Here is a 57,412-nt window from a genome sequence, read left to right as displayed (position 1 = left end):
TAGAAATGAATTACCTGAATTACAGGCCCTAGTTATATTTCTTCAAGCCCGTCATGTTTTAACTCAAAAGATGAGTGAAAACCTAACCAGCCCGAGAAACCTTTATTTTTGCGAGGAAATGATAATTTTTTTGCTTATGAAAAGATACCTAAAACGCCTAAAATTATGACATCAATCAAGTTTTCACGCGCTTTTTGTTCGCTTCTTAAGCAACCTAGCATTTGCCCTGAAACTTGCGTACACTGCGCAGGATTCAGAAGTGACGGTAAATCCCTCATGATTGCAAAGCAATTAACAATCGGGTTGCTAGGTGTTTTCCTCGTGGCCTGTTCAGACCCGACTATTATTATACATGAAAGTTCAGAAAAAAGTGAAAGTTCAGTAACAAGAAATGTCTGTAATTTTTCAACGCCCTGTGATTTAACTCCACAAGTGCAGATTTATCTAGGCTCAAAGCAGGTTCAACCTGAAACAGAATTTACCATTGGGCTAAAAAGTGCGACTAAAGTAGAGGTCGTTTCGGCATGGCTTGAGGGAGAAAATATGAACATGGGGAGAATTCCCGTGTTCTTTGACAAAAACACACTGATAGCAAAAACCATGGTCGGTGTTTGCACGGATAAATCGATGCGTTGGATTTTACGTTTGGCGCTAACCGTTAACGGCCAGTCTGTTACTACCAGTCATCCAATAGCTGTAAACTACCAATGAATAAATCTGTTTTTATCGAATATCTCAAGTTTGCACTTGAACAAAAGCTGATTGAAGCCACTGAAGCGGCAAACAGTGCTCGTGCTGACGCGACTCACGAGCAAAGTGCTGCTGAAACACAATACGACTCGTTGAGTATCGAGTATGGCTACCTAGCAGAAGGGCAAAGTGAGCGCGTTGATGCCATGCATTTGGCAAAACAAACAATATTGAATCAGTTGGCTCTAGCTGTGAGCAATACAATTGCACATAACGCACTAGTTGAAATTGAAGACGAGCAGGGCAACTGTCATTGGTTCTATTTTGCGCCTTGCGAAGGCGGGCTAAAAATCCAATATAAAGAAATACCTGTGTTGGTGTTAACGTTTGATGCGCCTCTTGGCAAGCGGCTAAAGGGGTTAACGGTAGACGAAGATATTTCGTTTTTCTTCAACGGCCAACAGCAAACGTTAACCGTGATGCAAATACTGTAGAGTGGTTTACTCTCGTTTTGCTACGAGTTGCTACGAGTTGCTACGAGAACAATTTCTTTCTTACTATTGCCCGATATGTGCTTGGTGATCTTCCCATTAATTGCCTAAATACTCTGCTTAATTGCCCTTGTGAATTAAATCCAGAAGCAAGAGCAATATCTTGAATGGAGAGATTACTGCTTGCGAGCAGCTCTTTACACATTTCAATACGCACCTGTTGTAAGTAGGCAACGGCAGTTTGTCCTGTTGCTTGTTTAAAGCGGCGGTTAAAGGTGCGATAACTTAAATCAAATTGCGCCGCAACAGCAGGTAAAGAGATTTCCGATGCGGCGTTATTTTTCAGCCAAAATTGAATTGCAGCAATTTGCTCGTCAGCATGACGGTCAACAGCACCCTCTAAATAGCGCTGTTCTTCGTACGGTTTACGAATTTCATGAGAGAAGTTTTGCTGCACATGGTGTGCGGCTTCTATCCCGTACAGTAACTCAATAATATGAACAATCACATCGGCCAGCGCATTTAAGCTGGCTACAGTGTAGATCCGCTCTGATTGAGTGATAAAGTAATCCGGTTTTAATTCAACATTGGGATATAGCTGAGAAAATTGTTTGGCAAAATGCCAGTGGGTCGTTGCTGAATGCCCGTCAAGCAGGCCAGAACTTGCTAAAAAGCAAACACCCGTACCTACACCTATCAGTGTGCTTCCTGCTCCCCATGCATCGGCAAGTGACTCACTCAGCGCTTGGTTTTGTCTTACAATAGGTCTTGGATTTCGCCATATGCTTGGCACAATAATGTAGTCATATAAAGGCAAGGAGCTAAAGTCACTTTGTGCCTCAAGTGTCATGTAATTATCGGTGTTGACTGCCTCGCCTTGGCTGCTGCAAAGGAGAACTTCTAAAGGAACATAAGCCTTTTTTAGATGCACTTTAGCAAAGGCTTGTCCGGCTTTGAGCATTTCCAGCGGTAAGGTGACACTGGTAACGAGCATATGCTTGTAAAGCACAATGGCGACCTTTGTACAGGATTTCATCTGCTCCGACCTCTTTGGTTTGGCGAAAAATGATTTATGTGTGGCGTATTTTGTAAAAACTTAAATTCGAATGCAATTAAAATCAAGTCATTATCTTAGTTCAGAAGTAGGAACGACATGACAGCATTGCCAATTATTGTAGGAATGGGGGGTATTAACGCCGCGGGGCGCACCTCTTTCCATCAAGGCTACAAACGTATTGTACTTGATAAGCTAAATGCTAAAGACCGACAAGAGACCTATTTGGGCCTTGCGAGTTTAATGAACTTAGTGCGGTATGAAGATGGTCAGCTGATTGACCAAAACGACCAAGTCGTTCAAGAGGTGGAGATTGAGTCGCGTTTTGGTGAGCAAATCTTAGCGGGAACGTTGATCCGTAAAATCGAAAAAAACCATTTTGATGTAGATGCGACTCCTTGGCAGCAAAAGCTCACAATGAAAGCAAATGATGACAGCAAGATAGTATTCAGTTGTCGTAAGCGTGACTTACCAGAGCCAGTTCCTGCAGCTTGGCAAGTGATTGAGCTTGATCCAAAAACGGTTGAAGTAACCATTGCGGAGCAGATTGAAGTTAAGCACGATAGCTTCAGAGACAACCCAATTAAAGCCGCAGGTCAATTACCAACAGGCTTTGAGCCGTCACTTATGTATAACAGCCGTTACCAACCACGCGGCCTTCAGGCAACTATTTTCGCTGCAACCGATGCTATCCGCTCAACGGGTCTTGAGTGGGACAAGGTAATGAACAGTGTACGACCTGACCAAATCGGCACTTACTCCGCCTCTGTGGCTGGGCAAATGAATGATGAGGGCTTAGGTGGATTAGTACGCAGTCGTTTACGTGGCGACCGAGTAAGCACTAAGCAGTTGGCGCTAGGACTCAATACCATGTCCACTGACTTTATCAATGCTTATGTTACGGGCAGCGTTGGCACAACGTTTACGACATCAGGTGCCTGTGCAACGTTTCTATATAACCTTCGCGCTGCAGTGAATGATATTCAGGCTGGGCGTACTCGAGTGGCGATTGTAGCCAGTGTTGAGTGTGCTATTACACCAGAGATCATCGAAGGCTTCGGTAATATGGGCGCACTCGCAAATGAAGAAGGCTTGCGTAAACTTGATGATACTGAGTGTGTAGATTATCGCAAAACAAGTCGTCCTTTTGGTGAAAACTGTGGCTTTACAATTGGTGAAGGGGCACAAGTGGCGATTTTGATGGATGACGCCTTAACACTTGAGCTTGGCGCGCAGATTATGGGTTCTGTGGCCGATGTATATGTCAACGCAGACGGCGTGAAAAAGTCGATTACGGCACCCGGACCTGGTAATTATATTACCATGGCAAAATCGGTCGCACTGGCTCAGCAAATCGCAGGCACCGAGGCGTTAGTGAAACGCAGCTTTATTTTGGCACATGGCTCAAGTACACCACAAAACCGGGTTACAGAGTCGCTCATCTACCACAAAATTGCAGAAACCTTTGCGATTAATGGTTGGAAAGTGGCGGCGCCAAAAGCCTATGTTGGTCATACCATCGCGCCGGCATCTGGCGATCAGCTAGCGATGGCACTTGGGGTGTTTGAATACAATATTATGCCTGGGATCACTACAATCAATGCAGTAGCAGAGGATGTTCACGCCGAGCATTTAGATATTCGTACCGAGCACTATGAGTGCGAGCCAATGGATATCGCCTTTATAAATTCAAAGGGCTTTGGTGGTAACAATGCAACAGCAACAGTACTTTCTCCAAATCTTACGAAGCAGCTACTAAGCAAGCGTTATAGCCAAGCTGAGTTTGCAAGTTACGAGCAACAACTTGCGATTACAACACAAAGACAAATTGCATATCAGCAAGCGGCCGATTATGGCCAATACGAGCTGATTTATCGTTTTGGCAATGGCATGATTGATGAGTCTGAATTGAATTTAAGTCAGCAAGAGTTAGCCATTCCTGGGTTCGAGCAAAGCATACAGCTTTGTCCAACGAATCCATACGGCGATTTAATCTGATGATTTGATACAAAGAATAGGGCCTGTTGACCTTTGCTGTTTGATTTTTGTTCTCCTGAGTGTGTTTTGGTCGCGGCGCTCGACTTGCCGCCTAGTAATCTAGACAAAAGTTGAGCAACAATGAACAAAGCGCACTCAGGTGAACCCAAAGGGCAGCGATTGCTTGGCATTTCTACTGTGTTCTCGCCTGACTCACATAGAACAACTATGCTACGCAGGCTCTGCCTTGTATAAATACCAATCAAACTGCTGCAAAAACAAACTTGAAAGATAAACAGGCCCTAATGTTAAGCAAGCAAGGCGTACAGGGAGTACGCCTTTTTTATTTTTAGCTTAGTGCTTGAAATGCGCAAACGGCAGTCAGGCTCACCTCATATAGTTAGCATGAAACTCAAGATGATTTTCAATAAAGCTCGAGATAAAGAAATAGCTATGATCGTAACCTTCATGCATGTTTAGCGTGATAGGGTAGCCTGCTTTTTCTGCAGCTTGTTCGAATAACCAAGGCTTTAGCTGCTCGTCTAAAAACTGGTCACTTGAACCTTGCTCAATGAGTATCGGACGTTTTGTTGGACTAACATAGTGCGACAATAGTTCGGTCGCGTCATATTGTTGCCAACACTGTTTGTCGTCCCCTAAATATCCTGTTAGCGCTTTTTGACCCCAGGGACAGTTACTTGGGTTAACGATTGGGCTAAACGCAGAGATACTCGTATAGGCATCAGGGTTTCTAAGCCCAATAATTAACGCACCATGCCCACCCATGGAGTGACCACTAATAGCTTTTTGTGGGCTAACAGGGAAGTGCGTTTCGATTAACTGAGGCAGCTCTTCTGTCACGTAGTCATACATTTGATAATGTTGACTATACGGCGCCTGTGTCGCATTGACGTAAAACCCCGCACCTAGACCAAAGTCATAAGCACCATTTTCGTCGTCTGCAACGCCTTCTCCACGCGGGCTTGTATCTGGTGCGACAATCGCGATGCCAAGCTCGTTGGCTTTTTTAAACGCACCTGCTTTTTGCATGAAGTTTTCATCGCTGCAGGTTAACCCTGAGAGCCAATATAAAACTGGGACTTGTTGTCCCTCATTGACGATTTCAGGTAAAAAAATGGCGAAGGTCATTTCACACTGCGTCGACTGGCTGGTATGTGTGTAGCGCTTATGCCAACCGCCGGATACTTTGTTGCTGGAAATCAGTTCCATCAAGTGCTCCTTAATTAAGTGAAATAGGACGCAACCTGTGCGTCCTTAAGCGGGTACTAGTAATGGATCACCGAGCGGATACTCTTGCCTTCATGCATTAAATCAAAGGCTTCATTAATATCTTCGAGCTTCATGGTATGAGTGATAAAGTCATTGAGCTTGAATTCCCCAGCCATATAGCGTTCAACAATCTCAGGAAGCTCTGAGCGACCTTTTACGCCACCAAAAGCGCTACCGCGCCATACGCGACTGCCTTGTATAAATACCAATCAAACTGCTGCAAAAACAAACTTGAAAGATAAACAGGCCCTAATGTTAAGCAAGCAAGGCGTACAGGGAGTACGCCTTTTTTATTTTTAGCTTAGTGCTTGAAATGCGCAAACGGCAGTCAGGCTCACCTCATATAGTTAGCATGAAACTCAAGATGATTTTCAATAAAGCTCGAGATAAAGAAATAGCTATGATCGTAACCTTCATGCATGTTTAGCGTGATAGGGTAGCCTGCTTTTTCTGCAGCTTGTTCGAATAACCAAGGCTTTAGCTGCTCGTCTAAAAACTGGTCACTTGAACCTTGCTCAATGAGTATCGGACGTTTTGTTGGACTAACATAGTGCGACAATAGTTCGGTCGCGTCATATTGTTGCCAACACTGTTTGTCGTCCCCTAAATATCCTGTTAGCGCTTTTTGACCCCAGGGACAGTTACTTGGGTTAACGATTGGGCTAAACGCAGAGATACTCGTATAGGCATCAGGGTTTCTAAGCCCAATAATTAACGCACCATGCCCACCCATGGAGTGACCACTAATAGCTTTTTGTGGGCTAACAGGGAAGTGCGTTTCGATTAACTGAGGCAGCTCTTCTGTCACGTAGTCATACATTTGATAATGTTGACTATACGGCGCCTGTGTCGCATTGACGTAAAACCCCGCACCTAGACCAAAGTCATAAGCACCATTTTCGTCGTCTGCAACGCCTTCTCCACGCGGGCTTGTATCTGGTGCGACAATCGCGATGCCAAGCTCGTTGGCTTTTTTAAACGCACCTGCTTTTTGCATGAAGTTTTCATCGCTGCAGGTTAACCCTGAGAGCCAATATAAAACTGGGACTTGTTGTCCCTCATTGACGATTTCAGGTAAAAAAATGGCGAAGGTCATTTCACACTGCGTCGACTGGCTGGTATGTGTGTAGCGCTTATGCCAACCGCCGGATACTTTGTTGCTGGAAATCAGTTCCATCAAGTGCTCCTTAATTAAGTGAAATAGGACGCAACCTGTGCGTCCTTAAGCGGGTACTAGTAATGGATCACCGAGCGGATACTCTTGCCTTCATGCATTAAATCAAAGGCTTCATTAATATCTTCGAGCTTCATGGTATGAGTGATAAAGTCATTGAGCTTGAATTCACCAGCCATATAGCGTTCAACAATCTCAGGAAGCTCTGAGCGACCTTTTACGCCACCAAAAGCGCTACCGCGCCATACGCGACCAGTAACCAATTGGAATGGGCGTGTTGAAATCTCTTGTCCTGCGCCTGCAACACCGATGATCACCGACTCACCCCAGCCTTTGTGACAGCACTCAAGGGCACTTCTCATGACATCTACGTTACCGATACATTCGAATGAGAAATCCACACCGCCATCGGTCATTTCAACGATCACTTCTTGGATAGGTTTGTCGAAGTTTTTCGGGTTGATAAGATCGGTTGCGCCAAGCTTTGTCGCCAGCTCAAACTTATCTTCATTGATGTCGATACCGATGATCCGACTCGCGCCAGCCATTGTCGCGCCAATGATAGCAGACAAGCCGATCCCACCTAGGCCGAAAATGGCAACGGTATCGCCTTTTTGCACTTTAGCGGTATTCATTACTGCGCCCATTCCCGTGGTAACACCACAGCCAAGCAAGCAGATTTCCTCAAGAGGCGCTGCTTTGTTTACTTTAGCCAAAGAGATTTCTGGCAGTACAGTGTACTCAGAGAACGTTGACGTGCCCATGTAGTGATAAATTGGTTGGCCGTCTTTATAAAAGCGGGTTGTGCCATCAGGCATCAAGCCTTTACCTTGGGTTTCACGGATCTGCTGACAAAGGTTCGTTTTACCAGACTTACAGAACTTACATTCGCCACACTCCGGTGTGTACAATGGGATCACGTGGTCGCCAACGGCAACGCTAGTAACGCCTTCACCAACTGCTTCAACAATACCTGCGCCTTCATGACCTAAAATGGCTGGGAATACGCCCTCAGGATCGTCGCCAGACAAAGTGAAAGCGTCGGTATGGCATACGCCTGTTGCGGTGATTTTAACTAAGACTTCGCCTTTTTTCGGTGGCATAACATCAACTTCTTCAATACTAAGCGGTTGACCTGGGCCCCAAGCGATTGCTGCTTTAGATTTAATAAATTCAGACATGGTTTGTTCCTTTCTTAAAAGTTGGTAGCAGTATAACTACATTATGATTTTTGATAATCTATGAAAATCATAAAGACTTTTACGTATATGTAATAATGGATAGATGGATTGGCATTGATGAGTTTGTTGCGGTCGCAAGTAATGGCTCATTTAGTGGGGCTGCAACTCAGTTAAATACTTCGGTTGCGCAAATTAGTCGCCGAGTGAAGATGTTAGAGGAGCGGCTCAACATACAACTTTTGACGCGCACTACCCGAAAATTAGCGCTGACTCAGGAAGGTGAAGTATTCTTATCTCACGCAAAGCATTTGCAGCATGGGTTAGATGACGCCACTGCTGCAATCCGTCAACGTGATAGACAGCCAACAGGCAAACTTAAGCTTACCGCACCAGTAATGTACGGCGAATCTTATGTCATGCCTGCGGTAGTTGACTTTATGCGTTTGTATCCCAAAGTTGAGGTTGAAATGCATTTGACGAACAACCAAGTCGACTTACTCGATAAAGGCTTTGACTTGGCAATTCGACTCGGTAAGTTACAGGATTCATCACTGCGCGCTAAACGGCTAACCACACGCAAAACCATGGTGTGTGGTGCAAATATCTATTTAAATCAATTTGGCCAACCGCATACGCTCGCTGAGCTTAGCAATCATAAATGTTTGATTGGCAATAGTAGCGAATGGCGCTTTGTTGAGCACGGTAAAGCGCGACAAATTAAAGTGGCGGGACCACTTCGTTGTAACAGTGGTTGGGGGCTCTTGGAAGCAGCAAAACAAGGCTTAGGTTTGGTACAGTTACCACATTATTACGTGCAAGAGGCGCTAGAGAGTGGTGAGCTAACAGAGGTACTCACCAATTTTAGACCTGAAGAGGAGGGCGTCTGGGCGCTGTATCCACCCAGACAATTTGTCGCGACCAGTTTACGATTGTTACTAGATCACTTAAGTGCGCACTTTAATAAGTTTTAGCCATAGTATCAATGGCTTGGCTGAGCGCTATCTCGCGACTATCACAAAACGCACGGTCGTCTAGACGGTCATGAATGTTTAAGCGCTTGAGTTTATCGGTGGTCTCCAGATTCGGTGAATAGATAAACACGCTACAGTTCGCATCAAGCGCATCTGTAATCGCATTTTCAATGGCTAAGCCCACGGTGACGTCAATCATAGCTACGTCGCTTAAGTCTAATACCATGGCTTTGTATTCACTAATCTTGCGGTGTTGTCTTGCGATTGCTTTTGAGACGCTAAAAATCATTGGCCCGGAAAGATAAAAGAATAATAGTTTACCGTTGGCTTTATCTAACAGCTCGCTTTCTTTTTTCGTCAGTGGTACATCTTCATCGCTATCACTGTCGCTAATTGCTTTAACGTGATTAGCTTGCACTCGGCTTAATCTCTCTATGATCATCACATTAGAGATAAATACGCCAAGGCCCACAGCAACAATCAGGTCAACAAAAACGGTAAGTAGCATTACGCCATACATAATCGCCATTTGACTGACACTAAGCTTATGAGCACGCTGGATAAAACTCCAATCCAGAATATTAAAACCAACATACACTGCAATACCAGCAAGCACCGCCATTGGGATTGGCTCGGTCAAACTGCCCGCGATAAAGACTACTGCCATTAAAATGAGTGCCCTGAATATCCCAGCAATTGGCGAGCGAGCACCCACTTGGATATTGACCACTGTTCCCATCGTTGCGCCAGCACCTGGCAATGCACCAAAAAGGCCAGCTATCATATTGGCAATACCTTGGCCTCTGAGCTCTTTATCAGAATCATGCTCGGTTCGCGTTAAACTGTCGGCTATTACTGCTGTTAGCAACGTATCTATACAGCCCAAAGTGCCCAATACCAGTGCATCGATAAGCATTTCAACTAATAGCTCTGGTGATAATACTGGAAACATAATACTTGGCAGGCCACTTGGAATTTCACCGATGCGGCGAATACTATCTGTATCAAAAATAATGATTGAAAGCAGTGTAACGGCGACGAGTGCGACCAGCTGAGCGGGGACGTATTGACGCCACTTACTTGGCATTTTGAATAAGATTGCAAGTGTGATCACCCCGAGGAACAACTCAGAAAAGTGTAAGTCCATCAGCAGGCTGGGCAAGTTAGATAAAGTGCCAATAACACCACCTGCAGGCGCTTGGTGTCCAAGTAAAGGAGCAAGCTGCAAAATAATGAGGATAACACCAATACCAGACATAAATCCGGAGATGACGCTGTAAGGCATCAAGGTAACGTATTTACCTAACTTGAGCGTACCGAGTAAAACCTGAAAAGCACCTGCCATCATGACAACAGTAAAGCCCATCGCAAGACCATTTTCGGGATACTTGCTCATCATGGCGGTGAGTACTGCTGTCATGATAACAGTCATTGGGCCGGTTGGTTCAGAAATGAGGGAGGTTGAACCACCGAACAGTGCGGCAAATAAGCCAACCAAAATTGCGCCCCACATCCCAGCTTCTGCGCCAGCACCAGAGGCAACACCAAAAGCGAGTGCGAGTGGTAAAGAAATAATCGCAGTGGTTACACCACCGAATAGGTCACCTTTTAAAGAGGCGTTTTTAAATCTCTTAAGTGTGATCATACTTTTGACTTTAACGATCAAAGAATTGACGGCATTCTACTGATAAATAGCACGGAGTGCTACGAAGGACTGGTATTACCATTTGTCTGCTCAGTAAAATTCGGACACAAAAAAGCCAGTCTTAAGAGACTGGCTTTTCAATTACTGCTTAGTCAACCTGAGCAGGAGAGGCCATGTCGGCGCTTGCTCTGCCTGTTGGTGACTTAGAGCCAACACCCAAGCCGCTATTCGCCACAGCCTGACGCTGTTCATGTGGCATCGCAGACGGTGTTTCTACCACGACATCCTCAATCACGCTTTGTGCTTTTGTCATTGGCGCTGCAGCCGTTTGGTTGAAGCGTACACGGCTTTGTACAGAGTTGCCGTTTACTACCTGTTGAGTAGGTGCCTCAATAGCGTTAGCGGCTGGAGTCTCTTCAGTTGAAGATTCAGTAACTGCTTCAACTGCTGTTGTTTCCACAACCGCTTCTGTTGCCTGTGCCTCGACTGCTGGCTCCTGAACTTCAGGTGTTGCCTCAGTGTCAGAAGCCTGAGTTTCTTCTACAATTGCAGTTTCAGCTTCATCTTCAGCCTTCGCAGTTTCAACTTGTTCAGTCTCTACTGTGTCAGCGATTGGCTCAGCTTTAACCACTTTTGCTTCTTCTGGCTGTGCAGCTTCTACTTCTTCTGCGACTACTTCGTCAGCGCTTGCAGACGTTTCGGGCTGTGCAGCTTGTTGCATTGGTGCTTCAGCTGTGGTTGCCTCAACTTCGTTTGCAGGCTCTATTTCTTGTGCTTCATTTTCGTCAACCGGTGCTTCGGCTGGCTTAGCTGCGACATCTTGCTCTGCATCAGTGTGCGTCTCAGAAACAGTCGCTTCTGCCGCTGGTGCATTATCTTCAGTTACCGTTTCAGGTGACGACTGAGTCTCAATCGTACTTGCTTCTTGCTGTACACCTTCTTGAACGTCAGTGTCAAAAGAAGATTTTGCTTTTAGCTCTGCTTCGTATTCTGCAGCGGCTTGATCTGCAACGGGCACAAATGCAGCAGCTTGACCTTTTTCAGGCGTATCCTGACGACGGCGACGTTGACCAGCTGCTCTCAGATGACGCGGAGAACGTCTAGAGCGAGTGCGGCCCTTTATTTTCATCATCAATTTGCGATTCTGAAAGTTCAGCAGATACCACCTCGGTAACATCGTTTTGTTCGTGGCGCTCAGTGTTAGCAGTTTCTTGCTGCTTTGCTTGAGCGTGTACGTCAGCTTGTTCAGAAGGTGCAGCTACTTGTTCGTTCGTTGCAGACTCTTGCTCTGACTTATCCGCGACAGGTTTCGCTTTTCTTTGCCTTGGCTTTTGTTCAGCTTTAGGCTCAGCTGCCGTTTTCGCTGGTTGTTCAAGCGGCTTTGCTTCTACTTTCACTTCTTCAGTGCTAGCTTGCTCTGAGGTGTTAGTATCCTGTGCGTTGGTTTCTTCCACACGTACCTTCTTGCGAAGATTACGTCTTTGTCTGCGTGGTTTTACTGTCGCTTCTTTAACGGGCGCGTCGTTAGCCTCGACCGCTTCAACGTTATCGTTTACAGATTCCTTAGCCGGACGGTTTGCTTTGTCCTGATCTTGGCGTTTTCTGTTATTTGGACGACGGCGTTTGCGGTTATCACCACGTTGCTCGTTACCGTTGTTTTCGTCTTTCGATTCAACCGTTGTTTCTTTTTGTTGATCGTTACGACGGCGGTTATTGTTGCGACGACGATTGTTATTATTGCGACGGCGATTATCACGGTTGTTATCGCGCGATGATTTTTCTTCAGAAGATTTGTTTTCTTCTTTGTTATCGCTGTCACTAGCAAATAGGCTCTTGAACCATTGACCAATCTTTGCAAACAGGCTGGTGCCGTTTTGAGCTGGTTGTGCTTGTGGCTTACGTGCTTGTGGTTTTGCAGCTTGAGTTGGAGTAGGGGCTGGCGCAGGCGCTGGTGCATCAGGCATAACGACACCTTTTAACACAGGCTCCTCTTTCACAATCGCTTGAGCTCGAGCAATTTCAACGACTTCAGGCTCTGGCGCAGTGATCTGCTCATAGCTTGCTGCTTCTGTTGTTTCATCTTTACGCAATCTAACCACTTCATAGTGAGGTGTTTCTAGATGTTGGTTAGGAATGATAACAACGTGGCACTCATGGCGCTTTTCGATGCGTTGCACAGAACGACGCTTTTCATTTAATAGATAAGCACCAACAGCAACAGGCACTTGGGCGTTGACCTGAGCGGTATTATCTTTGATAGCTTCTTCTTCGATTAGACGCAAGATAGACAAAGCAATGGATTCGTTTGAGCGAATGGTGCCTTGGCCGTCACAGCGTGGACACGTATGCTGGCTCGCTTCACCTAACGACGGACGCAAACGTTGACGCGACATTTCTAACAGGCCGAAACGAGAAATCTTACCGATTTGCACGCGAGCACGGTCAGTACGAACGGCTTCCTTCAAGCGGTTCTCTACTTCACGTTGATGGCGAGGCGGAGTCATATCGATAAAGTCGATAACGATTAGTCCACCTAAGTCACGTAAACGTAACTGGCGCGCAATCTCGTCAGCCGCTTCTAAGTTAGTGTTCAGCGCCGTCTCTTCTATATCGCCACCTTTTGTCGCTTTTGACGAGTTGATATCGATAGAAGTGAGTGCTTCTGTTGGATCAATGACGATAGAACCACCTGAAGGCAAACGCACTTCACGCTGGAAAGCTGACTCAATCTGACTCTCAATTTGATAATGCGTAAATAACGGCACATCGTTTTGATAAAGCTTAACACGATTGATGAAATCTGGACGGAAACGCTCGATATGCGCCTTCGCTTCTTCAAAAACACGCGGTTTATCAATTAGGATCTCACCGATATCACGACGTAAATAATCGCGAATTGCACGGAAGATAACGTTACTTTCTTGGTGAATTAAGAAAGGTGCTTTACCGCTATTTGCCGCATTTTGGATTGCGTCCCAATGAACAAGTAGCGCCTTAAGATCGTACTCTAGTTCTTCGAAAGATTTACCTACGCCCGCGGTGCGAACGATAAGACCCATACCTTTAGGTACGTTTAAGCGACTCAATGCTTCTTTTAGCTCAATGCGCTCGTCACCTTCGATACGACGTGAAATACCGCCAGCTCTTGGGTTATTAGGCATTAATACCAAGTAACTACCAGCGACGCTGATAAACGTTGTGAGTGCCGCGCCTTTTTGACCACGTTCTTCTTTATCAACCTGAACGATGACTTCTTGACCTTCTTTGATCACGTCTTTGATGTTAGGGCGACCATTGAATGTATAACCATCAGGGAAATACGTTTTAGCGATTTCTTTTAAAGGAAGGAATCCGTGACGCTCGGCGCCATAATCAACAAATGCGGCTTCTAGGGATGGTTCGATACGGGTAATTTTACCCTTATAGATATTGGCTTTTTTCTGTTCGTGACCAGGGCTTTCTATATCTAGATCGTATAGACGCTGGCCGTCAACCAGTGCCACGCGCATTTCTTCTTGCTGCGTTGCATTGATCAGCATACGTTTCATATTGTAATTCTCTACTTAATTATTTACAGCGCCTGATACGTCTTGCCAGCGACAGCGTGCTACGCCTTGGATGTTCCTATTAAATGATGCAGTCTCACGACTGGGGGAAAGGGAACATATTCACAGTTTCCGCTTTAAATCAGGGTAAAATCACTGATCCATCGTTCGCTTTTTGCACGTTTATTCGTTTCACAAAGTAGTCATGCACGGGGTAAGTTGAGCTTGGTTTGCCAAGCTTGGCTATCACCATCTTTTGACTTGATTGCTTTGTGATTATTCACGAGTTGCGGCCTGCTATGCACGGGTATTACTGCAACTGTGGTAAACGTATCAGACAAATTTTAATTTCTTGCTTTTTGGTTTGTTCATCGTGTCCAGTCATTAAACGAAATATTACGCGCTTCGCACTGACTGTTCGCACGTGTTTATCTTAGATGCATGATAAAAGCTTTGGAAATATTAGCTCTAATCTGTATGATCTGCCATCCAAGATGTGCATCACGACATTGTTTTTGCGATAAAAAGCACCTCGCAAAAATTTGCGGCCTGATTATCCCACTAATAATGTCGAGATAGCAACTAAATTATTACTCAAATCAGTGATTAGGCAATGTCAGAGAAACCCGCATTACAAGTTAGCTTCGTTACCGTGACTGAAGACCAAGAAGGTCAAAGGATCGATAACTTTTTAGTTACGCATTTGAAAGGGGTGCCAAAAAGCGCCGTATATAAAATTCTTCGCAAAGGGGAAGTGCGCGTAAATAAAAAGCGGGTGAAGCCTGTATATAAACTACAGATCAATGATGAAATCCGTATCCCACCTGTGCGTGTTGCAGAGAAAACAGAGTTTGTGCCTAAAAACCTAGATAAAGTCGCAAACCTAGAAGATGCCATTCTTTATGAAGATAAGTATCTGATAGTTATAAATAAGCCAGCCGGTATGGCGGTACATGGTGGCAGCGGCTTAAGCTATGGCTTAATTGAAGCATTAAGAGCATTACGCCCACAAGAGCAAAGCTTGGAGTTGGTGCACCGTTTGGACCGCGACACGTCGGGTTGTTTGTTGATTTCAAAGCGCCGCGCTGTGCTTAAAGGACTTCATGAGCAGCTAAGAGAAAAGACCATGGAGAAAAATTACCTTGCGCTGGTTTCAGGGCAATGGGATGCCAAACATAAAAATGTCACCGAACCGCTACGTAAAAATACCTTAAAGTCAGGTGAGCGAGTGGTGCGAGTGGATCATGAGCAAGGCAAGCCTTCTCATACTCGTTTTAGAGTCGTCGAGCGTTTTGAGTCCGCAACTTTAGTGCAGGCGTCACCAGTAACAGGTAGAACGCACCAGATCCGAGTGCATACTCAATGTAAAGGACATCCGATTGCGTGTGATGATAAGTATGGCGATCAGGTGTTTGATGCCAAAATGCGTGAAGTGGGATTAAATAGGCTGTTTTTGCATGCTAAAGAACTCAGATTTATGCACCCGAAAACAGAAACGACACACCATGTAGAGGCACCATTGGATGGGGCTTTGGAAGCATGCTTAGTTAAATTAAGGAAGTAACATGCAGTACAAGTGTGTGATTTTCGACTGGGATGGCACCGTCATGGACTCTGTGCCAAAAATCGTAAATACCATTCATTTGGCTGCTGAATCTTGTGGAATTGCACCCGTCAGTAACGAAGCGGCGAAAAGTATTATCGGCCTGTCTCTCGATAAAGCGATACTGACACTTTTTCCAAATCATGAAGACAAATTAGCGTCTTTAATTGCGGCTTATAAATATATCTATAAGCATCAAGACAAAACCCCAGCGCCTCTATTTGAAGGCGCTAAAACGCTTTTAAAGCAATTACATGGCAGTGGTATCAAAGTTGCGGTTGCAACAGGAAAAAGCCGAATAGGACTTGACCGCCTGATGGCAGAAAGCGGGTTGAGTGATATTTTCGTTACGACACGGACAGCATGTGAGGCGGAGTCTAAACCGCATCCCGATATGTTGCTTCAGATTTTGGCTGAACTAAATGTGGAAGCTACAGAGGCTGTCATGATAGGCGATACGATTATTGATATGAATTTAGCGAAAAATGCAGGCATTGACGCGATCGGCGTCACTATGGGTGTTGCAACAAGAGAGCAGCTATCGCAAACGTCGGCTGCCCATATTTGCGATAACTATCATGACTTGTCTAACCTATTGTTGGCCTGATTGCTCGGCGAGCACATCAATACCAAACGTGAGCAGTGCTTTAGTGAGTTGAATAAGGGGAAGGCCAATCAGGGTATTGGGGTCTTCTCCTTCAAGCTTATCAAACAGACAGATCCCTAATCCTTCGCTTTTAAAGCTTCCAGCACAGTCGTAAGGTGTTTCCGCATCACAATAGTTACTGATCTGTGTTTGGGTAAGTTGGCGAAAGTAAACATGAAACGGTACCACTTCAGTGACCGTTTTGCCGCTTTCTATGTCGAAAACGGTTAAACCAGTCAAAAAAGTCACGCGATTATTGCTAAATAGGCTTAGTTGCTTAATCGCGTTTTCTTTATTATGTGGCTTTCCTAGGATCTCACCGTTGAATAGCGCAACTTGGTCTGAACCAATCACCACACCTTGTTGATATTTTGCTATTGCTGCTTTGGCTTTTGATTCGCTCAATCGTCCAACAAGTTGCTGTGCTGATTCACCTTCGAGTGCTTGCTCGTCTACATCCGGTGAAAAAGATGCAAAAGGAAGCATTAATTTTTTCAAAATTGACTGCCTAAATGGCGAACTTGAGGCTAGAATAAGGGGCGTTTTCATGAGATTTTTATATTTGTGACAACATTGCCAACAGGATAATGCGCAATAACGCGAAAAACAAAGGGAAAGTGTATTTTTACTTTGACTAACACAGTAACTATCTATATGATGCAGCCCCTATGCAAAAGGTGAAAATTCCCATCACTATTGATCCATGCAGAGCAGCGCAACGTCGAGCATCTTATGACGGTGTTGTAATGCTTGAAGAACTTTCTCGATTGCAGCAAGTTGTGCGTGATCAAAATAGTGAAATAGCGGTAGACATTCATTTCAACATCGACGAACAAGGTTTGGTTGTTGTGCAAGGCAAAGTCCGAGCCCATCTAACTGTTGTATGTCAGCGTTGTAATGATGAATTAGGGTTGGATTTGGAACAAGACTTTGCGTATTCGCCAGTCGGATTAGGTGCAGAGTCGGATGATCTTCCCGAGCGTTATGATGTGTTGGAACTGGATGAAGAGGGTGAGGTTAATCTAAGACAGATCGTCGAAGATGAACTATTACTCGCAATTCCGATAGTCCCGACGCATGATGAAGCACTATGCTCTTATTCTGATAAGCCAAAGAGCTTTGGTGAAATTGAAGCAGAAGATAGCAAACCAAATCCATTTGAAATTTTGAAACAACTTAAGAAAGATTCTTAGGAGAAGGCTAATGGCGGTACAAAAAAGCAAGAAGTCACGCGCACGTCGTGGTATGCGTCGTTCACACGATGCGATCAGTGGACCAGCTCTAACTGTAGATCAGGTTTCTGGCGAGACTCATCGTCGTCACCACGTGACTGCTGACGGTTACTACAAAGGCGTTAAAGTAATTTCTAAGTAAGAGATTACTTTATGCTGACCGATCTAACCATTGCGTTAGATATGATGGGGGGCGATTACGGCCCCCGTTCATCTATCCCCGCAGCTATCGCTGCTGTGCTTAAGCACCCAAATCTAAATTTAATCCTCTGTGGTAATCAGCAAGTTATTGAAAGTGCTTTGACTAAAGCAAATATGCTGGATCATCCAAGACTCAAAATTAAACACTGTAAAGAAGTCGTCACTAACGGTTGTGAACCTGCCTCTGCACTTAGAAATAAAAAGCAGTCCTCAATGCGTATTGCGCTTGATTTGGTGAAATCTGGCGAAGCGCAGGCTTGTGTTAGTTCAGGAAATACAGGTGCGCTCTTTTTTATGGCCCACTATGTGTTAAAAATGTTGCCTGGCATCAAGCGTCCCGCATTAATTTCAGCCGTTCCAACAGAGAAAAAGCAGCCCGTTTATTTGCTTGATCTTGGTGCGAATGTGCATTGTGATCCTGAAACCCTCTATCAGTTTGGTATTATGGGCTCAATCGTAGCTGGAGAGGCTTTAAATATTCCTTCACCTAAAGTGTGTTTGTTAAACATTGGCTCTGAAGAAATCAAAGGCCATGATGGTATCAAGCAAGCTGCAAAATTAATGAAATCCTCATCTGTTATTAATTATCAAGGCTATTGTGAGGGGAGCGATATGTTCTCTGGCAAAGCCGATGTAATTGTATGTGAGGGATTTGTCGGCAACGTCGCCTTGAAAACCTGTGAAGGGATTGCCAAACTCATCATGCATAAGTTTAGCAAAGCGTTAAAAAAGCACTTTTTTTATAAAGCGTTGGCCTTTTTACTTCGACCCGTTATAAAAAAATTGTATAGAAGGGTGAACCCCGACCAGTATAACGGCGCAAGTCTGGTAGGATTGCGCGGTATTGTTGTGAAAAGTCACGGAAATGCCACAACGAAGGCATTTTTAGCCGCGATTGAAGAAGCTGCGCAAGAAGTACAACGCAAGATCCCTGAAAAGATCCAAGCGGTGTTTGCTCAGGTCGACACAGAAAAACAACCGTCAGGTCCGCATCCCTAACACTGCTAAGTGACATGAGGACGTGGCGACAACAGAGAAAATAAGAGCACAATATGTCACAAAAAATCGCATTATTTTTCCCAGGACAGGGCTCACAAAGCGTGGGCATGTTATCTGAATTATTAGCATCTTCTGATATCGTTAAAGCGACTTTCGCTGAAGCGTCAGAAGCACTAGGCTACGATTTAGCCGAACTTGTGCTAAACGGTCCTGAAGAAGAATTAAACCAAACGCACCGTACTCAACCGGCATTATTAACCGCAAGTGTTGCTATCTTTAGAGCGTGGCAAGATAAAGGTGTTGAAGCTGAACTGACACTAGCTGGCCATAGTCTAGGTGAGTACTCTGCATTGGTATGTGCAGAAGTATTAACACTTGCAGATGCCGTTAAGTTAGTTGAAAAACGTGGTTTATACATGCAAGAAGCGGTTCCCGCTGGTACGGGTTCAATGGCGGCAATTATTGGTTTAGATGATGACGTGATTGCTAAAGTTTGTGCCGAATCTGCACAGGGCGACGTTGTTTCGCCGGTAAACTACAACTCACCAGGTCAAGTGGTGATTGCGGGTCACGTTGAAGCAGTAAATCGAGCTTCTGAAGCGTGTAAAGAAGCAGGAGCTAAGCGCGCATTACCGCTTGCAGTCAGCGTTCCATCTCATTGTGCATTAATGAAACCTGCGGCTGATAAATTAGCCAAAGATCTTGAAGCACTTGCATTTTCAGAGCCAAAGTTTGATGTGATTAACAATGTTGACGTTGCTGTTGCAAAAGATGCTGCAGCAATAAAAGATGCGCTTATTCGTCAGCTTTATAGTCCAGTAAGATGGACTGAAACTGTACAAGCGGTTGCGAAAGAAGGTGTTACAACAACTTTTGAGTTCGGCCCTGGTAAAGTGATTTCGGGTCTTGTGAAACGCATCGACCGCTCAGTGTCGTGTGTGTCGGTAAATGATTTAGCTGCCATTGCTGCAGCAGAATAATAACGAGAGCATTATGAGTAATTTATTTTCTTTAGAAGGAAAAGTAGTACTAGTAACGGGTGCTAGCCGTGGTATTGGTAAAGCAATCGCTAACGCCTTAGTAGCGCAAGGTGCAAAAGTTGCGGGTACAGCAACGAGTGAGTCTGGTGCAGAGCGTATCTCAGAGTATCTAGGCGAAAATGGTAAAGGTTATGCGCTAAACGTGACAGATGCCGACTCAATCACAGCAACTTTGGATGCAATCAAAGCAGATTTAGGTGATATTGATGTGTTGGTAAACAATGCTGGTATCACACGCGATAACTTGCTGATGCGCATGAAAGATCAAGAGTGGGATGACATCATCGATACTAACTTGTCATCCATTTTCCGCTTATCAAAAGCGGTACTTCGTCCAATGATGAAGAAGAAAAATGGCCGTATCATTAACATTGGCTCAGTAGTGGGCACTATGGGTAATGCGGGTCAAGCTAACTATACTGCTGCAAAAGCGGGTGTAATTGGTTTTACAAAATCATTGGCGCGTGAGGTTGCATCTCGTGGTATTACGGTAAATACTGTAGCACCTGGCTTTATTCAGACAGACATGACGGATGAGCTAACTGATGAGCAAAAAGCAGCGACTTTGGCAAATGTACCAGCAGGTCGTTTAGGTCAGCCTGAAGAAATCGCAGCGGCCGTGGTTTATTTGGCATCAGATGCGGCAGCTTATGTTTCTGGTGAAACTTTGCACGTAAATGGTGCGATGTACATGGTTTAACCCGCTAAGATCACAAATCAATTGAAATTTTTGTGATCTTGTCGACAACGTACTTGAAATCGTCGCGAAAATAGGCGATAAAAAGATCCAAAGCTTTGTAACAGGTTTGACCAGAAAAAAAGTACGGGTCAATCCTTGAATCCCAGAATGATGCGTCGTAAACTGCGCCGCAATCTGAAAATTAACGCAGTAGCGTTTAAATAAAGGAAAGAAGAATGAGCGACATCCAAGAACGCGTAAAGAAAATTATTGTTGAACAACTAGGTGTTAAAGAAGAAGAAGTTAAATCAGAAGCGTCTTTCGTTGATGATTTAGGTGCTGACTCTCTAGACACTGTTGAGCTTGTAATGGCGCTAGAAGAAGAGTTCGATACAGAGATCCCTGATGAAGAAGCTGAGAAAATCACTACTGTTCAGGCAGCTATCGACTACGTTACTGCTCACGCTGAGTAACTAGCTTTTCTATTAGGGCAGCACTCGCTGCCCTAACTCTTTCTAGACCCCCCAATTATTATAATAATCCCTTTTTGGAGGACACCGTGGCTAAACGTCGAGTCGTAGTAACTGGCTTAGGTATGTTGACGCCGCTGGGTAATGATGTTGCATCTACCTGGCAGGGCTTATTAGAAGGCCGTAGTGGCATTCGCAATATCACGCATTTTGACACAGAAGGTTTCGGAACTAAGTTTGCTGGTTTAGTTAACGACTTTGATGTCACTGAGTACATTTCCCCTAAAGATGCTAAAAAAATGGATGTCTTCATCCAGTATGGTATCGCTGCAGGTGTACAGGCTTTAAAAGACTCAGGTCTTGAAGTTAACGAAGAGAATGCCGCTAGAGTTGGTGTAGCCATCGGCTCTGGTATCGGTGGCTTGACGCTAATTGAAGAAAACCACGTCAAGCTATTAAATAGCGGTCCACGCAAGCTTTCTCCGTTTTACGTTCCTTCTACCATTATCAATATGATCTCTGGTCACTTGTCCATCATGCATGGCTTGAGAGGTCCAAATATTTCGATTGTGACTGCATGTACAACTGGCCTTCATAATATTGGTCATGCGGCCCGTATGATTGCATACGGCGATGCAGATGCGATGGTAGCCGGTGGTGCTGAAAAAGCGTCAACCCCAATTGGTATGGGCGGTTTTAGCGCGGCTCGTGCGCTTTCTACGCGTAACGATGATCCGCAAGCGGCTTCTCGCCCTTGGGATAAAGACCGTGACGGTTTTGTGCTAGCTGATGGAGCCGGTGTGATCGTACTAGAAGAGTATGAGCATGCGAAAGCACGCGGTGCGAAGATCTACGCTGAACTAGTTGGCTTTGGTATGAGTGGTGATGCATACCACATGACATCACCACCAGAAAATGGTGCTGGCGCTGCACAGGCCATGGTTAATGCATTGAACGACGCAGGGATCAATGCAGAGCAGGTTGGCTATATCAACGCACACGGCACTTCCACTCCAGCGGGTGACGTTGCAGAGACGCATGCTGTTAAGTCGGTGTTTGGTTCTGCGGCAAAAGATGTAATGGTGAGTTCGTCTAAATCAATGATGGGTCACTTACTTGGTGCTGCGGGTTCAGTTGAATCTATTATTTCGATTCTTGCGCTGCAAGACCAAAAAGTAACGCCGACCATTAACTTGGATAACCCAGATGAAGGCTGTGATTTAGATTATGTGCCTCATACTGCCCGTGATGCGAAACTAGAGTACACTTTGTGTAACTCGTTTGGTTTCGGTGGAACAAACGGTTCGTTGCTATTTAAAAAGGTGTAGATCAGCCTTAGTAATCTTATAGCAAAGTAGGTTATGATAAAAAAGCTCGGCATTGCCGGGTTTTTTTATGTTTTGGATACCCTTAAAAAGGAAAGTGATGTGGATAATCAACAACTTTTTTCTAACACTGACAGAGGATTGGCCTATGGTGATGGCTTTTTTACCACTGCGTTAGTCCGTGATGGAAATGTTGATTTGTGGCCACTTCACAGAAACCGACTGGTGGAATGTCAGCAGCGCTTGGGCTTTCCTGAGTTACGACTAGACGAAATCGAGTTTTTGGTTCAAGAGCAAGTTAAAGATAAAGCGGAAGCGGTGCTAAAGATCCTTATCACTCGAGGGGAAGGAGGCCGTGGTTATCAAGCTCCTGAGACGCCACAGCTGAGTGTGAGTATTCAGGTGTTACCTTTTCCTTCACACTATACAACTTGGCAGCAGAATGGGATTGAGGTCGTATTAAGCCGAGTTAAACTGGGTATTCAGCCGTTATTAGCCGGATTAAAGACACTGAATCGGTTAGAACAAGTACTTATTAAACAAGATGCACAGACATTGGTTTGCGACGATGTCATTGTGACGGATATCAATGATAGGGTGATTGAAGCGTCAGCGGCAAATATCATCATGATTAAAGAACACAATCTATATACGCCAGATCTTAGTGGCTCAGGCATTAAAGGTGTGTTTTTAACCGCACTTGAAAGTAAGCACGATATTAGGGTCAAAAATATTGCTTTTGACGAGTTAAAAGCAGCTGATGGTGTCTTTATTTGTAATAGTTTAATGCAGTTGGTACCCGTAGTAAGAATTGAGAATAAACATTTCGATATCGTCGACTTACATGAATTGAAAAGGCGATTTTTAGGGAAGTAATATAAATGAAAAAACTGTTTATCATAGTCGCATTTTTGATAGCAGCAGCGTCATGGTGGTTATCTCAACAAATAAATAAGGTTAAATTTGAACCACTTAATATCTCTGAGGCATTAGTTGAGATAAAGGCTGGGCAAACATTTAATCAGCTATGTCATCTATGGCAGCGTAGCGGGGCGTTATCTAGCTGCTTTCCTTACCAACTGTATAGTAAGGTAGAGCCTAAATTATTCGCGTTACAAGCGGGTTTTTACGATCTTAAAGGGCTAACTGTACTAGATGCCATCAGCAAGATTAGTCGCGGGGATCAACACAACTTTAGCTTTACAATCATTGAAGGGATGCCCATTTGGGCAGTCAAAAACAAGCTCCTCAGCGCCCCCTACTTAACGCAAGATATTGATAAGCTGACAGCACAACTGAATATATCGCAAAGTTCAGCTGAAGGGTGGTTGTACCCCGATACCTACCACTATCATGGAAATGACTCAGCGCTGCGCTTACTTAAACGTGCTCATACCAAAATGCAGAGTGTGCTTGAAAAGGAATGGCAAAATAGAATGCCTGATCTTCCTTTAAACACGCCTTATGAAGCCTTGATCTTGGCTTCGATTATTGAGAAAGAAACGGGCGTAGTTGCAGAAAGAGATAAAGTAGCCTCCGTTTTTATCAATCGCTTACGTAAGGGCATGCGTTTACAGACAGATCCAACCATTATTTATGGTATTGGTGAGCACTTTGATGGTGATATTAAACGTGAAGATATCCGTGAAAAGACGCCATATAACACTTATCGAATTGATGGCTTGCCACCGACACCCATTGCAATGCCGTCTCGTGCTGCTATCCATGCGGCACTTAATCCAGCAACAACCGAATACTTTTACTTTGTTGCATCAGGAGATGGTGGACATCACTTTTCGAAAACACTGACTGAACATAATAAAGCGGTGAAGAAATTTATTTTGAAACAATGACATCGAAAGAGAGGGCTAACCCTCTCGTTACTCTCTATCACAACATAAAATACTCTTTAATACCTGCCAATACACTAGATACTGCAACGGAAGCTAAGATAAGTCCCATTACGCGGCTGACGATACTTGCGCCACTATCACCAATCCATTGGTGAATTTTTGTCGCAACTAGTAGAAATATCAACACGATAGCCAATACGCTGAGCATAAGAATCGAGGTTTGGAGTTGTTCAAATACATTATTTTCACTGTTTTTGGTAAGCAAAACAGCTGCCAACATAGCTCCAGGGCTTGCGATAGAAGGCATTGCTAAAGGGAAAATAGCGATGTCGGATGCTTTATTGTCTAACTTAATTTCTTCACTTGGCTTACCCTCGCCAAAAATCATTGTCATGGCAAAGATGAACAGTACGATGCCTCCGGCAATCGCGAATGCAGGTAGGGGAATACCAATTGCGTTTAAAATGATTTCACCTGCAATAATAAAAAATAGCAATACAATGGCTGCAACCAGTGTGGCTTTAACCGCTATTTTTCGTTTTGTCGCGATATCAAAGCCTGTGGTAGTTGCGATAAATACCGGTATAGTGCCAATGGGGTCGATGACCGCAAAGAAAAAAATGAACGTTGAGATATAGTGTTCCATAGTTCCCTATTATGAAATAAAGGTTGTTCACAAATTGCTAATGGTTGGCCATTTGTTATTGACCAACGGCAAATAATATCACTGATATCATGACTTTATTCTGAATATTCTTAATTATTTTTTGGATTCACAGTATGTACCCAAGCCACTGCGTCGTTGTAGTTCTCGAAGTTCTTAATCGTTAAACCGTGCTTGTCAGCAAATGCTTCAATTAATCCACTTTTGGTGTCTGAGGGGGAGATAACTCGAGCAAGAGTGATCCCATCGACAAATTGATTGAGTTTTTGTAAAACGGTTAGGACGCTTGGGTAATCGTAGGTGATATGTAATTGAGATACGTCGATAACTAAACTCTTTAGCTGATTCGATTTAAGTGCAAGCCCTAAATTTTTGTACATCTCGATAATATTGGCTTCCACGCATTCCCCGTATGCGGCTGCGTGGATAAGTTTCTCTTTACTATCAACCGTTGTTCTATAAGAGAATTTCGCCATGCTATCTTGCACCTTTTATGCATATAGATAAAAGGATAGTTCAATTAGCTGGTGATACCAATTTCAAAAAGCGCACCTAAGCAAAGCTTAGGTATATCGCTATGCTAGCTCTTCAGCTACCTCGGCAATTTTTTGTCTTAACCAAATATGACTCGCATCGCGATGTAATAGCGGGCTCCAAATCATATCTAACTCAAACGGCGGAATAGGGAATGGCGGCTCCAGAACTGCTAAGGTCGGATCATCACGATAGATATTCGCGGCTTTTGACGGCAATGTTGCGATTAAGTTCTGCTCTTTTGCTAAATGAATTGCAACATGATAATTACGTGTAAAAGTTGCGATGTTTCTGTGTTTTCCAAAGTGTGCAAGCGCTTCGTCAACCCAGCCAAGCTTCTGTACATCTGCAGGATCCATTCCGACCCCAACACCAAATCCAGTTTTACTGACCCAAATATGGCGAGATTTTAAATAGGCATCAAGCGTAAAGTTGGTAATAACGGGGTTATCGGATTTCACCAGACAGCAAAAACTATCCTTCCAAATTCGTTTGTGGTGAAACGATTGCGGTAGATTTTCGAAGCGGTTAATTGCCATGTCTACCTTGCCATTTTCTACATCATGAAAAGTAACATCACTCGGCGTGAGAATATCAAGGGTTGTATCTGGGGCTTCTTCATGAAGTTTAGTTAGAAGTTTTGGCGCAAGCGTACTTGCAGCATAGTCGCTGGCCATAATCCTAAATACTCGATTACTACTCGCTGCTTCAAACTCCCTGTTAGGGGCTAAGGTTTCTTCCAAAGTCATGAGTATGCCACGGATCACAGGCTGCAGCTCAAGCGCGCGCTCTGTTGGCACCATGCCTTCGCTGGTACGTACCAAAATAGGGTCGTTAAAGAGGTTTCTGAGACGCTTAAGACCGTTACTCATTGCCGGTTGGGTAATACTTAATTGATTTGCGGCACGTGTTACATTGCACTCTCGAAGTAAGGTATCGAGGTAAACCAGCAGGTTAAGGTCAATTTTACTAATGTTCACTCAGTTTTCCTTTGTATTATTCTTCTTTTTTGGCATCTTGGAGAAAGCGATTTTCATGTGGATAAGGGTAAATATGTCTTACTACTCTCTCACGAATATCTCGTTGTGCTTGCTGCCAAAACAGCACCTCAGCCAAATCAGCATGATGGCGCAGAAACATTTCCTTTAGTGTAGGATTTGTCAGAACAAATGTACACAACTGTTCAGGAAAGACGTCTTGCGGTGCACTGGAAATATCGCCAGAGTCGTACATATTATCAAGCCCTTGTTTTGGCAGCGCTCTAAAGTTCATTTCCGTGAGATATTGCACCTCATCATAGTCATAGAAGATAACTCTATGATGTTTACTTACGCCAAAGTTTTTTAACAGCATGTCTCCTGGAAAAATGTTTACAGCGAGCATTTCTTTGAGCGCATAGCCATAATCTCTAATGACTTGCTCGCACTTTTCTTCATCGGCTTGCTGTACAAAGAGGTTGAGCGGTGTCATGCGGCGCTCAATATACAAGTGCTTTATCACCATATTGTCCCCCTCAATACGTATACTTTGAGAGATAGAATCCAGCAATAGCTGATAAAGGGCTGATGAAATACGTGCAAGTGGGATCACTACATCGGAATATTCAATTGTATCTGCCATTCTACCCACACGATCGTGGCGCTTTACGAGTTGGTAGCGCTCTAAAACGGTCGTCTTTGTAAATGGCTTACTTTCTGGAAATTGGTCACGGATCACTTTAAAAACATAGGGAAAGCTTGGCAGAGTGAATACCATCATCACCATACCCGGTGTGCCTGGTGCGACTTCAAATTGTTCTTCGGAATTAGCTAAGTGGTGTAAAAACTCACGATAAAATTCGGTTTTCCCCTGCTTATGAAAGCCGATGGCGTTATAAAGTTCAGCTTTTGTTTTATTTGGCATGAGTTGATTTAAAAACTTAACTAGCGCAGATGGGGCATGGGTCTCTACTAAAAAGTAAGCACGCGCAAAACCAAAAATCACCCGCATTTGTGAGCTATTGGTAAGCAGCGCATCGATCAGTAAGCCCCCAGTTTGTGCATGTAATACCGAAATGATAAACGGCTGTACACCAGATTTAGATACCACTCGGCCGACATTATAGGCACCTTTATTACGATAGAAAGGTGCGCTGAGGATATCGAAGCGCATTAAATGCGCTTGATGATGCGTGTTAGGTGCTTGTTTAAGAAACGCCTTAACGAGTAGTCGAATATCTCTATCTAAATCTTCAAATTCACAATGAAAGTCAATATGTTCAATAATTCTTTTTATGGTGGGCTTGAGGCCATTGACGACTGGGAAATAACTTCGATACTCAGCTTCTACAGGGAGTGACGTGGCGTTAGCTAGCTGGGTTTCAACAAAAATGAAATCGCTATTGTAATATCGGCGGTGAAAGAGGCGACAAAAAACTGAATTATAGAAAGTTTCAGCAAGCTCTGGTTGAGGGTGAAAGGTAAGACGCTCAAGGTAAGCCTGTTTTACTTGATACCATAGCGATTCATCCAGTTGCGTCGAGCCATAGAGTTGTATTAACTTTTGTGCGGTTTCATCAACTTTGCTATCGTATTGGCTGATCCTCGCTTTACTTATTCGTTCTATCTCTCCCCAATTTTGAGCAGCAAAAGCGATGGGTGCCAGTTTGGTAATTTTTACAAATGCGTGATAGTGGTTTTGGAAACCTGATAAAATTCGCTCTGCTAACTGCTGTGCTTGCATCTACATCCCTCATAAATTATCCACGCGAGTGGTTTCACTTTACAAGGTAATGTGCGAAAAGTCATCTGGTAATACCAGTTAAAGCATTTGTATAACGATAGCGAATGCTCATTGACCAAGTGCGATTCTCAAAAAGGCAATCAATGCAAATGAGCAGCTATATCACTCATATTCCTTGAGTTGCTTTTCTAATTTTGAAATCTCTTTCTCTAGGCTTTTAATCGCTTTAGCATGTGCCTTATTAATGGCCTTTATTTCCTTTTTAACTTGTCTGACGACCTTTTTGCGCCTGTCTTCATTCATCAGTTTAGTTAATTTATCCTGTTGCTCTCTAACCGCGGTATCTCTTTTGCGATTGAGCACGGCTTTTTCATGGTGTTTGGCTCTGAGCGCACGCTTTGTCCTTTTCGCAATTTGGTTACGTTCCAAATTATTTAGCGTTTTATAGTGCTGTTCTGAGGGAGCTGAGGCTTTAGGATCGGATGTAGTTATCGTATGCTGGGTCGCATTGGCCGAGCAGGGAAATTGGCTAAAAACGATGCCTCTGTCGGTCGTGCATTTGAAGTATTTTACCGTTGTTGTGGCGAAACAATGAGTAGAGACAAAAATAAGTACAAGTAGTTTTAGATACAATTGCATATGGCATCCTTGCTGTAACAGTTAATATCTACTTAACCATAGATGACATCCCACTTTGTTCAAGGTTATTGTGCTTCAGGGGCTGTGAATTTTTTTAATGTCTTAATACTTTGTATTAAAAATGGAATATCTAGACTACCGTTTAACACAAAGCCTTCCTTTGCTGACATCTGCTTGAAGCTGCCATCTTGATTGACTAAGGTGATTTTGTCTTTTTTGAAGGCAACTAAGACACCTTGGGTAAAGTTAACGCCTTCTGCATGTGAGCGAGTTTTAATGTTCGATGCCAGCATACTTTGCTGAGCAAGGGGATCGCAACCTAGATAAGAGCTTAACAGGGTGTAGGTGATGTCATTGGGCTGCACAAGACCAGAAGCCTGAGCAAACAGGTCAATGTTCGTTACCGCAGAACTGGTTAATACCGTCGCTTGCTGTGCACTAATATCAATTGCCACGAACGGCTTTGAACTATCAATGTCAATTTCGTCACTTACTTCAATGATTGTTAATTTACTTGCTTGATGAGAAGGCACAAAAGAGAACTCGCCGTTAGTATTAACACTCATTAAGTCATTATTAATTGACCATACCGGAACTTGCTGCTGCAGCAGGACAGACTCTTTATAATAACTCGGTAGACCGTAAATCAGGCTGAATAGCGCATCGCTGCTTTTTCCTGCGCGTAAAACAGAATCTATTCGGAACACGTTATTTTTCCCGTTGCTCTGAAGTGCTGCTGCTGTTTTTTGGAACAGCGCCTCATCTGTGTAAGCATAAACGTTGATAGGTTGCTCTGTGGTATCTTTCTTTTCTTTGCATACCGCCGAAATTACAGGGGCTTTGTATTTTGAATGCGTATCACCAATGCTTAGTGAGTGCGCTTCTTCATACTGCTCGATATCAAGTAAATCGTGTCTGGCGAGTAAGCTCTTTGCGGTTGTAGGATAAGAGAGGGGTAATACATTATCTTGCTTAGTGATATCGAAAAAGGCATTCGCATCAGCCCAAATATGCAGGCTGTGACTGAGCGCAAAGCAGGTCACAATGGTGCCAGTCGCATAGCGAGGGAATTTATAGGATTTAAGCTCGGCTAAATGACGCCAAGCATAATTGCCCGCGAGTAGTTCAAAAGTGAGCACCAGTCCAAGCATTGCAATGGTAATTATGAGATTAACTAGGGATGATCCGACTAAGGTTTCCCACAATAAAACAAAAATATCGGAAAGCGAAGCTGGGTTGATATGGTAGCCAAGTTGTAGGTAAACAAAGGCATCCACTGTTAGTACAACAATACCAACCGAGGCAATAATCGCAGCCATGCCGCGAATATGTCGCGGGTAAGGGAATATTAAACTAAGCGGAAAGATAGTTAATACAAACGCACAAAAAGTGATAAAGCTGGTATGGCTTATCCACGTGATCAGCATATAAAACCAACCGACAAAGGTACTTGGCGCTTTGTCGGCGAACAAATAAACTGAGCTAATCAATAAAACTAAGCCAATGTTAGCAAAGGTAAACCAGTGTCCCCAGCTGAGTAATTGACTTGCTTTTGATGAAAAAGGGCTGTGCGGTGTAAGATTCATTCCGTTACTTTACTGATTGTGTAAGTGCTTTGGCAAAATTTTCGGCAACAGATTGTCTCTTACTCTCTGGAACATGTTCTTTTAGAATGTGCGTGATAGAATTACCCAAACACATTAAGCTGAGATCAACTGGTGCGTTTTGCGAGCTTAATACATTAACTAATTGGTCAACAATTTCTTCTACTTGTTTATTGGAATACTTTGATTGGATAGGCATCAGTTGGTTCAATTTATAAAAGCAATAATTTTTACATTTTAACATTAGAGGCGTGAAAAACAAAGATGAGCGTTGAGGTAAAAAAACTAGTTGTTCACTATGTAGACAAACAAGACGAAGATACCGAAATACATCTACGTGACGATGAAATGCAAATCAATGACAAAGTTAATGTTTTCATTGAACAATTGCATCATGCCTACAATGGCAAACCGGGTAAAGGGTTCTGTGCTTTTAGCGGCGAAAAAAGCAGTGTGGTCGCGTCTGCGATGCAGAGTTATCGAAATAATGAGCTTAACTTTTGGAATTTAACCCAAGAAGCAACCAACGTGCTTAAAGAAGAGCTTAATAAATATGCATTTCATGAAACTGGGTATCTAGTGTTTTGTCATTATCAGTATGTTGCCAGCAATTTTATTATGATTGCACTGATTAATATTAAAGAACATTACACAATTACCTCAGACTTAGACTTATCCGCAGCAAAACACTTAGATATTTCACGTATGCAATTGGCTGCGAGAATCGATTTAGATGCTTGGGATACGGCCGCAGAAGAAAACCGTTATATTTCCTTCATTAAGGGGCGTGCGGGTCGAAAAGTTGCTGATTTCTTTTTAGATTTTCTTGGTTGTGAAGAGGGGATCGATCCAAAGCAGCAATCGCAAATTATGTTACACGCGGTTGAGGATTATTTGTCTACACAGCAATTTGAAAAGTCTGAAAAAGACGACATCCGCAAGGAAATTTTTGATTACTGTAACGACTGTGTTTCAAGCGGTGAGGACGCAGATGTTAATACACTGTCCGAGACGCTTTCGAAGTCTGCAGACGTGAAGTTTGAAGACTTTTATAAAGAGCAGGGCTATGAGCTGGAAGAAAGCTTTCCTGTCGATAAAAAGACAGTAACAAGTATGGTGAAATTTTCTGGGCTTGGCGGTGGAGTAAGCGTTGGCTTTGAACGGAAGCATTTGGGTGAGCGGGTTATTTATGATGCTGCGACTGATACGCTTACGATTAAAGGTGTACCGCCTAACTTGAAGGACCAAATTGAACGTTATTATAACGATGAATCTTAGTTGTTAAAAAGCAGCGTAAGCTGCTTTTTGTTCCTATTTCATCCCTTTTTCTGCAAATATTTTTATCAATTTGCTGCTTTTGCTAGCATTTTTTTAAATTTAACTATACTTGCAATGTAGTACTTGTAGAACAAGCAATTGGGATGAATCACAATGAAGATGAAACTAGCTTTAGGTTGTACCCTTTGCCTTGCCTGTTTTTCAGGGCATGCAGAGGTTAACTTTTCCGGATTCGCAAGTATCAATGCTGGTAAGGTGTTGAGCGGAAGTGGTGTTCCACAATTTGGAATAAACGATCCAATATTTCTCGCCGATTATCCTATCGTCAGTGTTTACGACGAGGATATCTCATTTGAACCTGAAACATTGATGGGTCTTCAATTTAGTGCTGATCTAACCGAAGGTTTAAGCGTTACTGGTCAGATTGTTGCGCGCGGCGCAGATGATTTTGATGCAAAGTTTGAGTGGGCTTATTTGTCCTATGAGATTAATGAGAATTGGACTTTCCAAGCAGGTAAAAAACGCTTACCACTATTCTATTATTCCGACTTTTATGATGTGGGTTACGCCTATATTTGGATGCGTGCACCCGCGGACAACTACACCTGGCAAATTTTTAATTATAATGGCGTCAATATGCTCTACAGCGGCAGTATAGGCGATTGGTCATTAAGCGGGAATATTTACGCGGGTAAAGAAGACGATGATGACAATAAGCTGTTGAGCGAGTTTTTCTTTCAAGAACCAACTAGAGAAATCTGGAAAGACATCCTAGGCGGCGTAATTCAAACCAGTAATGACTGGCTTGAAGTGCGTTTAACCCATATGCGCTACACCAACCAGCGATATCGTTCTGGAGAGCCGGTCTTATGGGAGGGAAGTGATGAGCGAGATGGTAAGTTTTATGGTTTAGCAGTAAATGCAGACTGGGGAAATTTCTTTATTTTATCTGAGCTAAATCGGTTGGACTTGGACGGTAATCTAGATACCAAGATGCTGACATTGGGCTATCGTTTTGACAATATCACGCCATTTGTATCTTACGCAGATTTTGAAGGCGAGGGCGAGGATGCCGAAAGCCATGAAACGACTTCGTTTGGAGTACGTTGGGATTTTCATTCCTCCGCTGCTTTCAAGATTCAGTATGATGAGGTGGAGGATAACTCCGTTGGTTTAGCGGTCGCGGGTGATAGTAAAGCCATTACAATTGGCATCGACATGGTATTTTAAGGAGAGAAGCATGAAAAAATTATTTTTACTTACTCTACTTTGCAGCGCTTTTAGTTGCCTAGCCGTGGATGTCATTGTCAACCCTGCCAATACTTCTACACTTGATGAGAATGAAATTAAGCAAATTTTTATCGGTAAATCAAAATCATTCTCCGATGGCTCTAAAGCACTTCCGATAACTCAGGCTGATGGCTCAACGGTAACCGATGAGTTTAATGAAAAGGTACTTAATAAGTCATCAAGTCAACTTAAAGCTTATTGGTCAAAATTAGTATTTACTGGAAAAGGGACACCGCCAAAAGAAGCCGCCGATGATGCTGAGGTACTTAAACTCGTTGCGAGTAACCCTAACCTAATTGGGTTTGTGTCTTCGGGAGCCGCAGATAGCAGCGTTAAAGTGGTGAAGTCATTTTAGGAAGAGATAAGTAAGGCCCTATAAAAAAGGGCCTTACTTTAGATTTTGCTATCAATGATTAACATCGTCAGCTTTTTGCTTAGCATCTTTGCTGACTTTTCTTCAGCATTAGACTTAGCCATGTTTTCAAAACTAGACGCTGCTTTTATTTGTGCAGAAACATGCGCCTTTTCTTTATCGTTTTCCATGAGTGTTAAACTCGAGTTGGCAAAAACATAATAAGTGCTGTTTTTCTTTACGTCTTCGAAATCTACGCGAAAGTCAATTTGAAAGTCTGCACTTTGTTTTTCACCCACAACAGTAAGACCTTGCTTAGTCAAGCTTTCGGCTAACTGGTTGCGGATAGACTCCTGTCCCCAAAACTTTGATGAAATACTAAAAGTTAATGACTGAATAAAATCATTCAGCATTTTGTTTTTGTTGCTCACTGAGGTTGGTATGGCAATGCTGCCGCCACCTAATTGCCTGTGATATTCGTTTGCTTTGCGTCTTTTGGCGATTAGTCGCTTAATTGCCATCGCTTCTTTTAGTTTTTCTGAATTGGTTAGTGCCGAAATAGTCGCGTTACTGATCTCTTCGTCAAGTTGTCTAATATCAAGCTCAGCGTGCATCCTTGACTCAATCTTGTTAAATGAGGCAAGGGCATAGGCCGTTTTTTGCTCTGAGGAGTAAAACTCCTGCTCAATATTGATCCCCTGTAATTGTATGCTTGGGACTCGAGAATATAAAATCTCATCCACTCGATACGAAAAATCGCCATTAGCCTGGCTTTGAGCAACTTGTGTCGTTCCTTCAATTTCCACATTTAATTGTTTGGCAATCGCCAATCTAGCTGCTTCTTGGGCAGCAAGTTTGGCTTCCGTCCTATCTACAATATGACTCGCTGAACCAACGCCATACACTAGATAATCGGAGCTCGGCTGCTGCGTAGCCCACGTGGGTAAGCTTTCTTCCTTTGCAACAGCCTGCTTAGTAGACTGACAGGCCGATAAACTAAGTAGAATACACAGAGGTAATACTAGACGTTTAGAAACCATACCCGCTGCGCTCTTGAAGTTTTTGAATCTTCTTCTGTCCATTCCACACCTCTCGGTTAGTCGTCATGTCTATTAATCGAAGATCTACTTGGTAGAAAGTGACTCGACTTCCACCTTGTTCATCAACAAATGAGTTAATTGTGCCGGATAGTGCATAATCAGCACCTTGCTCTTGGCCGATCTCATTACGAGTTTCGAGGCTTGAATTAAGCTCTTGGTCTCGCCTTTCCTCACGAATTTCATCTCGTACATAGCGGTTTGCGACGAAGTCAGCTTGCCCGCTTCGCAATATAGCGCGCTTGAGGTCATTCAAAAAAGTGTCAACTGCAATATGCTGATGCGACTTGTTACGAACAGATTGAATAATGATAGCGGGTCGAGTGCCTTCTTTGGCACGGTGTTCACGTACCCAAGGGAAGCCGAGCATATCGCTTATCATTGCTTCAGCAACTAACTGAGAGTCTTTGGCATTCCATTTATCTGAAAGCGCTATTTCTTCATTGGTGTCCACGCGACTCACTTTGGTTGTTGAAGAACAACCCGTCATCGCTGCGCTAGACGCGATGATCATTGGGACAACTAATTTAACTGCAAATTTAGGCTTCATGTATTCAGTCCATGTTAGTTAAAGATGATAAATAATTTTGTTTTTCTGGTTCAGCTACACCGGTGAAGGTGCGAATGTGGCTAAGCAACGGTGCTGTTTGTTTCAGCGGTATATCCTGTTTAATCACTCTGCCAGTCCTTAATTGGGTTTGCAATTGCAGGTGGGTGGTATTTTCGGGTAATTTCACTCGAGCCACTCTAATTTCACCTGGTAAAGATTGCCATTGTCTAGTATCTGCCGCTGCTGTAATGGCGTTGGTGACAGATGATGTTAGCTGAGCAAGCCCTGCCAACAGCGAGTTCTGCTGGATGCCAACTTGCTTTATCGCTTTACTTGCTGTGACTGCTTTTAACACTTCTCGAGAAATAGCGGTGTAAATTTCCATATTGGCATTACCTAGCGCGTCATACAGTGTGAGTAAGTTTACCGAATAAAAGGGGTGTAATTCTGTAAGTTTTTGTCCGTTAGCGAAAAGCGCAACACGTTGGATATCGTTTTTATGAGGTTGTAAGTAAGTAACCGAGATTCTACTGCCATACTTGAGTGCATCAATCACCCCTTCGTCTACGGCTTTTTGCCATAATTTATCCCCAAGAGGTAAGCGTTTCGTGACAGTGCCTAATACAACATCACTAAAATCACCTGTTGCATAGTTTTGAATGAGATCAAACAAGCTGGTATCAGCAAACATTAAATTAAACCATGCGAACTGGGCTTGGCGTTCTTCTTTTGTCCCCCAATAAATCGGCGTAATCACTATCGCTTGTGCCTCTTCATCAGGTCTAAGATAAAGGTTAAACTCTTTGCGCTGCGGTGATACACCTAAGCTTTGAACTAATGTGAAGTAGTTTTCTTCCTTGTCTGCAACCATTCTGTTGAGATCTTGCTGTGCTTGTTGGCCTGCATATTGACCTAGTTTGTATTGTTTACTAAAGCCATTTTTGTATGCGCTCACCGCTCGCTCATATTGGATCCGAGCACTATCTAGCTCGCCTTGTTGCTCATATAAAACGCCACTTAAATACTGTGCAAATGCATCGTCTTTATACTCAAGTTCACCGCTGATAAATGGTTGATTAAAAATAGCTTTAAAAATTTGCTCAATATCACTTCCAGCTTTTTGTTGACTTACATAGCCTCCGGTTTGTTGCTGTAATTGAGAGAGATATAAGTCCAGTTGGCGCATTTCTGTCAGTGCAGAGTCATACAAAGCAACACGGTTTACCTTCGACGCGTTTGCCAACGACACATAATTAAGCGCCATTAATGTATGGATCATGGGTTTATGAAAAGCGCGGCCAGTATATTTTTTGTAACTTGCACCAGTAAAAGTGGAAAAAAGCTGGTCGCTGATACTGACAGTGTAGGCGGCTTCAATGATTTCCTTGGCGTGAGAAAGATGTTGATTACTTAATTCATAATGGTGTTGTAAATGAGCTAACATACCGGATTCAAGATAATATAATAGCTCGTCACGAGATGAGTTTTTATAGGCATAGTCAATACGCTGTTGGGCTGAGATAAAATCTCCTTGCTCCGCGTATTCTATGGCCTGCTTGTTGGCTTTAGGGGTCAAGTTACAGCCGCTCAGCATCAAGCAACCCGTAAAGATCAAGAGTTTTATCATGAAGTTATATAAATCAATTTGGAATCGCATTCCTTGCATACTTGTTCTTATAATGGCAGTGTTGTTGTGTTCAATCATATAACAATAAATTAAATAGTAAAAAATTGAATTGAAAGTGCTAAATTGTTAAAAATCGTTTTTACAATTTATTACTGTTAATCAATGATTTTTTTGATAAATTTTATCCCGTAATCAGGGCAATTAAGGAACCCAACATGAAAGCAAAACAACTACTTATATCAATGGCCGTTATAGGGATACTATCGGCTTGTAGTTCAAGTAAAGACGATGCGGCTTCAAGTCCAAGAGTTAATATTCCAGAATGGGTTCTCAATCCAACAATCGAAGATGGTATAGCTGCAGCAGATTGTGTGAAATACTCGGGCAATATTTCAATCGATCAAAAGATGGCGGTTGCAAATGCACGTCTTGCTCTTGCTCAACAGATTGAAACACGCATCGAAGGCCTTGATAAGACATTCGCGAACCGTACAGATGCAAACGAGGACACAACGGTAGGCGCAACCTTTAGCTCTGTATCCAAACAACTTACTAAACAAACATTAAATGGCTCCCGTATCGTTAAGGCCGATGTTATCGATATTTCTGGTAAAGACTATTTCTGTGCATTGACGACGTTATCACCTGATCAGACTAAAGAGCTTTTCAAAGATTTGATCAAAGAAAGTAAGCGTAGTGTAAACCCTCAGGATGAAAAGTTTTTATATCAAGAATTTAAAGCTTACAAAGCGGAAAAAGATCTTGAGAAGGAAATTGCAAGGCTAACTAATTAAAGCGTGAGTTTCACGCTTTAATTTTTTGAAAGGAACGCTCTATGCGCAAATCGGTATACTCATTTTTAGTCATGGCGTTAAGTGCCATTCCAAGTGCGGTGGCGAGTCAAGCCCAGCTTTTTGAAGAGCTGTCAGAGAAAATGTCACGTTGGCAAACCTCCGAGCCTAGTGATGAAGAGCTGAGCGAGTTTGAGCAATATAAACGCCAACAATTAAGTGAGTTTGCTGATTATGTCGAAGAGCATTTTGAAGAGTACGATGCCTTTCGTGATAACGTGATCCAACAGTGGGGAGATATAACTGTTTCTGATCAAGCCGCATTTGTCACCTACAGTGATGATTTATCATCCAGAATGGTTGTCGACTTTGAAGCCAATGAGCTGGTCGTAAGCATTAGGCATGTGGCAGATGAAAAGGTATCGCAGGCTCAACTTCAAGCCCTATATAAAGAATTTATCGCGAAAGACCGTGCAGTAATTGATGTATTTAATGCTGATACGCTCGCGGTAAACCAAAGTGAAACAACAAAACGTGAAGTGGATAACGCTGCTCGTGCAAAAGCGTTGATCGCAGCGAAAAAGCAAATAGATAGCCAATTCGAACAACAGCAACGTTATATAGAACGCCAGACGGATGAGGCCATCATTGATGGCGAAGATACAAAACTTGCAGAGGCTCAACAACAAGCGCAACAGAAAAAGCTTGAACTGTTAAAGCAAAAACGTCTTAAAAAGCTATTAGAAACTGCAAGTAATACCGATAAAAGTGAAGCAACAGTCGTATCTGAAATCGTGCTTAAGCTACCCAAACAGACTGAACTTTCCAAGCATCGAGCAGAACGTTATGTTAGCCAAGTGAATGCACAAGCGAAGCGCTTTGACATTGAGCCAAGTTTAATTTTTGCGGTTATGCATACCGAAAGCCACTTTAACCCAATGGCAAAGTCACACATTCCTGCGTTTGGTTTGATGCAGATAGTACCCACGAGTGCGGGTGTTGATGTGAATCGTATGTTGTACAATCGCGATGAACCGATGTCGGCGCCTTATTTATATGTGACGGACAATAATATTGAAGCGGGGACCGCTTACCTGAATATTCTCGATAAACGCTACCTGAGTAAAATACATAACCCACTTAGTCGTAAGTATTGCATCATTGCGGCTTACAATGCGGGAGCTGGCAATGTTGCCCGTGTGTTTAATGCTGATGACTCAAGATCCATCACAAAAGCAGCAAAGATCATTAATTCACTCTCGCCAGAAAACGTACTAGCGGCGCTAGACAATAGTTTACCGTACGATGAAACCAAACATTATCTGGACAAAGTCTTAACGCGAGAAAAGCTCTATATAGCGCCAGAAGAAGGTATTGCACAAAAGTTATAAGTTAAGTGCGCTCAAGGCACCTTCAATGTGATCGTGGCGGAATCGATAACCTACATCGAGAAGTTTTTTTGGTACGACGCATTGGCCGTACAATAGCAATTCTGACATTTCACCATATGCCAATTTGAAGACAAACGGTGGTACGGTAAATAGGCAAGGGCGTGAGATAGCGCGTGCTAAGGCTTGAGAAAATTGCTTATTTGATACTGGGTTAGGGGCTGTAGCATTAATAACGCCGCTGATCTCGTCATGTTTAAGTAGATACATTATTGCCTGAATCATATCGTCGATATGGATCCAAGACATCACCTGTCTTCCAGAACCAATCGGACCGCCAACGCCAAACCGAAAAGGCGGCAACATTTTTGCCAAAGCCCCTCCCGATTTTGAAAGCACAATGCCTGTTCTTAAGATGCAGACTCTAGTATGGCTGGACTCGGCTCTAAAGGCGGTATCTTCCCAATCTTTGCACAGCCTATGAGAGAATTCATCATGGTAATCCTTGAAATCTTCAGTGATGGTCAAGTTATCCGGTTGGCGTCCATAAAAACCTATTGCACTACCTGAAATAAACACCTTGGGCGTTGACGTCGCAGTATTTATCGCTGCAACGATTTGCTCAGTGATTTTTATCCGGCTATTGTAGATCTCTTGTTTTTTCTCTTTGCTCCACCGGCCATTGGCTATTGGTTCACCCGCAAGATTAATGACCGCATCAAGCTCATTAAAGTCGACATCATCGGTATCGGTGACGCAATTAACCCCACTTGGTAATAGGTTTGCAGCTTTTGAAGGCGAACGGGTCAGTACAATCAGATTATGTTTGTGTACTAAAAATTGGCATAGCTTTTTACCAATTAATCCTGTTGCGCCTGTTATAAATATATTCATTCTCAATACTCTTTATTGTAATCAAATAAACCTACGTTTTAGCAAGGAGTTAGATCACTCATTTTCATTATAGGTGGTTTGTTTTAGAATGGTAAAAAAGCAAAAGGAGTGAACAGTGTCTTCACTGACTGGAATAAACAAAACGCTGGTGGTTTTGGCCTCGCTATTTTTAGTGTTAGGTGGTATCAAGCTTGCGTCTGAGATTGTCGTGCCGTTTATATTAGCTGCATTTATTGCGATTATCTGTAATCCCATGCTCAAGTTTTTGGCTCGCTTTAAAATACCAAAAGGGCTGGCCATTCTGGTGATTATCGCACTTGTGATTTTAATAGGTGCAAGTATTGGTGGGCTTGTTGGGCAATCAGTCAATGATTTCTCCAAGCAGCTGCCAACTTATAAAGAAGATTTACAAGAAAAGTTCGTTTGGTTGGTCAGTACTGCCGCAAACTACAATATCTTATTGGATAAACAACAACTTATTAGCATGCTAGACCCAAATAAGCTAATCGATGTGGCCACCAATATGTTAACTGGCTTTGGTGGTGTGATGGCAAATAGCTTTTTAATTTTGCTTATCGTCGTCTTCATGCTTTTTGAGGCACCTTCTTTGGGCCACAAAGTGCATCTTGCCCTAGACGATCCAGAGATGAAAATGCAGCAAATTGATAGATTTTTAGATTCTATCAATAGCTATTTGGCGATTAAAACGCTTGTGTCATTGGCGACAGGTGTCGTAGCGGCTGTTTTTTTATGGGCGTTAGGTGTTGATTACTTCGTGCTTTGGGGCGTAGTTGCATTTTTGCTTAACTATATTCCAAACATAGGTTCAATCATTGCGGCTGTGCCGCCTGTTTTATTGGCCTTAGTGACACAAGAACCATTGGTGAGTGGTATTGTCGCGGTGGGTTACATTTGTATTAATACCTTAATGGGCAATATTATTGAGCCGAGGTTTATGGGTCGAGGGTTAGGTTTATCGACTTTAGTCGTGTTTCTCTCGTTAATCTTTTGGGGCTGGTTACTAGGAACTGTGGGAATGCTGCTTTCTGTGCCACTTACCATGGTTGTGAAAATTGCTCTTGAAACCAGTGAAGAGGGTAAGTGGCTTGCAATCCTTCTCGGTTCAGAACAACCCGATAATAAAACATCTTAACAACACTGAGATTAGGCAAATAAAAAGGAGCTACAAACAGCTCCTTCTCTAAGAGTTTTACTCGTCATTAGCTGAAGCTTAGGTTATTAAGGCTTGCCACCTAATAATCTAATCAAAAATGCGGCTAGAGATTCAAATCTTCTTTCAATACTTTACTGCTTTTCAGCTCAATGATGTGGGCTTTTAAAAATGCAATTTTGCAATTTTTATAAGCCGTCGCTGAGCGCGTCGCGTTTGGCATATCTAGTAAGTATCGCCACCGGCAGCTATCTTCCATATATTCCTCCTGATTGCGAAGGGCACGTTCCATAATTGGCAAGATCTGAGTATTACCCGTGTCCGCTTGATACTTTTTAGTATCAAGCAATAACTTAGTGATCCAGGTTTGACGATGACGTTCAAGTAAGTTGATATTGCCATCCAGGCACATGAGGAATTTTTTTGCTTTTTCCGGATGCGTTGACTCATACTTCGTACAGTCTTGTAGTGTGACATCGTCGTCTGCAATCACAAAAAAGGTTAATCCCGATACCAGTAGACTGCTAATTATTCTTTTCATGGTTAAACTCTATCGTAAATTTTGCGCCACCATGTTGGGAAGTACCGATTTGCATCAAGCCATGATATGACTTAACTAAATCAGATACGATAGCCATTCCTACGCCGTGGCCAGCTTCATAGGTGTCTAATCTTGCACCTCTGGTCAGCAGCTCTGAGCGGCGATGCTCTGGAATGCCTGGGCCATCATCTTCTACTTCTATGATTAGTAGGCGCTTTTTAGGTGCACTTACTTTTATATCGACCAAGGAACCACATGCTTTACAGGCGTTATCTATAATATTACCAAGAATTTCCATTAAGTCCGTTTTATCGCCAAGAAATGCAACCTCCTCACCACATTCGGAGGAAAATTGAATGTGCTTGTCGTGATACACTTTAGTCATGGCGTTGAGTATTGAGTCTAGTACGGGTTTTACTGATGTTTGCTTCTTCCATGTATCGGATGCACCCGTTGCAGCACGTTTCAATTGATGTTCGATCATCGCATTGATTCTGTCTAGTTGCTCCTGAGCGTCTGCATCTTTTGCCAGTGGACTGGATTTAATCACCGCAAGGGGCGTTTTTAACGCGTGCGCAAGGTCGCTAAGTGACGCTCTATATCTCTCTTTTTGACGCTTTTGAGATTCCAATAGTAGGTTTAAGTCGGATTTGATTGTTAGGAGTTCGACGGGGTAAAGACCCGTGATCTTATCGCGCTCGCCAGCCTCAATCTCTTTAATTTCTTTATCCAATCGCTGTAACGGCCTTGCATTCCATACAAACCCAAATGCCATCAATCCTGCTATCACCACACCCATAACCAGCATCCAGTTGACCAAGGTGTTTCTAAACCCTGACATTAACTCCATCAGCGCGTCATTTTTCTTTAAAAGCACAAAGCGGGCTTGCTGCGATTGCTCTGCATTTCCGAGAATAACAGTTAGGCTAAGTTGCCAAAACAGTACACCATTATATTCAACTCGTTTAAACTCAGATGCTCCAGCTTGGTTTTCTGAAAAGTCAGGTGAAATTGAGAGATTTACAGCCGACTCGGAATACCAAACGAGGGAGTTATCTTGATAGACCAGAGCATAAGTATCAGAATTCAGTCTGTTTAACTCAGGTGCAAGAATACTGCGAGGCATTTCGAGTCCGTTAGAGACAAATTCGACTTCAGAGATAAGTGAGTAGAGGTGGGCTTCCAATGTTTTTTCAGTCGCATCGACTAAAGAAGAATAATAAGCCCTGCCCACGGAGAAAAACAGCGCGGGAAGGGCAATAATAAGCACAAAGACAAGGATAAATCCTTGTCTTATTTTAAGCGAAATTTGAGAGCTGTTTACCACTGATTTTTGAACCTATATCCACGTCCTCTAAGGGTTTCAACAGGGTTCAGAGTGCCATCAGGGTCTAGCTTTTTACGCAGTCTTAAGACAAACACTTCAATAACGTTAGAGTCTAAGTCAAAGTCCTGATCGTATATGTGCTCTGTGAGTTCAGATTTAGAAATAACTTTTTGTGGGTTAACCATTAAGTATTCTAAAACTTTATATTCATAGGCCGTTAGTGATAGCTCGTTATCGTTAACCCAGACTTGCTGTGAGCGAGTATGGATTTTGATTGGCCCAATACAAATCTCTGGATTTGCTTGTCCAGCGCTACGTCTAATCAGTGCATTACAGCGCGCAATCAGTTCTTCAACATGAAACGGTTTAGTGAGGTAGTCATCAGCTCCAGCATCAAGGCCTTCTACCTTGTCTTGCCAGCGATCACGTGCCGTTAAGATTAAAATAGGGATCTTAACGCCGTTAGCACGTGCTCTACGGATAATTTCAATACCGTCAAGTTTTGGCAAACCGAGATCGATCACTGCCATATCTAACGGATATTCTTCAAGGTGAAATAATCCAGACTCACCATCATGACACAAGTCAACGCTATATTTTTCTTTCTCTAATGCATTTCGCAGGTTTTCTGCTAGTTGAATATCGTCTTCGATAACTAAAATACGCATCCTTAGTCCTTATTTACTTCACCTGTCTTCTTGTTGACTTTTAAGTCAACAATTCGACCATCTGGTTGGAGAATTCTTACCACAAAAAACTGATTTTCTTCAGAAATCTTAAGCGTCTTCCCAGCATACTTATCAAGCGCCAGAGACACAGCTTCTTTTTTTGTAATCGTCTTTACATTCTTATCATTGCGGCTATTGGCGTCTGCTACACTCGAAGCGAACGCCAAGATCAACGCTAAGAGAGTGAGTTGCAATCGCATTTTAAGCTCCACAGTTTCATAGATACTAAGTGTCTAAACTTCATAAATCTCAAACAAATTTAGTGCTTTTGTAATTAACCTTTGCTGAACTTAACGTTCAGTAAACTTTTATGGCAGAACTCGCTTGTACGGTTTTACAATACTAGCAGTATAGACACCAGCATCAATATAGGGATCGGCGCTCGCCCATTGCTGCGCACTTTCTAAGTTTTCAAACTCAGCAATAACCAAAGAACCCGTAAAACCCGCTTCACCGGGATCTTCCGAGTCAATAGCTGGTAACGGGCCTGCAGCAAACAATCGACCTTGTTGTTTTAATTCTTCTAAACGCGCTAAGTGAGCAGGGCGCGTAGCAAGACGTTTTGCTAATGAATTTTCAGCGTCGGTTGAATAGATCATGTAAAGCATAAGTATTAGTTCCAGATTGGTTTCTAGGTTATTATTGTTATTTTTATGTATTTTGTCGGCTTTTCAGGGCCGTTTATCAATACTATGATAAAACGCCCTCAGTGCAAAAGTAAATGTACACAGAGTTTTTCAGTGATTAGACATTTAAACTTGAAAACACTCAGCTTGACTGGTAGAGTCCTTCGGATATTTGTAGAAAATAATAATAAGGTTGATTGCAATGAGTGCAAACCGTGAGCATTTTAGCTCTCGATTAGGGTTTATCCTTGCCGCTGCGGGTTCTGCTGTTGGTATTGGTAACTTAGTCGGCTTTCCTGTTTCCGCCGCAAAAAATGGTGGTGGGGCATTTTTACTAATCTATGCACTATTTGTAGTGTTTATCTGTTTACCTGTCATGATGGCCGAAATGGCAATGGGTAGGAAAGCCCAAAAAGACCCGTTTGGCGCATATAAGCTACTATCTAATCATGATAAAAAGTGGTCAATAGCTGGATTCTTGGCTGTACTCACGCCGTTTATGATTGCCGTCTTCTATATGGTTATTACCGTTTGGATTTTTGGCTTTTTAGCGCAAACAGCTTTAGGTAACTTAGATGTACTCGCCTCTCCGAAGTACTTTGGTACTTTTATCAACGATACCAATGTTTTCATCTACATGTTGATTGTGGGCGTTATTGTTAACCTTATTTTGGTTGGCGGTGTAAAAGAAGGGATTGAAAAAGCGGCTAAGTTACTCATGCCAGCGTTATTTGTCATGTTGATTGGCCTTGTCGCATACGTGCTAACCCTTGATAACGCGATGGCAGGTGTACGCTATTACATCGTTCCTGACTTCGAAAAGATGAATGCAAGTGTGCTAAATGGCGCGTTATCACAGGCGTTCTTTTCACTGTCTTTAGGTATGGGTATATTGATCACCTATGCTTCCTATATTTCTAAGAAAGACGACATTGTCGGTAGCTCTAAAATGGTCGCTATTACAGATTCATTAGTGGCATTCATTGCAGGTTTGATGGTACTTCCGGCTATCTTTAGTTTTAATCCGAATACAGATCCAAGTAAGTTATCGGACTCTTCAGTATCTATGATTTTCGATTACTTACCTAAATTGTTATTGGCTTTACAAGATGACATTGGTTACGTCGGTGCTTCAATTGTTGCAGGTACTTTCTTTTTGCTGGTTTTCTTTGCCGCGATAACGTCGCTTGTGTCAATTGTCGAGGTGCCTACCGCGACGTTGATGGAAGAAAAATGTATTTCACGTAAAAAGGCACTGATTATCTTAGCGTTGACCACAGGTATTTTGACTGTGTTATCTACTATGTCTTTTGGAATGGTGGACTGGCTTACAAGTTTTGTAAGTTATGGCGATGCTCAGAAGAGCTTCTTTGACCTAATTTACGACGTGTTTTACGATACTATTTTACCGTTGAATGGTTTGCTGTTGTGTCTATTCGTTACTTATCGCTGGAAAAAATCTGGTTTGAATGAAGAATTAGCGCAAGGCTCAGAAGGGTACGTAGGTAGCTTTACTGAGAAATATATTAATTTCTCTCTATCTACATTCATCCCTGTGATCCTGTTGGCTATTTTTATTAATACCGTTGCAACCAAGTATTTTGCATTCAGTATCTTTGGCTTCTAGCTGCAGGACATTCGTTATGGCTACGATGACATCGGCGTATTAATGCGCCGATGTTTATTCTCCACTAAGCCACTAAAATTTCACGCCCGAATCTAAGTACTGCCCAATTCCTATTGTAAACATCCACAGCCCCCACAGGCTATGCTCTAACACACACACCGCAAGCGAGCGACTATGTGCGTAGGTATAAGAAAATAGTAGCCCTCCAACAAAAGATAACGCCACGGCTATCCAGTTGTCGTAGACGCAGTGCGCAAGCGCAAACACTAATGCACTTAGCAAAACTCGATTGTTCTTATTCGGTAAAATCCTTTTATAGCGATGAAAGAAGTAGCTCCTAAAAATTAATTCTTGTGGTAAGACGGAAAGAATAGGGTAGGCAATTAATAATAATAACCAATCGCTGGGTGAATTGAGCGGCAGGGAAAACCAATTTCCTTGACTAACTAAACCATAGAGCATGGCTGAAAACATCGCACCTGCGAAAAACGTGGTGAATAAACGTTTTTTGACGGACGAAAACTCTCCCAAACTGGTTAACCTAAATCGTTTGAAATGGGGGTCGGTTAGTAGTAAATGGGTACAGACTGCCATTAAAATGATCAGTGCTGGAAAAAGCCAATTGTTGAGGTGATCACGGAATTGATAAGCGACAATGGGCAGGACAAAGAATACAAATACGAGTTCACACCACCGGTATTGGCTTGCGTTCAAGGTTGGTTCCCCAAAATATTTGGCGGCTACAAGCCGCTATAGTTAGCTCTCACTCGTTAACTATAGCAGCTGCAGATGAACCTTGAATGGTTACTCTTCAGGTAAATATTTTTGAATTTTAAACATGGTAAAGAGGAGTGCAACGAAGGTGATCCCAATTAAACCAAAGACTTTAAAGTTCACCCAAAAATCAAGAGAGAAGTGGTACGCAACGTAAAGGTTTAGGCCTGCGATGAAGAAAAGTAATACTGCCCAAAATAGATTTAATTGGTCGCAGTCTTTGGCTGGTAAATCAATATCAATCTCGCTTTTTTCCTTTTCAGCAACTGACTTTAATACGCCTTCGAGTGCGCCTTTTACCAAGTTTTTATTAAACAGGTATCTGGATATGAGCAGTGCCGCACCTAAAATGGCATAAATAATCGTGGCTTTCCATTTAATAAACTGCTCATCATGGAAGAAAATCGTCATCCCACCAAGGATCAATGCAATCGCTAAGAATACCCAATGACGTTTTGCGACTTCGCGCTTAGTGATGTATTGGTGTGCGACCTGTATAAGAGAGGCGATGATTAGCACTCCCGTTGCCCAAAAAATATCGACAAACTTATAAACCGCAAAAAATAAGATGAGCGGTAAGTACTCAATTAAAAATGACATTTTTTATCCTAACAAAGTTGGTTGTAAGGGTTTTACCAAGATACGGCGAGAACATCAACATTGACTTTCTTTGATGAAACCCATAGCCTGCTGCGCTCATTCAATGGTTCAGAGGTATTTGCATGAATAAGAGCGATTTAGTTACAAAAATGGCGGAAATTAGTGGATTAACAAAGAAAGATTCACAGGCGGTGTTAAATGTCATTTTACAGGCCACTAAAAAGCGCTTGTCAGAAGGCGATCAGATGCAAATTAATGGACTTGGGACATTCGCGTTAAGTTATCATCCCCCAAAGCAAGGACGTAATCCTCAAACAGGTGAGACCATCACCATTGAGGGACAAAACAAGGTATTGTTTAAGCCAGCTAAAGCCTTAAAAGATAACTTGCGTTAATGCTAAGAAAAGCCAGTGTCTAACACTGGCTCAGACTGTTGAAAAAGGGCTGGACACAGATCTAGCCCTTTGATCTAATAAGCGTAGTGAGTTTAGGGAGTTCACCATGCTTAAAGACAAAACCCCTCAGCAATATGAACTAGAAATGGTTGCTATCGACCAATTGGTTCCAAAAGACCATTTAGTTCGCCTGATTGACCTTGCGATTGATTTCGAATTCATCCGCGATGAAGTCGCCCATCTCTACTGTAAAAACAATGGTCGCCCAGCGGTTGACCCAGTGCGAATGTTCAAGATTTTATTTCTTGGATACCTGTTTGGCATTCAAAGCGAGCGTCGCTTGATTAAGGAAATCCAAGTCAATGTCGCATATCGTTGGTTTTTAGGTATGGGACTAACTGAAGATGTCATCCACCACTCGACGCTAAGCCAAAACCGCATAAAGCGCTTTAAAGACAGCAATATTTATCAATCCATCTTCGATAACATTGTCCGCCAAGCGATGAAACAAAAACTCATAGGTGGCTATAGCTTATTTGCTGACAGTACACACCTCAAAGCCAATGCCAATAAAAAGCGCTATGACATAGAAGACTTAAAAGTCAGTCCTTCAGTGTATGTAGAGCAATTGAACGAAGCAGTACTGCAAGACCGGGAGGGTGAAGGAAAAAAGCCCCTGAAGTGTAAGGAAGAAACAACTTGCACAAAACCAACCAAAGTCAGCCGCACCGACCCAGATAGCGGGTTTATGGTACGGGATGAAAAGCCAAAAGGGTTCTTCTATCTAGACCATCGAATTGTGGATGGTAAACACGGCATTATTGTTGATACACACGCCACCGCAGGCAATGTCCATGACTCACAACCTATTATCAGTCGACTCGACAGAGCGCTCGATACCTTTGCACTCAACCCTATCGCGGTTGGGCTAGATGCAGGCTATTTTACCGCCGCGGTATGCCACAATCTGGAAGAAAGGCAATTAGTTGGCGTGCTGGGGTATCGAAGACCAAATAAAAAGAAAGGCTACTTCGCCAAACGTGAGTATCAATATCAAGCCGATACAGATACTTACCTGTGCCCGCAAGGTGAAACTCTAATCTACAAAACAACAAGCCGAACAGGCTATCGTCACTATCATTCCGACCCGAGCAAATGTGGACGCTGTCCAGTCAGAAATCAATGTACAGCCAGTAAAAATCAAACCAAAGTTATAACGCGGCATGTTTGGCAATCGAGCGTAGAAAACGCCAATGCGATTAGGCTGAGCGACTGGGGTAAAAAGCTCTATCGACGACGAGCCGAAACGGTGGAAAGAAGCTTCGCTGATGCGAAACAACATCATGGACATCGCTACTGCAGATATAGAGGTCTGTCAAAAGTGACCGCGCAGTGCTTGTTAGCAGCGGCATGTCAAAATATGAAGAAAATGGCGCTCATGGCTGCACACTAGCAAAAAACCTCGAAAACTCCCCCTAAAAGCCCTCAAAACGATCTTGGACACACCAAATCACAATAATTAGCCTAGCCAACACAAAAAACCAACGCTGAAACTTACGGCAGAGAAAACTGCTCCAACAACTGGGAAAAATAAACCCCGCTTAAAAAAGCGGGGTTTATCATCAATCTGAGCCAGTGTCTAACACTGGCTTGAAAGTAATATTACTTCTGCGTTGCAGCTTTCATTCGCTCAACAAAGGTTTTTAACTCAAAGCACATGGTGCTAGGATCATCCAAATGTTTTTCGATGATTTTCACCACCGCCGAGCCACTAATTGCACCTGCCGCACCTGAGCTAATCGCATGCTTTACATGCTCCGGTTCAGAAATACCAAACCCTAGCAGTGGCGGCGCAGCATGATACTCGATAAGTTTGGTGATCATCTCTGTTGCCGGCATTTGTGCCGTCGTTTCTGTGCCAGTCACGCCTGCGCGCGAAAGTAAATAAGTATAGCCACGACCTCGGGTGGCGCATTCTCGTAACGTATCATCGCAGGCATTCGGTGTGGCAATGAAAATTGGCGCGATGTCATTTGCCATTGCAGTGAGCCTAAACGGTTTGGCTTCGTGCAGTGGCACATCAGCAACTAAGATAGAATCCACACCCGCAGTTTTGGCGTCTTGATAAAACTGCTCAATACCCCGAGCAAAAATCAAGTTTGAGTAAAGCAACAAGCCAATTGGAATATCGCTATTGTAACGACGAATTTCAGCGATGATCTCAAGACAGTCTTGCGTATTAACATCTTGCTCTAATGCACGGATGTTAGCCGCTTGGATAACCGGACCATCGGCGATGGGATCGGAAAATGGAATACCGAGCTCCAATGCATCAGCGCCACCGTCAATCAGGCTTTTGATGATCTCAATACTGAGTGCCTTATCGGGATCGCCAATCGTTACGAAAGGAACGAATGCACCTTGGCTTTTTTCATTTAAGTGCGCGAACATCGCGTCATAACGTCTCATAGTTCACCTCGCTCAGATAGTACCTGGTGGACGTGAGCTAAGTCTTTGTCTCCGCGACCACTTAAGTTAACAACAATCACCGTTTCTTCAGTTTGCGCTTCTGCATATTTTAATGCGTATGCCAGAGCATGGCTCGACTCTAAGGCTGGAATAATACCTTCGTGTTTGGCAAGCGCTTGAAAGGCATTTAATGCTTCAGTGTCAGTAATGCCAACATACTGCGCGCGGCCTGTTTCATGAAGGTAGGCGTGTTGTGGACCAACCGCTGGGTAGTCAAGACCCGCTGACACAGAGTAAGATTCTTCAATTTGGCCATCTTTGTTCTGCATGATATAGGTATAGGCGCCGTGCAAGATGCCTTTACTTCCTTTACATAGTGCAGCGCCGTGCTCATCGGTATCTAGGCCTTTACCAGCCGGTTCCACCCCGATTAATTTAACGTCTTTTTCGTCAATAAAGTCTGCGAACATACCAATAGCATTTGAGCCGCCGCCCACACAAGCGATAACCGCATCAGGCAAACGACCTTCCGCTTTTAGTACTTGTTGTTTCGCCTCTTCACCAATCATTTTTTGGAACTCACGGACAATCGTCGGGAACGGGTGAGGACCTGCAGCCGTGCCGAGTAAATAATGTGCCGTTTTGTAGTTTGCAGACCAGTCACGTAATGCTTCATTTACCGCGTCTTTTAATGTGCCTGAGCCAGCGGTAACTGGGATAACTTCCGCACCCATCAAACGCATTCTAAATACGTTTGGTTGCTGACGCTTAACATCTTTAGCCCCCATGTATACTCGGCACTTTAAGCCGAGTAAGGAGCAGGCTAGGGCGGTTGCAACACCATGTTGTCCAGCGCCGGTTTCAGCAATGACTTCTTTTTTACCCATACGTTTGGTTAAGAGCGCTTGACCTAACACTTGGTTGGTCTTGTGTGCACCACCGTGAAGTAAATCTTCACGCTTTAAGTACAGTTTGACCTTAGGGTTTTTAACTAAGTTGCGTGTCTTGGTCAGTGGTGTTGGGCGACCCGCAAATTCATTCAAAAGTTGATAAAACTCCTGCTGAAATTCTGGGTCTTTTTGTGATTTATAAAATTCCTGTTCTAACTGCTTTAACGCAGGTACGAGTAACTCGGGCACAAACATGCCTCCGAAGTCACCAAAATAAGCTGAATTACTCATGTCCACCTCAATATTTTCGAATTTGTGTAAACGCGTTAGCGATTTTTTGAGCGCATTTTTTACCAGGCGATTGCTCAACGCCTGAATTTAGGTCAAGACCATCGGCACCTATATTAACGGCGCCGTGAATATTGTCGGGGTTTAGGCCGCCAGCCAACATATAATTGCTCGAACTACGATTTAATAGCTGCCAATCAAACACTTGTCCCGTGCCACCAAATGCAGTGTCGGTTTTGGTATCGTACAATTGCTTGTCTACGCCAGCGAAGGGGCTTGGCAGTGCTGTGTCCACACCTTGTGCTTTCCAAATTTGACAGGTAACTGGAAGTTGTTTTCGCAGGGTATCGATGTACAGCTCATCTTCATTGCCATGTAATTGCACTGCGCTCAGTTTTAATATTTGCGCATACTCTGCAACTTGTTCAAGCGGTGCGTTAACAAACACACCAACGTACTTGAGTGGTGCGCTATCGGCGACAGCCTTCGCACAATCAATGTCGACATAACGAGGCGATTTTGGATAAAAGATAAGACCGCCGTATACCGCGCCAGCTTCATAAGCTGCTTGCGCATCTTGGCTTCGTGTAAGACCACACACTTTGTTTTCGCCCAAAATCAAGCGTCTACAAGCAAGTTCTAAGTCCTGTTCAGCCATCAGTGAACTACCAACCAAAAAGCCGTCACAAATCGGTGATAAGCGTTTCACATCGCGGTGTGTGTATATACCAGACTCTGAAATCACGACTTTGTCTTCGGGGATTAACTTTCTTAGTTTCTCTGTAGTTGCTAAATCCGTTGATAAGTCTCTGAGATCACGGTTGTTAATACCGATAAGTTCAGCATCTAACGCAAGCGCTCTTGTCACTTCTTCTTCGTTACTTACTTCCGTTAAAATCGACATATTAAGTGATTTGGCCACGCTCGCTAGTGCCAAATACTCTTCGTCATTTAATACAGACAACATCAAAAGAATGGCATCGCCACCGTGTAAGCGGGCGAGATAAACTTGGTATTCATCAATAAAGAAGTCTTTACAGATCAGAGGCTGATCAACCAGCTTTCTCACCGTGGCAAGGTATTCATAACTGCCTTGAAAGTATTTTTCGTCGGTTAGTACACTAATACATGTCGCGTACTTACGATAAACACTGGTAATTTCAGTCAAATCAAAATGTGAGCGAATAAGGCCTTTTGAAGGCGACGCCTTTTTGCACTCTAAAATAAATTGGGTCCCAGCTTGCGCCAACGCAGCGGTGAAGTTAAGCGTGGTGGGGGTTACTTCGTCGATAAAGTCACTTAGCGGACGCTGCGCCTTACGCGCTTTTAATTCTTCGACTTTATCGGCAACAATTTTTTCTAATACGTTAGCCATTACTTACCTCTACAATGTTAGCCAAGGTTGTCATGGCTTTCTTGCTCGCAAGCACTTCGCGTACTTGTTGGCTTGCAGTTTTAAAATCTGTGGCCTTATCGGTTAATACCAACAAGGCTGCAACGTTTGCAATAATCGCTGCATTGTGTGCTGCTTCGCCTTCACCATTTAAAATCGCAAGGCTCGCTTTCGCGTTATATTCTGGCGTATCACCAGCAATAGATTCAAGTGAATAGTTTTCTAGTCCAAAATCGCTTGGGGTAACAGTGTATTGCGTCACTTCACCCTGCTTTACTTCTGCGACTAGCGTTTCGCCGTGTAGGGCAATTTCATCTGTGCCACTACCGTGAACTACCATCGCTCGTTTCGTACCTAAGCGGTTTAACGTTTCAGCCATGGGTAAAACAAGGGCAGGGTCGTAAACGCCGAGTAATTGCACTTCAGGCTTGGCTGGGTTTGCCAATGGTCCCAGAATATTAAATATCGTACGTGTTTTTAGTTGCGTGCGAACCGGCATAGCATGTTTTACACCTGCGTGGTAATGCGGCGCAAACAAAAAGGTAAAGCCGGTCTCTGCTAAGCACTTTTCTGCAAGTGCGGGAGTCATATCAATGTTGATCCCAAGCGCTTTTAGTAAATCAGCGGAACCTGATTTACTGCTCACGCTGCGATTACCGTGTTTGACCATATTAATACCACATGCTGCGGCGACAATGGCGGCGGTGGTACTCACGTTGATGGTATTTGTGCCATCGCCACCCGTACCACAGCTGTCTGCTGCGAGTAGGTCTTGCTTGTCAAATGCGGTGGCATGATCACGCATAGCCTGAGCTGCTCCGGCTATTTCCGCTGCTGTTTCACCTTTAAACTTTAGCGCAAGCAGCGCTGCTGTAAGTTCGATGTCGCTCAGTTGTCCAGCCATAATATCGCTAAACAAGGATTTGGCGGCGTCGAACGATAAATCTTGTTGCTGTAATAGAGGTTGTAACTTTTCCATCGTGCTCTCCTAAGCGCTAAGGTATGCGATACTTTGTTGTAATAGCTGAGCGCCATTGGGGGTTAATATTGACTCTGGGTGAAATTGATAGCCAATCACTTTGTGCTCACTGTGATAGATAGCCATCGGAATGGCCTGATATCTCGCGATCACTTGTAGTGCTGGTGGAACGCTTGTTGCCATCAGAGAATGATAACGCGCCACGGGGAATTGCGTCCCAAGTCCGGCAAATACCGGATGCTCATCCGCTTCAATAATAGAAGATTTTCCATGTACCGTCTCACCCGCTTTGCCAACTTCACCACCATAACTTTGGGTTAGGGCTTGTTGACCGAGGCAAATCCCAAGCATGGGGAATTTACCTTTACATAGCTCAATTAACGCGAGCAAACAACCTGCTTCCGATGGCGCGCCAGGTCCAGGTGATAAAACTAAGATCACGGGATCAACCTCTGCACACATTTTATTGAAAATGGTTTCGGCAGAGATATTGTTACGATAAACGACCAAGTCGAGTCCTAGCAAACTAAGCTCATCCACAAGGTTATAACTGAAAGAATCGAAATTATCTAAAAAGTATACCTTAGTCATGGTTTGCTCCTTCATACGTGGACTGTACTGCTTTAATCACTGCCATGGCTTTAGCTTTGGTTTCATTTGCTTCGCTTTGTGGATTTGAATCAAACACAACACCCGCACCCGCTTGCACGTATGCAACGTTATCTTTTACAAACGCGGAGCGAATTACGATGCAGCTGTCCATCGCGCCATTGCCCATCAAATAACCTACCGCACCGCCGTAGCTGCCACGACGCTGCTTTTCTGTATGGCGAACAAGTTCTGCGGCTTTAACTTTTGGTGCGCCGACGAGAGTGCCCATATTCATACAAGCCTGATAGGCGTGAAGCGCATCTAAATCCGGCTTTAATTGGCCAACGACGCGTGATACTAAATGCATGACTTGTGAGTAGCGGTCCACTTTCAATAATTCTTTTGCGTGTCGAGTACCTGCAATACTGATCCGCGCGACATCATTACGGGCAAGGTCAACCAGCATAAGGTGCTCTGCACGCTCTTTTTGATCGTTGCGCAGCTCAAGTTCAATGCGGCTATCTAAATCTGGGTTGATACTACCATCAGCAAACTTACCTCGTGGTCTCGTTCCTGCAATGGGATAGACTTCAACCTGGTTACTCTGCTCACAATATTTGAGAGCCGACTCTGGAGATGCGCCAAATAGCACAAAGCGTTCATCCTTCATATAAAACATGTAAGGACTAGGGTTTTGTAGTTTGAGCTGTTTATAGGCGGCGAGTGAGTTATGGCAAGGAAGTGAAAAAGTGCGAGAGGGAACGACTTGAAAGATGTCACCGTTGATAATGTTGGTTTTCAACTTTTCAACGTGTTGACAATATTCGTCGTCACTCACATTGACTTTGACATCTGCGCCGCCACTTTGTGGCTCAAACTGAAATTCGGTGATTTGGTCACACTGACTGTTTAGCTCTTCTAGCTGTTTGCCTACTTCAAAACAATTGGCGTGAACCTCAGGGCCATTGAAAACATTACCAATGAGCTCAGTGGTTTGTGCTTGATGATCGATCACAACTAGGGTTTCAGCGAGATAGAAAACATAGTCGGGACAGTCGTTGTCCCCATCTGGTACTTCGGGAAGTTGCTCAAAGTTTGCCACCATATCATAGGCGAATACACCACCTAAAAAGACGGAAAACGGCGTATCTGAGTTACGTTTAATTTTATTTATACAGGTTCTGAGCGCACTAAAGGCGTTATCCGCTTTTAGTTTTGTATGCTCATCAATGTCACTTTCCAATGCGTTGTACGTGAGCGTCAAGGTATTATCATTGAGGACCACGTCACAATTTGTGACCTTTTGCGCAAGGTACGGTAGCAACTGAGCACCATTGTTAGACAAGGCTTTGGCAATTACTTGGGCGCCGTTACATTCGAATCGAATTGCACTATCCACAAGCACGATACTTTTCACATTGTCTTTAGACTCTATTTCAGCTGATTCGAGTAGTAACGAGTTTACTTTGTTTAAACCTGCGTATAAAGACAGTGGGCTGGCAATATAATCGCGCCTTTGTCTTATGCTGGTGACCTCACCTGGTGTGGTCGTTATGTGACTAAAAATCAAACCTCATTCCTCTTAATTTCTAGGGCCTGTTGACCTTTGCTGTTTGATTTTTGTTCTTCTGAGTGTGTTTTGGTCGCGACGCTCGACTTGCCGCCTAGTAATCTAGGCAAAAGTTGAGCAACAATGAACAAAGCGCACTCAGATGAACCCAAAGGGCAGCGCTTGATTAGCATTTCTACTGTGTTATCGCCAGACTTACATAGAATGACTATGCTACGCTGGCTCTGCCTTGTATAAATACCAATCAAACTGCTGCAAAAACAAACTTGAAAGATCAACAGACCCTAGATATTCTGTTTAGAAAATAAAAAACCCCCGAAAGCTGAGCTCTGCGGGGGTTATTGTTCAGACACAACAATACCGTCCCGCTAGGGCATCCACCACCACCAAATTGTGTTTACTGTGATATTGTTGTTCATATAAGCCTCTAAAAAGTATAAAAAAACCCGCGACATTGCGCGGGTTGATAAATCGTAGATATAACGAAACACACCCGCTTAGTTCGAGTGCCACCACCAAATGTTTTTTTGAATTTGTTTGTTCATTTGTGAATATTTCGTTGTTTAATCTAAATTAGCTACAGTAAACCCTATTCTTGCTACAAGTGTCAAGGGCAAATATCAGAAAATAACCTAAGGTCGTATCAGTTAACTTGTGATATAATCAAAACGTTGATAATTCATAGAGATAGTTAATACATTTTGATTAAATATGACCTCCACAGCCATACTACTTTTTCCGATGGCCGCTTAGCTGTTGATGAATTGCTTGAGCGAGCAACGGAAAAAGGCGTTGATATTCTTGCAATTACCGATCATGACACGATAGATGCGATCCAGCCTGCCCGTGACTACATTAACCAAAATAATCTGACTTTAGAACTTATTAATGGCGTTGAAATTTCCACAAAATGGGAAAGCTTTGAGATCCATATCGTTGGATTAAATTTTGACCCTGAGCATGAAGCATTAACAAAGCTGCTGCACGAACAGCAGCAAAAGCGAGAAGCCAGAGCGAAAGAAATCGGCGATCGCTTAGCCAAAAAGGGCTATGAGCATGTCTACGAAGATGCCCTTGCACTTGCCCAAACTGCGCAGATCACCAGAGCGCATTTTGCTCAAGTGCTGGTTGAGCGGGGCGTGGCCAAAAACGTGCAAAGCGTTTTCAATAAATTTTTAGCACGTGGCAAGACTGGGTATGTGCCAAGTCAGTGGTGCGATATACAAACGGCCGTTGCTGCTATTCATGCAGCGGGTGGAGTAAGTGTGTTGGCGCATCCTGCCAGATATAAGATGTCGAATAAGTGGTTGAGAAAGTTAATTGCTGAATTTAAATCGGTTGGGGGAGCTGCAATGGAAGTTGCACAGCCGCAGCAAGCGCCTACTGAGCGCCAATTTTTGGGGCGACTAAGTCAAGAGTTTGAATTGTTAGCAAGCCAAGGGTCAGATTTCCACTTCCCAATGCCTTGGGTCGACCTTGGTCGTAACTTGTATTTACCTAAAGATTGTCAAGGAGTTTGGCGTCATTGGGGAGGCAAAGAGGAATAAGCTTATGAGTCAATTTTTTCATATTCACCCAGATAACCCGCAAACGCGTTTAATTCGCCAAGCGGCTGATATTATTGAGCAAGGTGGCGTGGTGGTGTTTCCAACCGACTCCGGCTATGCCATTGGTTGCAACCTCGGTAATAAGCAAGCTAAGGAGCGGATAGAGCGGATCCGCGGCATTGAAAAACACCATAACTTCACTCTTTTATGCCGCGATCTGTCGGAGCTTTCGACCTATGCCCGTGTCGATAATCAAATGTTTAGGATGATTAAGAATAATACGCCCGGTCCGTACACGTTTATTTTTAAAGGGACGAAAGAAGTTCCTCTCTGCCTTGTATAAATACCAATCAAACTGCTGCAAAAACAAACTTGAAAGATCAACAGACCCTAGATATTCT

General features: G+C 43.3%; 55 protein-coding genes and 3 pseudogenes. 26 read left to right on the top strand and 32 right to left on the bottom strand.

Annotated elements, in window-relative coordinates:
* The first annotated feature begins 276 nt into the window (after nucleotides 1-276).
* Nucleotides 277-711, top strand: coding sequence for a hypothetical protein (locus PPIS_RS06750; RefSeq protein ID WP_010373998.1), 435 nt, complete (start codon nucleotides 277-279; stop codon nucleotides 709-711).
* Nucleotides 708-1,184, top strand: a complete 477-nt coding sequence (locus tag PPIS_RS06745; protein ID WP_010373999.1) for a hypothetical protein — start codon at nucleotides 708-710, stop codon at nucleotides 1,182-1,184. Before PPIS_RS06750 ends, PPIS_RS06745 begins: the two co-directional genes overlap by 4 nt.
* Before the next feature lie 40 nt (nucleotides 1,185-1,224).
* Here the strand turns inward: PPIS_RS06745 and PPIS_RS06740 are convergent, their stop codons facing one another.
* Nucleotides 1,225-2,217 (bottom strand): GlxA family transcriptional regulator, encoded by a 993-nt coding sequence (locus PPIS_RS06740; protein WP_010374000.1) that lies wholly within the window; start codon nucleotides 2,215-2,217, stop codon nucleotides 1,225-1,227.
* 117 nt (nucleotides 2,218-2,334) lie between these two features.
* Here PPIS_RS06740 and PPIS_RS06735 point away from each other — a divergent pair, with 117 nt between their 5' ends.
* A complete protein-coding gene (locus PPIS_RS06735; protein ID WP_010374001.1) occupies nucleotides 2,335-4,233 on the top strand; it encodes a beta-ketoacyl synthase in 1,899 nt (632 codons plus the stop codon).
* Nucleotides 4,234-4,599: 366 nt separating this feature from the next.
* On the opposite strand, the gene fghA (PPIS_RS06725) is transcribed toward PPIS_RS06735, so the two are convergent.
* The 4 genes and pseudogenes from fghA (PPIS_RS06725) to PPIS_RS06710 all read right to left on the bottom strand — a co-directional run bounded on the left by fghA (PPIS_RS06725) (nucleotide 4,600) and on the right by PPIS_RS06710 (nucleotide 7,857).
* The gene (gene fghA / locus PPIS_RS06725) at nucleotides 4,600-5,442 is read right to left on the bottom strand and encodes an S-formylglutathione hydrolase (RefSeq protein ID WP_010374002.1); all 843 of its coding nucleotides are present in this window, start codon (nucleotides 5,440-5,442) and stop codon (nucleotides 4,600-4,602) included.
* Nucleotides 5,443-5,498: 56 nt separating this feature from the next.
* A pseudogene (locus PPIS_RS06720) lies at nucleotides 5,499-5,690 on the bottom strand (S-(hydroxymethyl)glutathione dehydrogenase); the annotation flags it as partial.
* A gap of 146 nt (nucleotides 5,691-5,836) precedes the next feature.
* On the bottom strand, nucleotides 5,837-6,679 hold the full coding sequence (fghA, locus tag PPIS_RS06715; protein WP_010374002.1) for an S-formylglutathione hydrolase: 843 nt from the start codon (nucleotides 6,677-6,679) through the stop codon (nucleotides 5,837-5,839).
* Nucleotides 6,680-6,735: 56 nt separating this feature from the next.
* Complete coding sequence (locus PPIS_RS06710; protein WP_010374003.1) at nucleotides 6,736-7,857, bottom strand: S-(hydroxymethyl)glutathione dehydrogenase/class III alcohol dehydrogenase; 1,122 nt, start codon at nucleotides 7,855-7,857, stop codon at nucleotides 6,736-6,738.
* Nucleotides 7,858-7,952: 95 nt separating this feature from the next.
* Between PPIS_RS06710 and PPIS_RS06705 the strand changes: the two genes are divergently transcribed.
* Complete coding sequence (locus PPIS_RS06705; RefSeq protein WP_010374004.1) at nucleotides 7,953-8,828, top strand: LysR substrate-binding domain-containing protein; 876 nt, start codon at nucleotides 7,953-7,955, stop codon at nucleotides 8,826-8,828.
* Here the strand turns inward: PPIS_RS06705 and PPIS_RS06700 are convergent.
* Complete coding sequence (locus tag PPIS_RS06700; protein WP_010374005.1) at nucleotides 8,815-10,473, bottom strand: SulP family inorganic anion transporter; 1,659 nt, start codon at nucleotides 10,471-10,473, stop codon at nucleotides 8,815-8,817. The two genes, PPIS_RS06705 and PPIS_RS06700, sit on opposite strands and share 14 nt — an antisense overlap.
* 148 nt (nucleotides 10,474-10,621) lie before the next feature.
* Nucleotides 10,622-14,021: pseudogene (rne, locus tag PPIS_RS06695) on the bottom strand (ribonuclease E).
* Nucleotides 14,022-14,631: 610 nt separating this feature from the next.
* On the opposite strand from rne, the gene rluC reads away from it, so the two are divergent.
* Together rluC and PPIS_RS06685 are read left to right on the top strand one after the other, a co-directional pair.
* Nucleotides 14,632-15,582 carry a 23S rRNA pseudouridine(955/2504/2580) synthase RluC gene (rluC, locus tag PPIS_RS06690; protein WP_010374006.1) on the top strand — a complete coding sequence of 317 codons (951 nt, stop codon included), beginning with the start codon at nucleotides 14,632-14,634 and terminating at the stop codon, nucleotides 15,580-15,582.
* A 1-nt stretch (nucleotide 15,583) separates the two neighbouring features.
* A complete protein-coding gene (locus tag PPIS_RS06685) occupies nucleotides 15,584-16,228 on the top strand; it encodes an HAD family hydrolase (RefSeq protein ID WP_010374007.1) in 645 nt (214 codons plus the stop codon).
* Here the strand turns inward: PPIS_RS06685 and PPIS_RS06680 are convergent.
* Entirely contained in the window at nucleotides 16,214-16,816 is a 603-nt protein-coding gene (locus PPIS_RS06680; protein ID WP_026345575.1) for a Maf family protein, read from the bottom strand. The genes PPIS_RS06685 and PPIS_RS06680 overlap by 15 nt on opposite strands.
* Nucleotides 16,817-16,935: 119 nt before the next feature.
* Between PPIS_RS06680 and yceD the strand changes: the two genes are divergently transcribed.
* The 9 genes from yceD (at nucleotide 16,936) to mltG (ending at nucleotide 24,066) form a co-directional block, all read left to right on the top strand.
* Nucleotides 16,936-17,460 (top strand): 23S rRNA accumulation protein YceD, encoded by a 525-nt coding sequence (gene yceD / locus PPIS_RS06675; protein ID WP_010374009.1) that lies wholly within the window; start codon nucleotides 16,936-16,938, stop codon nucleotides 17,458-17,460.
* A 10-nt stretch (nucleotides 17,461-17,470) separates the two neighbouring features.
* On the top strand, nucleotides 17,471-17,641 hold the full coding sequence (gene rpmF, locus PPIS_RS06670; protein ID WP_010374010.1) for a 50S ribosomal protein L32: 171 nt from the start codon (nucleotides 17,471-17,473) through the stop codon (nucleotides 17,639-17,641).
* A gap of 11 nt (nucleotides 17,642-17,652) precedes the next feature.
* Complete coding sequence (gene plsX / locus PPIS_RS06665; protein WP_010374011.1) at nucleotides 17,653-18,699, top strand: phosphate acyltransferase PlsX; 1,047 nt, start codon at nucleotides 17,653-17,655, stop codon at nucleotides 18,697-18,699.
* Between the two features lie 53 nt (nucleotides 18,700-18,752).
* A complete protein-coding gene (gene fabD, locus PPIS_RS06660; protein WP_010374013.1) occupies nucleotides 18,753-19,679 on the top strand; it encodes an ACP S-malonyltransferase in 927 nt (308 codons plus the stop codon).
* Between the two features lie 13 nt (nucleotides 19,680-19,692).
* Nucleotides 19,693-20,439 (top strand): 3-oxoacyl-ACP reductase FabG, encoded by a 747-nt coding sequence (gene fabG, locus PPIS_RS06655; RefSeq protein WP_010374015.1) that lies wholly within the window; start codon nucleotides 19,693-19,695, stop codon nucleotides 20,437-20,439.
* 215 nt (nucleotides 20,440-20,654) lie between these two features.
* The gene (gene acpP, locus PPIS_RS06650) at nucleotides 20,655-20,891 is read left to right on the top strand and encodes an acyl carrier protein (RefSeq protein WP_010374019.1); all 237 of its coding nucleotides are present in this window, start codon (nucleotides 20,655-20,657) and stop codon (nucleotides 20,889-20,891) included.
* Nucleotides 20,892-20,977: 86 nt separating this feature from the next.
* The gene (fabF, locus tag PPIS_RS06645) at nucleotides 20,978-22,216 is read left to right on the top strand and encodes a beta-ketoacyl-ACP synthase II (RefSeq protein WP_010374022.1); all 1,239 of its coding nucleotides are present in this window, start codon (nucleotides 20,978-20,980) and stop codon (nucleotides 22,214-22,216) included.
* Nucleotides 22,217-22,249: 33 nt separating this feature from the next.
* Nucleotides 22,250-23,089, top strand: coding sequence for an aminodeoxychorismate lyase (gene pabC / locus PPIS_RS06640; protein ID WP_010374024.1), 840 nt, complete (start codon nucleotides 22,250-22,252; stop codon nucleotides 23,087-23,089).
* Nucleotides 23,090-23,094: 5 nt separating this feature from the next.
* Nucleotides 23,095-24,066 carry an endolytic transglycosylase MltG gene (mltG, locus tag PPIS_RS06635; RefSeq protein WP_010374026.1) on the top strand — a complete coding sequence of 324 codons (972 nt, stop codon included), beginning with the start codon at nucleotides 23,095-23,097 and terminating at the stop codon, nucleotides 24,064-24,066.
* Between the two features lie 37 nt (nucleotides 24,067-24,103).
* On the opposite strand, the gene PPIS_RS06630 is transcribed toward mltG, so the two are convergent.
* The 7 genes from PPIS_RS06630 to PPIS_RS06600 all read right to left on the bottom strand — a co-directional run bounded on the left by PPIS_RS06630 (nucleotide 24,104) and on the right by PPIS_RS06600 (nucleotide 30,427).
* Complete coding sequence (locus PPIS_RS06630; RefSeq protein ID WP_010374027.1) at nucleotides 24,104-24,712, bottom strand: MarC family protein; 609 nt, start codon at nucleotides 24,710-24,712, stop codon at nucleotides 24,104-24,106.
* Nucleotides 24,713-24,822: 110 nt separating this feature from the next.
* On the bottom strand, nucleotides 24,823-25,206 hold the full coding sequence (locus PPIS_RS06625) for a hypothetical protein (RefSeq protein WP_010374029.1): 384 nt from the start codon (nucleotides 25,204-25,206) through the stop codon (nucleotides 24,823-24,825).
* 99 nt (nucleotides 25,207-25,305) lie between these two features.
* Nucleotides 25,306-26,244: a LysR family transcriptional regulator gene (locus PPIS_RS06620; protein ID WP_010374031.1), complete on the bottom strand. Its 939-nt coding sequence runs from the start codon at nucleotides 26,242-26,244 to the stop codon at nucleotides 25,306-25,308.
* A 16-nt stretch (nucleotides 26,245-26,260) separates the two neighbouring features.
* Nucleotides 26,261-27,985, bottom strand: coding sequence for a bifunctional isocitrate dehydrogenase kinase/phosphatase (aceK, locus tag PPIS_RS06615; protein ID WP_010374032.1), 1,725 nt, complete (start codon nucleotides 27,983-27,985; stop codon nucleotides 26,261-26,263).
* 162 nt (nucleotides 27,986-28,147) lie between these two features.
* Nucleotides 28,148-28,624 (bottom strand): hypothetical protein, encoded by a 477-nt coding sequence (locus tag PPIS_RS06610; RefSeq protein WP_010374033.1) that lies wholly within the window; start codon nucleotides 28,622-28,624, stop codon nucleotides 28,148-28,150.
* A 65-nt stretch (nucleotides 28,625-28,689) separates the two neighbouring features.
* Nucleotides 28,690-30,210: a DUF3413 domain-containing protein gene (locus PPIS_RS06605; RefSeq protein ID WP_010374034.1), complete on the bottom strand. Its 1,521-nt coding sequence runs from the start codon at nucleotides 30,208-30,210 to the stop codon at nucleotides 28,690-28,692.
* A gap of 4 nt (nucleotides 30,211-30,214) precedes the next feature.
* Nucleotides 30,215-30,427 carry a YejL family protein gene (locus PPIS_RS06600; RefSeq protein ID WP_010374035.1) on the bottom strand — a complete coding sequence of 71 codons (213 nt, stop codon included), beginning with the start codon at nucleotides 30,425-30,427 and terminating at the stop codon, nucleotides 30,215-30,217.
* Between the two features lie 65 nt (nucleotides 30,428-30,492).
* Here PPIS_RS06600 and yejK point away from each other — a divergent pair, with 65 nt between their 5' ends.
* From yejK to PPIS_RS06585, 3 genes are all read left to right on the top strand, one after another.
* The gene (gene yejK / locus PPIS_RS06595) at nucleotides 30,493-31,506 is read left to right on the top strand and encodes a nucleoid-associated protein YejK (protein WP_010374036.1); all 1,014 of its coding nucleotides are present in this window, start codon (nucleotides 30,493-30,495) and stop codon (nucleotides 31,504-31,506) included.
* A gap of 153 nt (nucleotides 31,507-31,659) precedes the next feature.
* Nucleotides 31,660-32,736, top strand: coding sequence for a porin (locus tag PPIS_RS06590; RefSeq protein WP_010374037.1), 1,077 nt, complete (start codon nucleotides 31,660-31,662; stop codon nucleotides 32,734-32,736).
* Between the two features lie 10 nt (nucleotides 32,737-32,746).
* Entirely contained in the window at nucleotides 32,747-33,151 is a 405-nt protein-coding gene (locus tag PPIS_RS06585; protein WP_010374038.1) for a type 2 periplasmic-binding domain-containing protein, read from the top strand.
* Between the two features lie 38 nt (nucleotides 33,152-33,189).
* Here the strand turns inward: PPIS_RS06585 and PPIS_RS06580 are convergent, their stop codons facing one another.
* From PPIS_RS06580 to PPIS_RS06570, 3 genes are read right to left on the bottom strand one after another with little or no spacing between them, the layout of a single operon-like run.
* Entirely contained in the window at nucleotides 33,190-34,230 is a 1,041-nt protein-coding gene (locus PPIS_RS06580) for a hypothetical protein (protein WP_248694158.1), read from the bottom strand.
* A complete protein-coding gene (locus PPIS_RS06575; protein ID WP_010374041.1) occupies nucleotides 34,178-34,795 on the bottom strand; it encodes a penicillin-binding protein activator LpoB in 618 nt (205 codons plus the stop codon). Before PPIS_RS06575 ends, PPIS_RS06580 begins: the two co-directional genes overlap by 53 nt.
* Before the next feature lie 4 nt (nucleotides 34,796-34,799).
* Nucleotides 34,800-36,461 carry a COG3014 family protein gene (locus PPIS_RS06570; RefSeq protein ID WP_010374043.1) on the bottom strand — a complete coding sequence of 554 codons (1,662 nt, stop codon included), beginning with the start codon at nucleotides 36,459-36,461 and terminating at the stop codon, nucleotides 34,800-34,802.
* Between the two features lie 176 nt (nucleotides 36,462-36,637).
* On the opposite strand from PPIS_RS06570, the gene PPIS_RS06565 reads away from it, so the two are divergent.
* Together PPIS_RS06565 and PPIS_RS06560 are read left to right on the top strand one after the other, a co-directional pair.
* Nucleotides 36,638-37,216: an LPP20 family lipoprotein gene (locus PPIS_RS06565; protein WP_010374044.1), complete on the top strand. Its 579-nt coding sequence runs from the start codon at nucleotides 36,638-36,640 to the stop codon at nucleotides 37,214-37,216.
* Between the two features lie 41 nt (nucleotides 37,217-37,257).
* Entirely contained in the window at nucleotides 37,258-38,604 is a 1,347-nt protein-coding gene (locus PPIS_RS06560) for a transglycosylase SLT domain-containing protein (RefSeq protein WP_010374046.1), read from the top strand.
* Here PPIS_RS06560 and PPIS_RS06555 read toward each other — a convergent pair.
* Nucleotides 38,599-39,495 (bottom strand): TIGR01777 family oxidoreductase, encoded by an 897-nt coding sequence (locus PPIS_RS06555; protein ID WP_010374049.1) that lies wholly within the window; start codon nucleotides 39,493-39,495, stop codon nucleotides 38,599-38,601. The two genes, PPIS_RS06560 and PPIS_RS06555, sit on opposite strands and share 6 nt — an antisense overlap.
* Before the next feature lie 115 nt (nucleotides 39,496-39,610).
* On the opposite strand from PPIS_RS06555, the gene PPIS_RS06550 reads away from it, so the two are divergent.
* Nucleotides 39,611-40,648: an AI-2E family transporter gene (locus PPIS_RS06550; protein WP_010374051.1), complete on the top strand. Its 1,038-nt coding sequence runs from the start codon at nucleotides 39,611-39,613 to the stop codon at nucleotides 40,646-40,648.
* 124 nt (nucleotides 40,649-40,772) lie between these two features.
* Here the strand turns inward: PPIS_RS06550 and PPIS_RS06545 are convergent, their stop codons facing one another.
* The 5 genes from PPIS_RS06545 to PPIS_RS06525 all read right to left on the bottom strand — a co-directional run bounded on the left by PPIS_RS06545 (nucleotide 40,773) and on the right by PPIS_RS06525 (nucleotide 43,870).
* On the bottom strand, nucleotides 40,773-41,207 hold the full coding sequence (locus PPIS_RS06545; protein ID WP_010374053.1) for a hypothetical protein: 435 nt from the start codon (nucleotides 41,205-41,207) through the stop codon (nucleotides 40,773-40,775).
* Entirely contained in the window at nucleotides 41,191-42,534 is a 1,344-nt protein-coding gene (locus PPIS_RS06540) for an ATP-binding protein (protein ID WP_010374055.1), read from the bottom strand. Before PPIS_RS06540 ends, PPIS_RS06545 begins: the two co-directional genes overlap by 17 nt.
* A complete protein-coding gene (locus PPIS_RS06535) occupies nucleotides 42,528-43,202 on the bottom strand; it encodes a response regulator transcription factor (protein ID WP_010374057.1) in 675 nt (224 codons plus the stop codon). The genes PPIS_RS06540 and PPIS_RS06535 overlap by 7 nt, the downstream gene beginning before the upstream one ends.
* A 2-nt stretch (nucleotides 43,203-43,204) precedes the next feature.
* Nucleotides 43,205-43,462 (bottom strand): PepSY domain-containing protein, encoded by a 258-nt coding sequence (locus tag PPIS_RS06530; RefSeq protein ID WP_010374059.1) that lies wholly within the window; start codon nucleotides 43,460-43,462, stop codon nucleotides 43,205-43,207.
* A 108-nt stretch (nucleotides 43,463-43,570) separates the two neighbouring features.
* Nucleotides 43,571-43,870, bottom strand: a complete 300-nt coding sequence (locus tag PPIS_RS06525) for a YciI family protein (RefSeq protein WP_010374062.1) — start codon at nucleotides 43,868-43,870, stop codon at nucleotides 43,571-43,573.
* A gap of 220 nt (nucleotides 43,871-44,090) precedes the next feature.
* On the opposite strand from PPIS_RS06525, the gene PPIS_RS06520 reads away from it, so the two are divergent.
* Nucleotides 44,091-45,515, top strand: coding sequence for a sodium-dependent transporter (locus PPIS_RS06520; protein WP_010374065.1), 1,425 nt, complete (start codon nucleotides 44,091-44,093; stop codon nucleotides 45,513-45,515).
* Nucleotides 45,516-45,587: 72 nt separating this feature from the next.
* Here the strand turns inward: PPIS_RS06520 and PPIS_RS06515 are convergent, their stop codons facing one another.
* Nucleotides 45,588-46,229, bottom strand: a complete 642-nt coding sequence (locus tag PPIS_RS06515) for a CPBP family intramembrane glutamic endopeptidase (RefSeq protein WP_021032635.1) — start codon at nucleotides 46,227-46,229, stop codon at nucleotides 45,588-45,590.
* Between the two features lie 90 nt (nucleotides 46,230-46,319).
* Nucleotides 46,320-46,889 (bottom strand): inner membrane-spanning protein YciB, encoded by a 570-nt coding sequence (locus PPIS_RS06510; RefSeq protein WP_010374069.1) that lies wholly within the window; start codon nucleotides 46,887-46,889, stop codon nucleotides 46,320-46,322.
* 122 nt (nucleotides 46,890-47,011) lie between these two features.
* Between PPIS_RS06510 and PPIS_RS06505 the strand changes: the two genes are divergently transcribed.
* Both PPIS_RS06505 and PPIS_RS06500 read left to right on the top strand, forming a co-directional pair.
* Entirely contained in the window at nucleotides 47,012-47,284 is a 273-nt protein-coding gene (locus tag PPIS_RS06505; RefSeq protein WP_010374071.1) for an HU family DNA-binding protein, read from the top strand.
* 106 nt (nucleotides 47,285-47,390) lie between these two features.
* On the top strand, nucleotides 47,391-48,737 hold the full coding sequence (locus PPIS_RS06500) for an IS1182 family transposase (RefSeq protein ID WP_096040873.1): 1,347 nt from the start codon (nucleotides 47,391-47,393) through the stop codon (nucleotides 48,735-48,737).
* A gap of 209 nt (nucleotides 48,738-48,946) precedes the next feature.
* Here the strand turns inward: PPIS_RS06500 and trpA are convergent, their stop codons facing one another.
* Genes trpA through PPIS_RS06470 form a run of 6 tightly spaced genes read right to left on the bottom strand, consistent with a single transcriptional unit; the run spans nucleotide 48,947 to nucleotide 55,464 of the window.
* Nucleotides 48,947-49,753 carry a tryptophan synthase subunit alpha gene (gene trpA, locus PPIS_RS06495; protein WP_010378562.1) on the bottom strand — a complete coding sequence of 269 codons (807 nt, stop codon included), beginning with the start codon at nucleotides 49,751-49,753 and terminating at the stop codon, nucleotides 48,947-48,949.
* Nucleotides 49,750-50,934: a tryptophan synthase subunit beta gene (gene trpB / locus PPIS_RS06490; protein ID WP_010378564.1), complete on the bottom strand. Its 1,185-nt coding sequence runs from the start codon at nucleotides 50,932-50,934 to the stop codon at nucleotides 49,750-49,752. The genes trpA and trpB overlap by 4 nt, the downstream gene beginning before the upstream one ends.
* Before the next feature lie 7 nt (nucleotides 50,935-50,941).
* The gene (gene trpCF / locus PPIS_RS06485) at nucleotides 50,942-52,306 is read right to left on the bottom strand and encodes a bifunctional indole-3-glycerol-phosphate synthase TrpC/phosphoribosylanthranilate isomerase TrpF (RefSeq protein WP_010378566.1); all 1,365 of its coding nucleotides are present in this window, start codon (nucleotides 52,304-52,306) and stop codon (nucleotides 50,942-50,944) included.
* Nucleotides 52,299-53,303 carry an anthranilate phosphoribosyltransferase gene (trpD, locus tag PPIS_RS06480; RefSeq protein WP_010378567.1) on the bottom strand — a complete coding sequence of 335 codons (1,005 nt, stop codon included), beginning with the start codon at nucleotides 53,301-53,303 and terminating at the stop codon, nucleotides 52,299-52,301. Before trpD ends, trpCF begins: the two co-directional genes overlap by 8 nt.
* A gap of 9 nt (nucleotides 53,304-53,312) precedes the next feature.
* Nucleotides 53,313-53,894: an aminodeoxychorismate/anthranilate synthase component II gene (locus tag PPIS_RS06475; protein ID WP_010378569.1), complete on the bottom strand. Its 582-nt coding sequence runs from the start codon at nucleotides 53,892-53,894 to the stop codon at nucleotides 53,313-53,315.
* On the bottom strand, nucleotides 53,887-55,464 hold the full coding sequence (locus PPIS_RS06470) for an anthranilate synthase component 1 (protein ID WP_010378572.1): 1,578 nt from the start codon (nucleotides 55,462-55,464) through the stop codon (nucleotides 53,887-53,889). The genes PPIS_RS06475 and PPIS_RS06470 overlap by 8 nt, the downstream gene beginning before the upstream one ends.
* A gap of 701 nt (nucleotides 55,465-56,165) precedes the next feature.
* Here PPIS_RS06470 and rnm point away from each other — a divergent pair.
* Nucleotides 56,166-57,011 (top strand): RNase RNM, encoded by an 846-nt coding sequence (rnm, locus tag PPIS_RS06465; protein ID WP_010378575.1) that lies wholly within the window; start codon nucleotides 56,166-56,168, stop codon nucleotides 57,009-57,011.
* Between the two features lie 4 nt (nucleotides 57,012-57,015).
* Nucleotides 57,016-57,339 (top strand): annotated as a pseudogene (locus PPIS_RS06460) (Sua5/YciO/YrdC/YwlC family protein); the annotation flags it as partial.
* Nucleotides 57,340-57,412 lie beyond the last annotated feature (73 nt).

The organism is Pseudoalteromonas piscicida, assembly GCF_000238315.3.
Taxonomy (GTDB): Bacteria; Pseudomonadota; Gammaproteobacteria; order Enterobacterales; family Alteromonadaceae; genus Pseudoalteromonas; species Pseudoalteromonas piscicida.
Note: the sequence above shows the minus strand (reverse complement) of the source record. Positions and strands in the feature narration are given on the sequence as shown.

Coding starts and splice junctions, on each gene's coding strand:
- PPIS_RS06605 (WP_010374034.1), bottom strand. CDS start 30,210: ATGAATCTTACACCGCACAGCCCTTTTTCATCAAAAGCAAGTCAATTA.
- PPIS_RS06505 (WP_010374071.1), top strand. CDS start 47,012: ATGAATAAGAGCGATTTAGTTACAAAAATGGCGGAAATTAGTGGATTA.
- PPIS_RS06685 (WP_010374007.1), top strand. CDS start 15,584: ATGCAGTACAAGTGTGTGATTTTCGACTGGGATGGCACCGTCATGGAC.
- yejK (WP_010374036.1), top strand. CDS start 30,493: ATGAGCGTTGAGGTAAAAAAACTAGTTGTTCACTATGTAGACAAACAA.
- PPIS_RS06575 (WP_010374041.1), bottom strand. CDS start 34,795: ATGAAGCCTAAATTTGCAGTTAAATTAGTTGTCCCAATGATCATCGCG.
- PPIS_RS06745 (WP_010373999.1), top strand. CDS start 708: ATGAATAAATCTGTTTTTATCGAATATCTCAAGTTTGCACTTGAACAA.
- plsX (WP_010374011.1), top strand. CDS start 17,653: ATGCTGACCGATCTAACCATTGCGTTAGATATGATGGGGGGCGATTAC.
- trpB (WP_010378564.1), bottom strand. CDS start 50,934: ATGAGTAATTCAGCTTATTTTGGTGACTTCGGAGGCATGTTTGTGCCC.
- PPIS_RS06705 (WP_010374004.1), top strand. CDS start 7,953: ATGGATAGATGGATTGGCATTGATGAGTTTGTTGCGGTCGCAAGTAAT.
- mltG (WP_010374026.1), top strand. CDS start 23,095: ATGAAAAAACTGTTTATCATAGTCGCATTTTTGATAGCAGCAGCGTCA.
- aceK (WP_010374032.1), bottom strand. CDS start 27,985: ATGCAAGCACAGCAGTTAGCAGAGCGAATTTTATCAGGTTTCCAAAAC.
- PPIS_RS06710 (WP_010374003.1), bottom strand. CDS start 7,857: ATGTCTGAATTTATTAAATCTAAAGCAGCAATCGCTTGGGGCCCAGGT.
- PPIS_RS06530 (WP_010374059.1), bottom strand. CDS start 43,462: ATGCGATTGCAACTCACTCTCTTAGCGTTGATCTTGGCGTTCGCTTCG.
- PPIS_RS06580 (WP_248694158.1), bottom strand. CDS start 34,230: ATGGACAGAAGAAGATTCAAAAACTTCAAGAGCGCAGCGGGTATGGTT.
- PPIS_RS06735 (WP_010374001.1), top strand. CDS start 2,335: ATGACAGCATTGCCAATTATTGTAGGAATGGGGGGTATTAACGCCGCG.
- rluC (WP_010374006.1), top strand. CDS start 14,632: ATGTCAGAGAAACCCGCATTACAAGTTAGCTTCGTTACCGTGACTGAA.
- PPIS_RS06610 (WP_010374033.1), bottom strand. CDS start 28,624: ATGCAATTGTATCTAAAACTACTTGTACTTATTTTTGTCTCTACTCAT.
- acpP (WP_010374019.1), top strand. CDS start 20,655: ATGAGCGACATCCAAGAACGCGTAAAGAAAATTATTGTTGAACAACTA.
- pabC (WP_010374024.1), top strand. CDS start 22,250: ATGATAAAAAAGCTCGGCATTGCCGGGTTTTTTTATGTTTTGGATACC.
- PPIS_RS06555 (WP_010374049.1), bottom strand. CDS start 39,495: ATGAATATATTTATAACAGGCGCAACAGGATTAATTGGTAAAAAGCTA.
- PPIS_RS06475 (WP_010378569.1), bottom strand. CDS start 53,894: ATGACTAAGGTATACTTTTTAGATAATTTCGATTCTTTCAGTTATAAC.
- PPIS_RS06740 (WP_010374000.1), bottom strand. CDS start 2,217: ATGAAATCCTGTACAAAGGTCGCCATTGTGCTTTACAAGCATATGCTC.
- fabG (WP_010374015.1), top strand. CDS start 19,693: ATGAGTAATTTATTTTCTTTAGAAGGAAAAGTAGTACTAGTAACGGGT.
- PPIS_RS06560 (WP_010374046.1), top strand. CDS start 37,258: ATGCGCAAATCGGTATACTCATTTTTAGTCATGGCGTTAAGTGCCATT.
- rpmF (WP_010374010.1), top strand. CDS start 17,471: ATGGCGGTACAAAAAAGCAAGAAGTCACGCGCACGTCGTGGTATGCGT.
- PPIS_RS06750 (WP_010373998.1), top strand. CDS start 277: ATGATTGCAAAGCAATTAACAATCGGGTTGCTAGGTGTTTTCCTCGTG.
- PPIS_RS06545 (WP_010374053.1), bottom strand. CDS start 41,207: ATGAAAAGAATAATTAGCAGTCTACTGGTATCGGGATTAACCTTTTTT.
- trpD (WP_010378567.1), bottom strand. CDS start 53,303: ATGGAAAAGTTACAACCTCTATTACAGCAACAAGATTTATCGTTCGAC.
- trpCF (WP_010378566.1), bottom strand. CDS start 52,306: ATGGCTAACGTATTAGAAAAAATTGTTGCCGATAAAGTCGAAGAATTA.
- PPIS_RS06565 (WP_010374044.1), top strand. CDS start 36,638: ATGAAAGCAAAACAACTACTTATATCAATGGCCGTTATAGGGATACTA.
- PPIS_RS06625 (WP_010374029.1), bottom strand. CDS start 25,206: ATGGCGAAATTCTCTTATAGAACAACGGTTGATAGTAAAGAGAAACTT.
- PPIS_RS06630 (WP_010374027.1), bottom strand. CDS start 24,712: ATGGAACACTATATCTCAACGTTCATTTTTTTCTTTGCGGTCATCGAC.
- PPIS_RS06680 (WP_026345575.1), bottom strand. CDS start 16,816: ATGAAAACGCCCCTTATTCTAGCCTCAAGTTCGCCATTTAGGCAGTCA.
- trpA (WP_010378562.1), bottom strand. CDS start 49,753: ATGAGACGTTATGACGCGATGTTCGCGCACTTAAATGAAAAAAGCCAA.
- PPIS_RS06570 (WP_010374043.1), bottom strand. CDS start 36,461: ATGCAAGGAATGCGATTCCAAATTGATTTATATAACTTCATGATAAAA.
- PPIS_RS06600 (WP_010374035.1), bottom strand. CDS start 30,427: ATGCCTATCCAATCAAAGTATTCCAATAAACAAGTAGAAGAAATTGTT.
- yceD (WP_010374009.1), top strand. CDS start 16,936: ATGCAAAAGGTGAAAATTCCCATCACTATTGATCCATGCAGAGCAGCG.
- fghA (WP_010374002.1), bottom strand. CDS start 5,442: ATGGAACTGATTTCCAGCAACAAAGTATCCGGCGGTTGGCATAAGCGC.
- fabD (WP_010374013.1), top strand. CDS start 18,753: ATGTCACAAAAAATCGCATTATTTTTCCCAGGACAGGGCTCACAAAGC.
- PPIS_RS06535 (WP_010374057.1), bottom strand. CDS start 43,202: ATGCGTATTTTAGTTATCGAAGACGATATTCAACTAGCAGAAAACCTG.
- PPIS_RS06510 (WP_010374069.1), bottom strand. CDS start 46,889: ATGTCATTTTTAATTGAGTACTTACCGCTCATCTTATTTTTTGCGGTT.
- PPIS_RS06585 (WP_010374038.1), top strand. CDS start 32,747: ATGAAAAAATTATTTTTACTTACTCTACTTTGCAGCGCTTTTAGTTGC.
- PPIS_RS06520 (WP_010374065.1), top strand. CDS start 44,091: ATGAGTGCAAACCGTGAGCATTTTAGCTCTCGATTAGGGTTTATCCTT.
- PPIS_RS06525 (WP_010374062.1), bottom strand. CDS start 43,870: ATGCTTTACATGATCTATTCAACCGACGCTGAAAATTCATTAGCAAAA.
- PPIS_RS06700 (WP_010374005.1), bottom strand. CDS start 10,473: ATGATCACACTTAAGAGATTTAAAAACGCCTCTTTAAAAGGTGACCTA.
- PPIS_RS06590 (WP_010374037.1), top strand. CDS start 31,660: ATGAAGATGAAACTAGCTTTAGGTTGTACCCTTTGCCTTGCCTGTTTT.
- fghA (WP_010374002.1), bottom strand. CDS start 6,679: ATGGAACTGATTTCCAGCAACAAAGTATCCGGCGGTTGGCATAAGCGC.
- PPIS_RS06500 (WP_096040873.1), top strand. CDS start 47,391: ATGCTTAAAGACAAAACCCCTCAGCAATATGAACTAGAAATGGTTGCT.